Consider the following 55,985-nt stretch of genomic DNA (forward strand, 5'->3'; position numbering starts at 1 on the left):
AACAGAGCCAGATCCTCGAAGCGCAGGGCGACGCCATCTCGACCGTGCTGCGCGCGAAATCCGCCGAATCGATGGGCGAGCGCGCGATCATCGAAAAGGGGATGGAGACGCTCCAGAGCATCGGCGAAAGCGACTCCACCACGTTCGTCCTGCCGCAGGAACTCACCTCGCTGGTGGGCCGCTACGGCAGGCAGCTCTCTGGAAGCGACGTGCAGGATATCGAAGGGCTCGAAAGCCAGGGCTTCGACGAGGAGACGCGCGAGATGCTCGGGCTCGACGACATCGAGGAGATCCTCGGCGAAATCGACGAAACGATCGACGGGGCGAACGGGGGCGGTGCCGGCGACGAGGTCGTCTTCGAGTCGGCCGCGGCGCGGACCGAGTGAAGCGAGCGATCGAGCCGGTTGTCGGGTCAGCATCGACGGGCGGCCGACGATTGCCGGCGAGCGACTGCCGGCAGACGAGCGACGGTGTGGCGGACGACTACCGTCTCCGCCCCGGGAGCGTCACGCTACACGGACGAAAATTGAAACGTCGGCGTTAGTAACGCAACGGAGCTTGATTTTCGCAACCGCTAATCGCCTGTGCGACGATGTGGCACGCATGGAGATCAGACCAGCGCGGACGGACGACATCGAGGCGATACAGCGCGTCGCGAGGCGGGCGTGGGAGGCGACGTACGCCGACGTCCTCGGGGAGGAGACGATCGCCGAGACGCTCGCGGAGTGGTACTCCGAGACGACGCTCAGGGGCGCGCTCGACACGCCGGGGACGGCGTTTCTCGTCGCCGACGACGCCGGGGAGATCGTCGGCTTCTGCCACGGCGTCGTCGAGGCGGACAGGGGCGACATCCTCCGGATGTACGTCGATCCCGACCGGTGGCACGAGGGGATCGGCACGAGGCTGCACGAGCGGATGCGCGACGATCTGCTCGATTTCAACATGAAGGAGCTTCAGGCCATCGTCCTCGCCGACAACGAGATGGGCAACGAGTTCTACCGCCGACTGGGCTTCGAAAAGGTGGACGAGGGCGAGGTGACGATGGGCGAGGAGACGTACGCGGAGAACGTCTACGCGAAGGAGTTGGATCGAGAGGGGTGAGCGAGGACCGCGCGCCTCGCCGGATCAGAAGTCCTCGGGTTCCGGCGCGACGCCCTCGTCGCGGTCCGTCCCCCCGAGGTCGAACTCCCGGCGCAGATCGCGGATGCGGTCGCGGATGTCCGCCGCGAGCTCGAACTCCAGGTTGTCCGCGGCCTCGCGCATCCGCTCTTCGAGCAGCTCGACCTGACGAGCCGCGTCCTCGTCGGTCTCGGGCGACTCCCGGGTGACGCCGCCGGTGTCGGTCTTGCTGCCCGGCAGGTTCGCCTCGCCGACCTCCTTCTGGATCGTCTGCGGCTCGTAGCCGTGCTCCTCGTTGAACTCCCGCTGGATCCGGCGGCGGCGCTGAGTCTCGTCGATCGCCGACGCCATCGCGTCCGTCGTCTCGTCGGCGTAGAGGATCACCTCGCCCTCGACGTTCCGCGCCGCGCGGCCCATCGTCTGGATGAGCGTCGTCTCGGAGCGGAGAAAGCCCTCCTGGTCGGCGTCGAGGATGCCGACGAGCGACACCTCGGGGATGTCCAGCCCCTCGCGGAGGAGGTTGATGCCGACGAGCACGTCGATGTTCCCGAGTCGGAGGTCGCGGATGAGCTCGTGCCGTTCGAGCGTGTCCGTCTCGTCGTGCATGTACGCCACGTCGACGCCCGCCTCCTCCAGGTACTCGGTGAGATCCTCCGCCATCCGCTTCGTGAGCGTCGTCACGAGGGTGCGCTCGTCGCGCTCGATCCGCTCGTCGATGCGGTCCATGAGGTCGTCGACCTGGCCTGTCGCGTCTGCGACCTCGACCTTCGGATCCACGAGGTGGGTCGGCCGGACGATCTGCTCGACGATCCGCTCCGAGCGCTCGCGCTCGTAGTCTCCCGGCGTGGCGCTCACGTAGAGCGTCTTCGCGGTCTTTTCCTCGAACTCCTCGAACGTGAGCGGGCGGTTGTCGTACGCCGTGGGGAGGCGGAAGCCGTTGCCGACGAGCGAGTCCTTCCGCGACTTGTCGCCGGCGAACTGCCCCTTTATCTGGGGGATCGTCTGGTGGGACTCGTCGATGACGCAGAGGAAGTCCTCGGAGAAGTAATCGAGCAGCGTGTACGGCGGGTCGCCCGGATCGCGGTCAGAGAGGTGGACCGAGTAGTTCTCGATGCCCGAGCAGTAACCCGTCTCGCGCAGCATCTCCAGGTCGAAGGTCGTCCGCTCTTCGATCCGCTGGGCGGCGATCAGGTCGCCCTGCCGCTGGAAGTAGCGGACGCGCTCTTCCATCAGCTCCTCGATCTCCTCGACCGCCCGCCGGAGGTTCTCCTCGGGGATCGAGTAGTGCTCCGCGGGGTGGATCAGGGCGGCGGGCTCCTGCGATTTGACCTCGCCCTCCAGCGTGTCGATCTTCATCATCCGGTCGATCTCGTCGCCCCAGAACTCGACGCGGACGGCGTAGCGACCGTACATCGGGAACACCTCGACGGTGTCGCCGCGGACGCGGAACGTGCCCTGCGTGAAGTCGACGTCGTTGCGCTCGTAGTTGAGGTCGACGAGCCGCCGGAGGAGCTCGTCGCGGTCGATCTCCTGGCCCACTTCGAGCTCCAGCGCCATCTCCCTGTAGTTGCGCGGGTCGCCGAGCCCGTAGATGGCCGAGACGCTCGCCACGACGATCACGTCGTCGCGGGTGAGGAGCGACCGGGTGGCCGAGTGGCGCAGCCGGTCGATCTCCTCGTTGATGGACATGTCCTTGTCGATGTACGTGTCGGTCTGCTCGATGTACGCTTCGGGCTGGTAGTAGTCGTAGTAGGAGACGAAGTACTCGACGGCGTTGTCCGGAAAGAGGTTCCGGAACTCCTCGTACAGCTGTGCGGCGAGCGTCTTGTTGTGGGCGATGACGAGGGTCGGCTTCTGTATCTCCTCGATCACCCACGAGACGGTGTTGGTCTTGCCGGAGCCGGTCACGCCGAGCAGCGTCTGCTTTTCCATGCCGGAGGCGAACCCGTCGGCCAACTGCTCGATGGCCTCGGGCTGGTCCCCGGCGGGTTCGAAGGGGGCGTCGACGCGGAACTCGTTGCCGGCCCCGGGGCGGTCCGGCTGTAGGGCTCCCGAATGACTGTCGCTCACGGTGCGTGTGTGAAGGGGGCGGAAGCACTTGACGGGCACGCTTGGACCGTATATTCGGAATGTCGATACGTTCAGAGGCGGATCGACGACGATGAGGCGCCTGCAGCGGAATTCTCCCCGGCGCGACGGCTCGGCAAGGCGGTCCGCGATCCGCGAATCAGCGGCCCTCGAACGGGAGGACGTCCGGTTCCTCCGAGACCATCCACCAGCGGACCTCGTCCGCCGCCCTCGGGTGGTGTCGCCGACGGTGCGTCCGTAACGGGTCCGGCGTATCGAAGTCGCGGCCGCAGACGGCACACCGGAGGCGGCGTTTCGACGGCATAGGAACGCTACGTCGCCCGAGGGTATGGCTCCGTCGCGATATCCGCCGGTCGACAAACACTTTTCGCCGGAGCGCGCGTACTCGTGCGCAACCATGACACGGGAAGAACTGCAGAAGGCGAGCGACGAACTCCGACAGGCGAGCGAGCGGGTCGACGGAGAGGTGCAGGAGCGGCTGTACGACCAGTCGAACCAGCTGGCGAAGCTGGCGAGCGCCGAGCGCGGGCCCGACCACGGACGCCTCGACCGGCACATGAACGTCCTGCACGAGCTCGCGGGAGAGCTCGACGGCGAGGCGAAGGACCGCGTTCAGGCGGCCCGCGAGCACGTGAAGGAGTACCGAAAGACCGTCGAGGGGGTGTAGCGACGCACGGCGGACGGGGACGCACGGCGGTCCGAAACGGGCGTGGTAACGCGACCCGAACCCCTTCGTTTCCGGTGGAAACCGGACGAGGGAGTCGGGGTTCTACTGCTCAGACAGAGAGTGGGAGGACGAGCGGCGGTGCCGCGCGCGGCTGGAAGTGACAACGACCGGAAGAAGGTGGAGATCGAACGCTCGGGGTGGCAGCGACGGTCGGGGGCGGCGGCGACAATCAGAGGTGGGGGCGACAATCAGAGGCGGCGGCGACGGTCAGCAGACGTTCTTCGGCTTGACGCCCATCGATTCGAGCGTCTCGACGTACTCGTCGTAGGCGGCCTCCACGACGGCGCTCGCGGCGGTTTCGGCCCGTTCCCAGTCTTCGTCGCGCTCGCAGACCTCGTCGAGCACGCGGACGGCCTCGTCGGCCTGGTCGCCGAAGTCGTCGCGGACGCCGCGGAACCTGTCTGCCGAGGAGGTCTGGGCGCTGCCGACGAAGAAGCCGACCACCTGTTCTGCGGTCTTCTTCGCCACCATCGAGCGGGCGAGCAGCCCGGCGACGCGCTCTACGGTGTCGTCGAACCCGGCGAGCGTCTCGTACATCGGCCGGTCGGTGTCGGGAGTACCCTCCTCGGAGCCGATCTCGTCGCGGTGGCGGTCCTCGGCCTCGGCGACCGCGGCGAAGAGGTCCGCGGCGTCGTCACTGGACTCGGTTTCGGCCCACTCCCGGAAGATGACGCGCGCGCTCTCGGCCTCGCCGTGGGCCGCCGCGCGGACGCTCGGCGCGTCCATCTCGCCGCCGGTGAGCGCGTACAGCGACTTCGAGGAGCCGAGCCTGGAGAGCGCCGTTTCGTTGTCCTCGCGAAGCCTGTCGGCAAAGGTCGGTCCGTCCATGCGGCGGGGTACGACCGCTCCCCGCTTGTAAGCATCGGGCGGGAGTCGCGGTCCGCGGCACCCCGGAAGGAAGATGGACGTTCGGATCGATCCGCACCGGCGAGGGCGAAAACATACGGCGTCGGCGACCGAGGGGGCCGTGTGAACGTTTCGACAGCCCTCCGATCGGGACTCGGGATTCCGGTCCGACGCGCCGGAACCGTGCTCCCCTTCTACCTGCTCGCCACGGGCGCGATCGTCGTCGCCCGCGCCCCGATCCTCGTCGGGGCGGGCGCCGCGTTCGTCCTGCTCGACTCGCAGGGCCGGATCGACCCCCTCGTCAGCGAACTGCGTCGACTCGACCGATCTGGGTTCGACCCGGAGAGCCCGGAATCCGTCCCGCCGGGGCTGCTGGAGGCGATCGGCGGCCTGGTCACCCCGTCTGTGCTCGGCATCCTCGGAACGGTGGCGCTCGCGTCGATCATCCTCCTGCTTCTCGCCCGCGCCGCCGCCGCGGCCGCCACGCTCGGCGCGGTGTACGCCGCGCTCCGCGGCGACGACCCGCTCACCGAGGGCGTCGCGGGGATCGCACGCCACTGGCGCGCCTTCGTCGGGCTCGGCGTCCTGCGTGCGGCGCTTTTCGGCCTCGCCGGGACGCCCCTGCTCTTCGGCGTCCTCCTCGCGCCGCCGGGCCCCGTCGGAATCGCGCTCGCCCTTCTCGCCGGGCTCCTCTCCGCGCTCCTCGCCCTGCTCGTGACGCTCGCGCTGGCGTTCGTCGGCCAGGCGGTCGTCGTCGAGGGGGCGGGAGTCCTCCGCGCCGTCCGGCGGAGCGCCGGGTTCGCCGTCCGCCGCCCGGTCGCGTTCCTCTTTTACGCGATCGTCGCGGGCGCGGCGCTCGTCCTGAGCGGGACCCTGACGGCCGCGTTCAACCTCGCCGGCGCGCCGCAGGCCGCCGCCGTGATCGCGACGCTCGCGGTGGTTCCGATCGTCGACGGGTTCAAGACGTCCCTGTACGCCGAGCGGGGACTTCCGGAGCGGTCGCTTCCGGCGGGGGAGCTCCCAGAGGGAGAGCCACCGGAGCGGGAACGGGACGAACCGCCCCGACGGCGGGTCGTCGGGGCGTTCCGTCGGGGGTGGCGACGCCTCGGGGCGTTCGTCCGGTCCCACCCCGCCGCGAACCTCGCCGGGCTCGCGTGTCTCGGCCTCGGAGTCGCCGCCGGGTGGTTGACCACGGCTCCCTACGGCGTCCAGATCGATCCGCCGGGGGAGGTTTTGAACGTGTTCGGAGCGATCCCGGTCGGTCCGTTCGTCAACATCGCCGCCAACAACTGGCTCGTCGGCGCGAGCGCGGCCTACGGCGGCGTCGCGCTGGGGGTGCCGACCGCGACCACCCTGCTCTTCAACGGCGTCGTCGTCGGGGCGCTGGCCGGGGTGTTCGACGGCGTCGCCTTCCTGGCGCTCGTCGCACCGCACGGCGTCATCGAGCTCCCGGCTATCGCCGTCGCCGGGGGGCTCGGATTCCACCTCGGACGCGTCGGCTGGGACGCGCTTCGGGGACGGCGGGACGCGGCGAGCGTGGGCGAGGAGATCGGACGGGCGTTCGACGTACTGCTCGGGCTGGCGCTCGTGTTCGTCGTCGCCGCGTTCGTCGAGGCGTTCCTGACGCCGCGGGTCGCGGCGCTGGTGCTCGGCGGGTAGCCGTCGGCAAAAACTGTCGGACCGGTTCGGGGCGGGCTACTGCCCGTCGCCCTTCTCGATCGGCGCGCCGACGAGGTTGCCCCACTCGGTCCACGACCCGTCGTAGTTGGTGACGTTGTCGTAGCCGAGTAGCTCGTGGAGCGCGAACCACGCGATGGACGAGCGCTCGCCGATGCGGCAGTAGGCGATGACGTCCTGGTCGTCGGTGACGCCCTCGGGCTCGTAGAGCTCGCGGAGCTCGTCGGCCGACTTGAACGTGCCGTCGTCGTTCACCGTAGCCGCCCACGAGATGTTCTTCGCGCCCGGGACGTGGCCGCCGCGCTGGGCGGTCTCCTGCAGTCCCGGCGGGGCGAGGATCTCGCCGCTGAACTCCTCGGGCGAGCGGACGTCGACGAGCGGCAGGCCCTTGTCGATCGCCTTCTCGACGTCGTCGCGGTACGCGCGGATGGACTCGTACGGGCCGCGGGCGTTGTACTCGACCTCGGGGAAGTCCGGCACGTCCTCGGTGAGCGGGTAGTCGTTGTCAAGCCAGTAGTCGCGGCCGCCGTTCATCAGGCGGACGTCCTCGTGGCCGTAGTACTTGAACTGCCAGTAGGTGTAGGCGGCGAACCAGTTGGAGTTGTCGCCGTAGAGGACGACCGTCGAGTCCTCGCTGATCCCGTGGCTGCCGAGCAGCTCCTCGAAGTCCTCCTTGTCGAGGATGTCCCGCGTCGTCTGATCCTGCAGCTGCGTCTCCCAGTTGAATCCGATCGCGCCCGGCGCGTGGCCCTCCTCGTACGCCTCGGTGTCGACGTCGACCTCGACCAGTCGATAGTCGGGGTCGTCGCTCTGGAACTCGTCCAGGTGGTCTTCGACCCAGTCCGCCGAAACGAGCACGTCCTTCGCGTAATCTGACATTGCGCGTAGCTATACGCGGCCCCCCGGCATAATACCAATACACCCGGCATGTACGGCCATTCGTCTGGCTTTGAGGAAGATGTTGCCGCGTGTTGGGGTTGTGGCACGACCCCGCGTCGCGCGGTTGTTCGCTTCGGTCGGACGGGCGGGTGTGAGCCGACGATCATCCGGCACGTTTTGCCAGTAGTTCGGACGGCCGCCGGAAGATGAGGAGCTAAATCGGGGGGACGTTTACACCGACGCATGTACGAGAACGTCGTCGTGTCGGCGGAGTGGCTCGAAGACCACCTCGACGAGGTGCGCGTCGTCGACGTGCGCGACGAGTGGGAATTCGAGGGCATCGGGCACGTTCCCGGAGCCGTGAACGTCCCGTTCGACGAGTTTCGCAGGGGTGGACCGTCAGAGGCGTCCGACGACGGGGGCGCGGACGCGGAGTCCGCCGGAGGGGACGACGGAGAATCCGCCCGAGCGGGAGACGAGGGGTCCGCCGGAACGGGCGGCGGGGAATCCGCCACAGCGGACGACGAGGGGATGCTCCCCGGGGCGGACGTGTGGGAGCGGCTCATGAGCGAGGCCGGCGTCGCCGCGGACGACGCGCTCGTCGCCTACGACGACACCCACGGCGTCTTCGCGGCGCGGTTTCTCGTGACCGCGGAGCTGTACGGCCACCGGGATCTCCACCTCCTGAACGGCGATTACAGCTCGTGGAGCCGCGAGCGCGAGACGACGCAGGAGCCGACCGGGGTCGAGCCGACGGCGTACGAGGTCCGCGAGCCCGAACGCTCGCCGCTCGTGGATTACGAGACGGTGATGGAGGCGATCGACTCCGACGCGGTCATCGTCGACACCCGCGAGCCGTGGGAGTACGAGGAGGGGCACATCCCCGGCGCGGTCCAGCTCGACTGGCGCGAACTCGTCGACGACGAGAGCCGCGGGCTGAAACCCCGCGAGGAGCTGGAGGCGATCCTCGAAGATCACGGAATCGTACCCGAAAAGCGGATCGTCCTCTACTGCAACACCGCCCGTCGGATCAGCCACACGTACCTGGTCCTCCGATACCTCGGGTACGAGAACCTCGCGTTCTACGAGGGGAGCCTCACCGAGTGGGAGGCCCGCGGGGGACCCGTCGAGGGTGAAGCGAGCGGCGGGGAGTGAAGCAGGCGGCGAGGACGAGGGTGAGGCAGACGGAAAGGGCGAAGCCAGCGATCGGACCGGCGCGTAGAGAGAACCGCGGCGTCCGCAACATCCTCTGTGGCGGCGTCTGCGGCGTCTGCGGCGTCCGCGACATCTTCTGCGGCGGCGTCCGCGACGTCGTCCGCATCGCCGTCTCCGAAGGGGATCTTCCGGAATCGATGTGTCGTCGTCGGTGACCAGTCCGTTGCTGGAGACGAAACGGAGGGGTCGACGGGAACGGCGCGTCGTCGATTCCGATTGACGATCGGGGGACCGAACCCGATGGCGGCCCGAGGTGTGACCGCACACTCCGCACCGACGCCGGCAACGACCGCGGATCACGTCGCCCGAGAAATTCTTTTTCACTTAAATTTGCCGAGGTTTATTCCATCTGGTGCCGTACGATCGTTCGTCTGCTCCTCTCCGACGGACACGCGACGGAAACCAATGACTCCGAAAGACGACTCCGACTCCGGCGGCGCGGGCGCACAGTCGATGCCGGGCGAACGCACGTCCCTCTGGCTCGGGACGACACCGGAAACCGACTACGGCCCGCTCGACGGCGGGGCGGCCGTCGATACCGCGGTCATCGGGGGCGGTATCGTCGGGTTGACGGCCGCGACGCTGCTCGCCGAGGCCGGCCAGCGCGTCGCCGTCCTCGAACGCGGCCGCATCCTGGAGGGCGTCACCGGCAAGACGACCGCGAAGCTCACCTCCCAGCACGGGCTGCTCTACGATACCCTCGTCTCCTCGTTCGGCGAGCGGAGGGCGCGGCAGTACGCGCGGGCCAACGAGGCCGCGAAGGAACACGTCGCAGAACGGGTCGAGCGCGAGGGGATCGACTGCGGGTTCCGTCGCCTACCGGCGTACACGTACGTCGACTCGCCCGAGAAGAAGCGGAAAGTCAAACGGGAGGTCGAGGCGGCGCGGAAGGTCGGTCTGCCCGCGGAGTACGCGGAGTCGCTGCCGCTCGACGCCGACGCGGCGGCCGCGGTCCGCTTCGACGACCAGGCGCAATTCCACCCGCGGGAGTACCTGCTCTCCCTCGCGGCGTCGCTGACCGAAAACGGCGGGCGGATCTACGAGGACACCCGCGCGCTCGACATCGACGACGGGCGGCGGTGCCGCGTGTCGACCGACCGGGGCGAGGTGCGCGCGGACGCGGTGGTCGTCGCGACCCACTTTCCGATGTCGGATCCGGCGCTGTACTTCGCGCGGATGCACCCGAAACGGTCGTACGTGCTGGCCGCGAGAGTCGACGACCCGCCGAGAGAGGGGATGTTCTACCGGACCGGACGGCAGTACTTCTCGGTTCGAACGCACGAGATCGACGGCGAGACGCTGACGCTCGTCGGCGGACAGAACCACAAGACCGGCCAGGGCGGCGACACGAGCAAGCGGTACCGGAAGCTGGAGCAAGCCGCGCGCCGTCACTTCGACGTGCAGTCGATCGAGTACCGGTGGTCGACGCAGGACTACGTCTCCGTCGACAAGGTGCCGTACGTCGGGAAGATCGGCCCGACGGCACGGAACGTCTACGTCGGCACGGGCTTCGGCGGGTGGGGGATGACGAGCGGCACCGCGGCCGGGATGATCCTCTCCGATCTGATCCGCGGCGACGGCAACCCCTGGGCGGAGGTGTTCGATCCCGCCCGCGTGACGCTCGGCCCGTCCGCGCGGGAGTTCGCGACGCAGAACGCGAACGTCGCGAAGGAGTTCGTCGGCGACTGGCTCACCAAGCCGCTCGGAAACGACCTCCGGAATCTGCCGAGGGGCGAAGCGAAAGTCTCGCGGAAAGGGGGCGAACCCGTCGCCGCGTACCGAGACGAAGGGGGGGAGCTCCACGCCGTCTCGGCGGTTTGTCCGCACATGTACTGCGTCCTCGAGTGGAACGACGGCGAGCGGACGTGGGACTGCCCCTGTCACGGGTCGCGGTTCGGCTACGACGGACATGTCATCGACGGACCGGCGGTTCGCGACCTGCCGACGCGCGACGCGGAGTGACTCGGTGCCGACGCGCGATACAAAGTGATTCGGCGCGAACGCCTCGGAGGCGATCGGCGATCTCCGGAGAAGCGAGGGAGAACGGACTAGCGGGCGCAGGTCACGGGTTCACGCCGACCGTCAGGGAACCGTGCCGACGGTCAGGGGACCACGCCGACAGTCAGGGGATCACACCGGCCGTCAGGGAACCACGCCGACAGTCAGGAGCGTCCCGTACGTCCGGTAGCGCTCGACCATCTCCTCGCGCGACTCCCAGTCGTCCGTCGGGAACGCGTCGGCCGGCGGGATGTCGACGTCGAGGTCGGGGACGTTGTCCTGTTCGACGACGTGGAAGCCGGCGCTTCGGAACGCCTCGCGGTACCGCGCTCGGTCCCAGCGGGTCATCTCGACCTCGATGAACTCCTGCCAGTCGTGGGAGTGGACGTTCTCCTCGTAGTAGTTCACGGCGCAGAAGAAGGTCCCGCCCGGGCGGATGATCCGCGCGAGTTCCTCCAGGGTGCGCTCGGGGTCGGCGGCGTAGTAGAACGCCTCCATCGAGAAGGCGTGATCGACGCTGTCGTCGGCGAATGGGAGGTCGTCGAAGTCGCCGACGACGAACCCCACGGCGGAATCGTCGGTGTACCCTCGGGCGTTTCGGGCCATCTTCGGCGCGCCGTCGAGGCCGTACGCCCGGTCCGCGCCCTTCGTCTCGCGGAGCGCGCGGGCCGCGTAGCCGCTGCCGGTGCCGAGGTCGAGGACGACGTCGCCCTCCTCGACGGGCATCCGGGCGAGCGCCTGCTTCGCGGTGTGCCAGTGTCGCTCTTCCATCCCCCTGTCGCGGCCGTCGGCCGCCCAGGCGTCGAACTCCTCGCGGACGCTCATACGCCACGGTCGGCGGCGGGGAACTAAACGCGTTCGGAGCGCCGTCGGAGGGGAGGGTCCGCGTCCGCCGGACTCCCCGTTTCGGACCGGTGAACCGCACGGGTTCGTGGGTCGTGGGAGTTCGTGAGCCGCGCACGTTCGTGATCCGCGCGACCGGGTCTCGGGTGCGCGAGAGTTAAAAGCGTGCGTTGCGACCGGCAGGTATGGTCGGCAAACACCGGCGGTTCGCGCTCGCCGACACGGCCCAGCAGGTCGTCGGCGGCTTCCTGCTCGCCGGACCGTTCGTCGTCACAGAGGAAGTGTGGACGCTTGCGACACAGATGTCCGGACTGCAGGCGCTTTTAACGGTCGGTATCGTCCTGGGGATCGGATACGGCGCGCTGTACAAAGCGGACACGCGGGACCCCGATCGGGAGGCCGACATCGCCGGCGTGCCGCTGCGGTTCGTCTCGCTCATCGCCGTCTCGTATCTCTCGGTTACGATCCTCGCGCTCGCCTTCGACGCGCCGGACACCTTCCTCTCGGAGACGACTGGAGGCGCGCTGATTCCGACGGTGCTCATCACGCTCAAGGCCGTGAGCGTCGGCGCGGTGTTCAGCGTCGTCGGCGCGGCGACCGCCGACAGCGTCTTTTGACCCACAGTTCGGCACGCACTGACGCACACCGCGAACGTCCCGGACGGCTAATCGCGCGAAGGGAAGCCCTCAGTCTTAAGTCGATTCACTCGCTCTGTCAGGTATGGATTACGCCCTCGCCATCGAGAGCGCGCCGGAGACGATTCCCGGCGGCACGTGCGTACTTTTGCTCCACCCGAGCATCGGCGAGACGGACCGCATAGACACCGATTTCTTCAAGACCGACACCGACGCGTTCCTCGTCATCTCGACCCGGACGACCGCCCGGGAGGTGGAACAGAAGCTCGAATACTACGAGGTCGACGAGTCGCGCGCCGTCATCCTCGACACGCTCTCCATCGAGCGCGGCTACTCCCGGCGGAGCGCCGACCACGTCCACTACGTCTCGGCGCCGGACGACCTCGACGGGATCATCGAGCAGACGCGGCGGTTCCTCACGAACCACCCGGGCAAACGGCGGATCAGCGTCGACTCGCTGACCGAGATGGCCTACTACGCCGACGAGGAGAGCACCTACGAGGCCGCCGAGGAGCTCTGTAAACTCCTGAAAGAACACGACGCGGTCGGGCTGTTCCACCTCTCGAAGGAGGTCCACGATCGGGAGACGCAGGACCGCTTCCGCGAGCTCTTCGACGGCGTCGTCGATCTCAACGAGGACGGGAGCGTCGAAACCGAATTCTGAGCGGCGGTCGGTCTCCGGGCCGAATCTCGGTTTCAGCCTCTCCGAACCGAATCTCGGATTTCAGCCGGTTCGATCGTAGGCATCAGCCGGCGCAGTCGTGGTTTTTAACCGGTCTATCCGGGACTTCCGCCGCGCGAAATTTCGAACTTCCGCCGGACGGCGACCCCTGTACACTACTCCCGCTCCCCGTCCGCCTCCCGCAGCTTCTCGAACGTCTTCTCCGCCCACCTGACGGCGTAGTCGGGACCGTGATCGAGGTACGCGCTCGTGTCGAGCGCCGAGAAGGGGGCCGGAAGGTCGAGGCCGTGCTTGATCGCCGAGCAGGCGAACTCCGTCGCGTCCGCGAAATCCGTCCGGCCGCTCGCGACGGCGCGCGGGAGGTCCGCGAGCCGCCCTTCGAGCCGCGCTCCGGCGTCGATCCAGGCTTCGTACAGGCGCGGGTAGTCGTCCGCCCACCCCTCGAACGCCTCCCTGGTCTGCAGGCCGACCCAGGCCTCGTACAGCGCGGCGGCGATCTGGTAGACGTCGCCCGGACCGAGCGGAATTGCGGCGTCGAGAGCGCGGTACTTCTCCCCGAAGAACGGCAGGAAGTGCTCGGGGACGCCGAGGTCGATCCGGACGAACGCCTCCGCGATCAGAAAGTCGAGGAAATCCTCGGGGGTGCCGCTCGCCCGAGCTTTCACGAGCACGGTCGGCGGCGCCGTCTGACGGGTCCACGCGACCGTGCCGTCGCCGGGCATCCCGACGGTGAAGTCGCCGCCCGCGTACCGGATCAGGGGCCGCGGGGCGTCGTCCGGTAACCACTCCGACGGGTACGCCGCCGGGTCGAGCGCGTCGACCAGCAGGCCGAGATCCTCCGCGGCCGCGGGCGGTAGCGTCTCGAAGTCGCGGTCGACGTCGAGGACCGGAGAATCGGGGGCGCGTTCCGCGCGAACGGCCGCGAGGTCGTCGGGGAGCGACCGTTCCAAAAACATCAGGCGAAGGCGATGCCGAAGAGGATCGCGAACGCGAGGACGGCCGAGACGCCGACGGTTCCGAGCACGATTTTCGTCGCTTGGCTCATGTTCACACGCTGTCGCCGCGAGCGCATAAAAGCTTCAATCCACACCGGAGACACGCGCGGCACTCGGCCCCGGCCCGACTCTCGGACGTCTGGCGACCGGCGATGACTTCGGTCCGTGTCTTCCTCCGTGTCTCCCTCCGACACCCCTTCGTTTCGGGTGGAACACGGTCGCTCGTACCGACGGCGGAAAATCCCGGAATCGATCGGCGTGGCGCGGCAGGTTCGTGAACAGCCTCGGCCGGAGTCGCCCGATTTCCAGTCGAAACGAAGGGGTCGAATCGGGGCTGGTGGGCGAGTATAGCGATCGAGGTGATCGAGGTGATTGCGGGCGAGGGCGTTCCCGATCGGACGTTTGGAGCGACGGGGAGTTGGCCGAAGACGGGAGGTCCGATGGAAACGGCAGTTGGACGAGAGTGACGGGTGAACGGAAACGGCGTCGAGGGGGAGGTCAGTCCTCGTCCGGATCGTGGCTGCGCCACGCGTCGGGGACTTCGATGACGTACCGGCCGTCCTCCTGCAGCGAGATGATGTACTCCTCGCGATCGTACAGCTCCATGAGGTTTAGCTCGTACTGGCCGGGGCTGAGGATCTTGATGCTCTCGAACTGATCGTTGAGCTCCTCGCGAAGCTGGGCGAGGTCGGGCCGGTCGTCGCTCTTCGGCTCTATGACCCTCCCGTCGGTCTCCGGCGGCGCAGTCCGGCGCGCCGCGGAGAGTTCCTCCGGCGACACCACGTCGCTGCGCGCGCTCGCCTGCGCGCGATCCTCCGGACCGTCGGTCGGGCCGTCGAGCGAATCGGTGTTCGATCCGGCATCGGGACCGGTGTCGACGGTGCGCGTTTCCGAAGCCGGTTCCGTGTCGGATGTTTCCGCGTCGGACGCGGCACCGTCCGATTCGGAGGCGGGAGACGGGTCGTCCCGGCGGAGACCGACCCAGTCGCGAACAGCCGCGCGCGCCCCTCCGGTCGTTTCGGAGCTAGTCGTGTCGGTTTCGGTCGCGTGTTCGACCGCGTCGGGCTCGGTCGTGCCCGGTTCGACCGTGTCGGGTTCGGTCGCGTCCAGTTCGACCGCGTCGGAGTCGATCGCGTCGGATCCGGTCGCGGCGTCGGCAGAGCGCGTTTTCGCGTCGGCGGATCGGTCAACGCTCGACGCCGGTCGGAACTGAAACTTGTTGCCGCCGCACTGCGGACAGCCCGACAGCATCTCCTTCGAACCGTCGGCGAAGGTCTTTCCGCAGTTAGTGCACTGGTGAGGCATCTGCGGGCGTCACTTCCGCGAGACGAGCGCGCTGATGAGGTTTTCGTCCTTGTGGAGCGTCTGGATCTGGTTCGCCGGACCGATCACCGTCAGCTTCTTCGTCGACTCGCGGCCCATCAGTCGGCCGAGGAAGCTCTTGTCGCCGGCCTGCGAACGCGGGTACGTCTCGATCTCGATGCCGTTGAACTCGTCGGGACTGATCTCGCTCATCGTCACCTCGATGAGTTTGGACTCCTCGTCGGGCGAGAGCCCCTCCTCGAGGATGACGATGTTGCCCTCGCGGACGGCGTCGAGGATGAGCCGGATCTTCTCCATGCTCCGAAGGCTGTCCATGCGCTCGCCGCTTATCAGGTCGATCTGAACCCCGTCGTCCTTCGCGTCGGTTGATGTTGCTTCAGGCACGATCGATCACCCGAAGTACTCCGCGATCTTGTCGTACACTTCGTCCATGTTCTCCCCTTCGAGCGCCGAGAGGGGGACGGTCTCGTGCTGCGGGAACGCGTTGGCGATGCGCTGGACGTTCGACTCCTCCAGGTCGATCTTGTTTGCGAAGATCAGCACCGGCAGGTCGCGGCTCTCGATGATGCCGATGAGCATCGTGTTCACCTGCGTGAACGGATCCGTCGTGCTGTCGAGCACGTAGATGACGCCGTCGACGTCCTCGCGGAGCCAGTGCATGGCCTCGGCGACGCCCTCAGTCGCCTCCCGCGAGCGGCGGACGGCGTCGTCCTTCTCCATGTCGTGTTCGAGGAACTCCTTGTAATCGACCTTGGTCGTGACGCCGGGCGTGTCGACGATGTCGATCGTTACCGTCCTGCCGTTGCGCTCGATAGAGACGTTCTCCTTTCTGCGCGCGCGCCGCGTTTCGTGTGGAACATGGCTCTCGGGTCCGACGGCGTCGCCGGTCCAGTCGCGGGCGATGCGGTTCGCGAGGGTCGTTTTCCCGGCGTTCGGCGGCCCGTAGATGCCGATTCGTTTGGGCTCGCTGGCCGAAAACAGCCGTTCCGTGACCCGCGTAATGCTGTCTTTGATATCTGTGAGCAGTCCCATCCGTGACCTCCCGCTCCTCACGAAGCGCCGTTCGTGGAGGGGCGTATGCGGGTATAGCATCGCCCCGCTCACTTAAGCACTACGTCAGACAACCGTCAGCTTTAAGACACGATTACCCGCCCGCCGCGCAGGGTAAGTTCACGTTACGCGGCACTGATTCCGTTACGCGGCGCGGATTCCGTCGCGCGGGACTGAGTACGCTACGTTGACGTTCCTACCGTTGACGTTCCTACCGTTGACTTCCTACCGCTGACGTTCGACCCGGATGATCCGATCAGCTCGGACTCGATCGCCGCCGACATTCAGACGGCGCTCGGCCACGACGCCTCCCGTTTCGACTGGAAACGTCACGGTCGGGAGCCGACCCCGGAGATACCGTGTCCGTCTCCCCTCCCCCACCCCTTCGTTTCGACTGGAAACGCCACGACCGACCGAAACCGAACAGGTCCGAGGTTGTTTGCAGCCACTGTCACCATACCATTTACTAGAATTTCTAGTACTACGGGTATGATTGTGGCAGGTGTCACATAAAGGTTTCCCGACTAGTACGTCGAACCCCCTCCCCTCCCGTGCTCCGTTGCACCCGAAACGAAGGGGTGGGGGGGTGACGCGCTAAACGAGCTGTTACGGATCCGTCGCCCACGTCTCGGGTTCGAGTGGAAACGAAGGGGTCGATTCGACGAGCGGAGAGGCGGTTCGACTGGGACCGCCGCGGACCGTCAAGAACCGACGCAAAACGGCCGAGGATTCGGCGGATGGACGCGGTCGGAGGGCACGGACGCGGTCGGAGGAACGACACGGACGCAGCCAGCGTGGGGATCGGATGCGCGAACGGATAGGACGACGGATGGAACACCGCTCTCGAACGCTGTTTTCGAACGGCGGACTCGAACGGCGGACTCGAACGACGGCCTCGAACGGCGACCTCGAACGCCCCTGCTTTCACCTCGAACGGCACCGCTGTTCTACCTTCTCGAACTTCCCCCTCTCCGGTCGTTTTTATCGCCTATCGTTCCCCCTCCCGACTCACGTCCCTTCCTAATTCCCCCTCTTTCACTCTCCGTCTTCCTCCGATTCTTCCGATCGAGGGCGCGCGTCCGGCTTTCGTCCGAGTCTACGAGCTGATCGAGACGAGCGGGTCTGATCGGCGCAGTTACTTCGGTTCCGGCCAATCTTCGAGAAGGAGACTCCGATATTCAGTCCGCGGCCGTGAATGTCCCGTTTCGGCAGACGAAACGATCCATTTCGGGTGGTACGGACCGATACGCGGCCGAACGTGCCCTGAATGGACAAGCTTTTTGTACCTCCTGTTCATCTGGTTCGTCTGCATCATCTGGACGTTCCGCGCGAGTCGACCGTGCACGGACCGCGGTGTTGCGGGCGTGTGTAGCGGATATCGACCACGTGCGGTGCGATCTCCACTCGAAACGAGGGGGTTCACGATGGGGTTGACCGAATGACTGAGGACGACACAGAATCCGACGACGGTTGGCGGTCCGGGGGTCGCGACGACGCGGCAAGCTCGCACGGGAACCGGACGGATCACTCTTCAGATCACGCCTCCGACCGCGGCGACGTTTCAAACCGCGGTGACGCTTCCGACCGCGCTGAACCCCGGCACGCGCAGAATGATCCCGGACGCCGACCGGCGCGCGACGGACTGGCGGACGACGGACCGACGGGCAATGGACCCGCGGTTGACGGACCGACAGACAGCGAACTGACAGACAGCGAACTGGACGAACACACAATGGACCGGACGACCCGCGAGACGGGCGAGCGCGAGCGCGCTGGCGAAGAACGGGCCGGTGACGAACGAGTCGGCGACGAGCGGGTCGGTGACAAACGAACTGGCGACGAACTTTCGAGCGACGAACCGTCGGGCGACAATCGATCAGTCGATGATCCGCCGGTCGACAATCGGTCGGTCAACAGCAACAATCCGTCAGTCGACGACCGGTCGGCGAACGACAGGCCGGCGAACGATCGGACGTCCGCCGAACCGGCCGACAAAAAATCCCCCGACGAAAGCGATCGAACCGGAGCGGGTCGAGACGGCAGCATCCGACGTGTCGGTCTCAACGACGTCGTCCTCGACGACGACGAGGGTGACAGCCGCGGGCTGTTCGACGATCTCCTCTCCGGAGAACCGATCTTCGAGAACAAGGAGGTCCTGCGCCCCTCGTACACCCCCCACGAACTCCCTCACCGGACCGACCAGATCAACCAGATGGCGACGATTCTCGTTTCGGCGCTCCGCGGGGAGACGCCCTCGAACATCCTCATCTACGGAAAGACCGGGACGGGGAAGACCGCGAGCGCGAAGTTCGTCAGCCAGGAGCTCGAATCGACGTCGCAGAAGTACGACGTCCCGTGCGAGGTCGAGTACATCAACTGCGAGGTGACCGACACGCAGTACCGCGTGCTCGCACAGCTCGCCAATAAGTTCATCGAGAAGAACGAGGCGGGGATCGAACGCCGCCTCGCGACGCTCCGCGACCTCAGAGCCGAGGCAACGGACGACCCGACTCGGCTCGCGACGACCGAGTTCGACGGAATCGGGGGGATCGACGCCCGCATCGAGGCGCTCGAACGCGACGAAGAGGAGATGGAGGCCGTTCCGATGACCGGGTGGCCGACGGATCGCGTCTACTCGACGTTCTTCGACGCCGTCGATTACAACGAGCGCGTCGTCGTCATCATGCTCGACGAGATCGACAAGCTCGTCGAAAAATCGGGCGACGACACGCTGTACAACCTCTCGCGGATGAACTCGGAGCTCGACAACTCCCGGATCTCCATCATGGGGATCTCCAACGACCTGAAGTTCACCGACTTCCTCGATCCGCGCGTCAAATCCTCCCTCGGCGAGGAGGAGATCGTCTTCCCGCCGTACGACGCGAACCAGCTCCGCGACATCCTCCAGCACCGCGCCGACATCGCCTTCAAGACCGACGCGCTCACCGAGGACGTGATCCCCCTCTGTGCGGCGTTCGCCGCGCAGGAACACGGCGACGCCCGTCGGGCGCTCGACCTCCTTCGAACCGCGGGCGAACTGGCCGAACGGAGTCAAGCGGACACGGTCGAGGAGGCGCACGTCCGCCAGGCACAGGACAAGATCGAACTCGACCGCGTCGTCGAGGTGGTGCGGACGCTCCCGACCCAATCGAAGATCGTCCTCTTTTCCATCATCCTCCTCGAGAAGAACGGCGTTCGCAACATCAACACCGGCGAGGTGTTCAACATCTACAAGCGTCTCTGCGAGGAGATCGACGCCGACGTGCTCACACAGCGCCGCGTGACCGACCTCATCAGCGAACTCGACATGCTCGGCATCGTGAACGCCGTCGTCGTCAGCAAGGGCCGGTACGGCCGGACGAAGGAGATCAGCCTCTCGGTTCCGATCGACGAGACGGAGGCCGTGCTCCTCTCGGACTCCCGTCTCGGCGACATCGAGAACGCGCAGCCGTTCGTGCAGGCCCGGTTCGACAACTGACGGTTTCCGCTGGCCGATCAGCGCAACGGTCTTCGCGTCTCCCTCGCTTCACCTCGAAGCTGGAGCTTTTGCCGACATCCCCTCCGTTTCAACTCGAATCCAGTCGGTCGCCCCTATTGCCGTCTACGCGGAGCCTATCGACGGACTTCCACCGGAAATCAAGGGCTCCCCCTGACCGTTCGGACCGACCGCCGGTGACGGTGTGAGAGGGGTCGGTACGGCGGGCGTACTCCCCACCGCAGTCTCGTCTCCGTCGCTCTCGTCGCTCTTCTCGTTCACATCTCTCTCGTCGCTCACATCCCTCTCGCCGTGCGCGTCGCTCCCGTCGTTCGCGCCTTTGTCGTCGACGGTCGCCGACGCGCGCGCCGGCGTCGACGGGAGACCGACCGTTCCGACCGCAGTTTGCCCTTCGGCGGGCGAGGTCACCGACCCGTCGATCGTCGCGGGGGTGGGTGCCGCGGGCGCCGCGAACGCCGATCCGGAGAAGCCGAGTCGGACCCATCCGAGGTACGGAATCCGGACCCGGGCGACGCCGGTGATCCACCCGGGCTTCACCGGCCCGCTGATGCCGTTCGCCTGATCGTACTCGGGATTTGCGTCGCCTTTGGTGATGAAGCCCGCGTGCGGAGCGGGACAGTTCGAAAGCTCCGCGCAGTTGTCGGCGGTCACGTAGTCCTTGTCCGCCTTCGCGTACCAGTTCTCGCCCTCCTGAACCCAGAAGCGAGCGCGGTGGATGATCGGCGGCCCCGGTCGCTCGGGGCTGTCGTAGATGATGACCGAGCCGTACGACCCGAACGTCGTGTAGCCGGTTTCCTCCCCCCGTTCGTACGTCACGACGCCGGTCCCGTCGTACGCCGCGTCCGGCGCGAAGCGCGTCGGCTCCGTGATGAAGATCAGATCCCCCTTCTGCATGTGGGGTTCCATGCTCCCGCTCTCGACGGCGACCATGGGCGGCCAGACGCCGCTGATGGCGAACAGGAGGAGTCCGATGACCGCGACGATGGCCACGCTGGACAGGAGTTCGCGGGCGTACATCATCGGTCCGCTCTCCGCCGTTCGGAAACGGGTGATCAACCCCTCGTTCGACTCGGCCGCACGCGAGCCGCCCGTCGAGGAATCGTCGGAGGGCGGGCGGCGCTTACCGGCACTCATCGAGGAGTGATTTGGCCCCTCCGGCTTTGAACCTTCTGGGTTCCGGCACCCTTTTCTTTCCGGCAACCCCTCTCACCGCTGTGCCCCTCGAGACGCCGTCGCGCATCGTCCAGGAGCTCGTCCGTCGCGGCTACAACGCCGAACGGGAGGCGGTCACCCTGCTCGCGAGCGCCGCGGACCCCGAGTCGGCGCTCGATCGAGCCGTCGAACGCGCCCCGGACGACGCGCTGCGTCTCACCGTCGAGCACGTCCGCGCCGCACTCGAAGCCGACGCCGGCGCCAACGCCGACGCCGAGGGCGCGTCGATCGGGCCGGCGGTGCAGGAGAACCGAGCCGCCGAGGGTGAGGCTCCCGCAGAGTCACCCTCGACGGGCCGGGAGGCGTCCGCTTCGACCGCCTCGGGGGAGTCGCAAACGGCCGAAACGTCGGCTCCGACCGCGACGAACGCCGAACCGTCCGACGCGACCGCTGACTCTTCCGCCGCGGCTACTGATTCTCCCACCGCGACCGCTGACTCCCCCGCACCGACTGTTGACTCTCGCGCCGCGAGCGCCGATTCCCCCGCCGCGACCGCGGACCCCTCCGCTTCGACTGGAGCGGATCGACCGGAGTCGGCCGATTTTCGGCAGAAAGTTCCAGTCGAAACGGAGGGGTCAGAGGCGGCGTCGGAGCGGGTGCACGCGCGCAATCCGAAGCCGGCGGAGATCGCGGGCGACGTTACGGGGCAGAGTACCGGCACGGGCGAGTACGGGCAGTTCGTCACGACGTTCCGCGACAGGTACGAGCGGCTGTCGAAGCTGCTCCGCGGGCGGGTGAATCACCGTCCGGCGGAGGCGATCGCCAAGATGCCCGGCGGAAGCGATGCCGAGATGATCGGCCTCGTGAATGACGTGCGCTCGACCGCGAGCGGTCACTGGCTCGTCGAACTGGAGGACACGACCGGCACGTTCCCCTGTCTCGTGATGAAGGACAAGGACATCGCCGAACTCGTCGACGAGCTCCTCATGGACGAGTGCATCGCCGTCCAGGGGACGCTCTCGGACGACGCGGGCATCCTGTTCGTCGACGCGATGCACTTTCCCGACGTGCCCCGGACGCACCGCCCCTCCACGGCCGACCGGCACGTGCAGGCGGCGCTCATCTCCGACGTGCACGTCGGGAGCCAGGAGTTCATGATCGACGCCTGGCAGCGGTTTACCGACTGGCTCCACGCCGACGAGGCGGAAACCGTCGAGTACCTGCTCATCGCCGGCGACATGGTCGAGGGCGTCGGCGTCTACCCGAACCAGGACGAGGAGCTGTCGATCGTCGACATCTACGACCAGTACGAGGCGTTCTCGGAGTACCTGAAGGAGGTTCCGGGGGACATGGAGATCGTCATGATCCCCGGCAACCACGACGCGGTCCGCCTCGCGGAGCCGCAACCCGGCTTCGACGAGGAGCTCCGGGAGATCATGTCGGCCCACGACGCGCGCATCACCGGCAACCCATCGACGGTCACGGTCGAGGGCGTCTCGGTACTCATGTACCACGGCGTCTCGCTCGACGAGGTGATCGCCGAACTGCCCGGCGAGAAGGCGAGCTACGACGAGCCGCACAAGGCGATGTACCAGCTGCTCAAAAAGCGGCACGTCGCCCCGCAGTACGGCGGTCACATGCGACTCGCCCCCGAGGAGAAGGACTACCTCGTCGTCGAGAACGTCCCCGACGTGTTCCACACCGGCCACGTCCACAAGCTCGGCTGGGGGAAGTACCACAACGTCCTCGCCGTCAACTCCGGCTGCTGGCAGGCGCAGACCGCGTTCCAGAAGAGCGTGAACATCGACCCCGACTCCGGGTACGCGCCGATTCTGGATCTGGACACGCTAGACATGACGGTCCGGAAGTTCGCCTGACGACCGGTTTCTTCGTCGGGTTCCCTCGCCCGCCTTCGGCGCGCTGCGTGAACCGCTCTCCACGGACGACACGCTCTCCACGGACGACCCGCTCTCCACGGTCAACACGTGAGTCGCTCGTGGGGAAATGAGCCGTCCGTGAATCGGCTCACCCCGATTCACGGCGCCATCCGGTACCGCACGGTTCGGCTCCCGTCGAACGTCGGTCCGTCGCCCTCCTCGGCGAACCCGGCGGCCTCCGTCGCCGCCCGCATCTCCTCCTCGTCGGTGCCGACGAGCACCTCGACGTCCATCCCCTCCTTGCGCGCGAAGCGCACCGGTTCGCCGAGGAGCAGTTCGCACGCCTCCCTCGATCCTCCGAACTGCGTGACGTGAACGGTCCCCTCCCGGGCGTCGAAGCTCACGAAGCCGAGCACCTCCGCGTCCACCGCCTCGGCGTCGACGTTCGGCCCGCCGCCCGCTCGTCGGTGCTCCGCGACGCGCACCGTCCGGTCGTGTATGAGGTTGCGCATCACGTCCGCCGGCGCGTCGGCGACGGCCGCGAGCGTTTCCGCGTCGGCCTCGACGGCATCCCGGACTTCCATACGCGGTTTCTCGGGTGCCAGCGTAAAAAAGCTCGGCGCGAGCACGCTCGGAGCGATTCGACCTCGGATCCGCTCTCCGCTCGGCGCGTCCTGCGGCCGCACGGGGGAACGGGACGCGCCACGGCAACCGTTGAACGAGAGGACACAGTTATGCGTGAGCCCACGCTACGGCACCTCATGTTTGAGCACCAGTACGGAGACTCATCTCGCACGGAGGGACGCGCATGCGCGTAGTCGCGAAGTTCGGCGGTACCAGCCTCGGCAGCGGCGACCGCATCAACCGCGCCGCCGACTCCATCGCCGCGGCCGTCGAACAGGGCCACGAGATCGCCGTCGTCGCCAGCGCGATGGGGTCGACGACCGACGAACTGCTCGACGAGATCAAGTTCGAGGCCAGCGATCGGGACCGCGCCGAGATCGTCAGCATGGGCGAACGGACCAGCGTCCGGATGCTCAAGGCGGCGCTCTCCTCCCGCGGGGTCGACGCGGTGTTTCTCGAACCCGGCAGCGACGAGTGGCCCGTCGTCACGAACGAACTCGGCGAGGTCGACGTCGAGGAGACCTCGCGCCGGGCCGCGGGGCTGGCCGCGCAACTCGACGGGGTCGTGCCGGTCATCACCGGCTTCCTCGCGCAGACCAGCGACGGGGAGATCACGACCCTGGGTCGCGGCGGCAGCGACACGACGGCCGTGATGCTCGGCAAGTACATGGACGCCGACGAGGTCGTCATCGTCACCGACGTCGAGGGCGTCATGACGGGCGACCCCCACGTCGTCGAGGGGGCCCGCAACGTCGCCCGGATCACCGTCGACGAGCTGCGCAACCTCTCGTTCCGCGGCGCTGAGGTCGTCGCGCCGAGCGCGCTCAGCTACAAGGACGACGGACTCTCGGTCCGAGTGGTCCACTACCAGCACGGCGACCTCCTGACCGGCGGCACCCGAATCGAGGGGCAGTTCGAGAACCTCATCGACATGGAGGACAACCCGCTCGCCTGTCTCACCGTGGCGGGCCGCGCCATCCGAAACCGGCCGGGCATCCTCGCGGACCTCTCGCAGGCGCTCCGGCAGGCGGACATCAACGTCGACTCGGTCGCGAGCGGGATGGACTCTATCACGTTCTACGTCGCCGAAGAGGTCGCCGAGGAGGCCGAGAACGTCCTCCACCGGGAGGTCGTCGCCGACGAGTCGCTTTCGAGCGTCACCGTCGAGAACCCCATCGCGGTCATCCGGGTCACGGGCGGCGAACTGCCGAACCAGCCGGGCGTCATACAGGGGATCGTCGTCCCGATCGCCGAGGCGGGCATCAACGTCCACGACGTGATAACGAGCGCCACCTCCGTCGCCATCTTCGTCCAGTGGGAGGACCGGGAGCGGACGCTCGAGATCGTGCAGGGCGAGTTCTGACGTCGCGGAACGAACTCCGTCATTCAGCCGTACCGGGCGATCGTTCCCCCGCGCTACGGTACCGTATCGGACAGTTCTGGCGGCACGACGGATAACTCGTCCTCGATCGGCCAGCGTCGCCCATCACTGCCCTACCTTAGCCGTTGTTCGACAGAGTGCGTCGGGACAGCTTAAGTCGGATCTGCCGCGAAACCCCATCATGCGCTCGTACAAGGCCAAGATGGTCGAGCCGATCACCCTCCCGCCGCGGGAGCGACGCGAGGAGGTCCTCTCCGAAGCCGGCTACAACGTGTTCAACATCGCCGCCGAGGACGTCTACATCGACCTCCTGACCGACAGCGGAACGGGGACGATGAGCGACGCCCAGTGGGCCGCGCTCTTCCGGGGCGACGAATCGTACGCCGGGAGCCGGAGCTTCGGCCGCCTCCGCGAAGCGGTCGAGGACGTGATGGGATTTCCCAGGGTAATTCCCACCCACCAGGGCCGCGGCGCGGAGAACGTCCTCTACGGCTGTCTCGTCGAGGAGGGCGACGTGGTTCCGAACAACGCCCACTTCGATACGACCCGCGCGCACATCGCCAACCAGGGGGGCGACCCGGTCGACTGCCCCGCCGAGGGTGCGGGCGATCCGACCGACGGGTCCCCCTTCAAGGGGAACTTCTCGGTCGAGCGCGCCCGGGCGGTCGCCGACGAGGTCGGCGCGGAGCGGATCCCGGCGGTCGTCCTCACGATCACGAACAACTCGACCGCCGGCCAGCCCGTGAGCGTCGAGAACGTCCGGAAGACGGCCGCGTTCGCCGAGGAGGTCGACGCGACGTTCGTCATCGACGCCTGCCGGTTCGCCGAGAACGCCTACTTCGTGAAACGGCGGGAGGACGGCTACGCGGACCGGAGCGTCGCGGAGATCGCCCGCGAGCAGCTTTCGTACGCCGACGCGCTCGTGATGAGCGGGAAGAAGGAGGCGCTCGTCAACATCGGCGGGTTCGTCGCCCTCCGCGACGAAGCGCTGTTCGAGTGGGCGAAACAGCGCGCCATCCTCTACGAGGGCTTTCCGACCTACGGGGGGATGTCCGGACGGGACATCGAGGCGATGGCGGTGGGCCTGCGGGAGGCCGTCGAACCGCCCTACGTCGAAGATCGGGTCGAACAGGTCGCGGAACTGGGTCGGCTGCTGGAGGAGAGAGACGTTCCCATCTACCGACCCGTCGGCGGGCACGCGGCGTACCTGGACGCAGGACGGCTGTTCTCGCACATCCCCGGCGGGGAGTTCCCCGGCCAGTCGCTCGTCTGCGAGCTCTACCGCGAGGGCGGCGTCCGCGGGGTCGAACTCGGCAGCTTCGCGTTCCCCGGCGCTGACCGACTGGAGCTGGTCCGGCTCGCGATTCCCCGGCGGACTTACGGCCGCGAGCACCTCGAACACGTCGCGGAGACCGCCGCGGCGGTCCGCGATCGGGCCGAGGAGGTGTCGGGGCTGGAGATCGTCTCCGAGCCGTCGACGGCCGAACTCCGGCACTTCTCGGCCGAGCTCGCCCCGGTCTGAACGTCGCTGTCCGCTCTGAACGTCGCTGTCCGCTCTGAACGTCGCTGTCCGATCTTTTCCCGTCCGTCTCGCCGGTCTCTCCACCGCCCTATCGCCCCTCGTACAGCCGCGTTCCGATGCGCTCCGGGAGGCCCGCCTCCCTGACCGCCTCCGCGACCCGGTCGACGTCGTACTCGACCCGCCGCTCCTCGACCGTCACGGCGTCGAGATCGAGGATCGCGTAGGCGGCCCGCGGGTCGCCGTCGCGCGGCTGACCGACGCTGCCGGGGTTCATCACGATCCCCTCGTCGTACGCCCGGTGGGCCTGGACGTGCGTGTGGCCCATCACCAGCACGTCCTCCTCGCCGAGCAGTTCCGGCCCGAACTCCTGCGGGTAGGTGTAGCGATCCGGGTCGTCCGGGTGTCCGTGCACGAGCCTCACGCGGCCGTCGGCGACGACGCGCTCGTCGGGGAGCGCCGCGAGCCAGTCGAGCGCGTCGGCCGGAAGCTGCGCGCGGGCGTACTCGACCCCCGCGCCGGCCATCGAGTTGAACCGAAACGTCGTCCCGGCGGCCACCGCGCGGTCGTGGTTGCCCATCACCGTCGGCACCTCCCGCTCGCGGAGCGCGGCGACGCACTCCGCGGGCCAGGGGTTGTAGCCGACGACGTCGCCCGCGCAGACGAGCCCGTCGACCGGCGGAACGTCTTCCAGCACCGCGTCGAGCGCGACCCGATTCGCGTGTACGTCCGAAAGCACGCCCAGTCGCATACCGACCCTACGCTCTCGACGACTTAGTGTTCGGCGGCGGGCACTCCGCGTCCGCGGGGCGTCCGCGCCGGCGGACGGCGGCTGTCGAGCCGCTCGGCGGACGACGGGTCGCCGCGACGGGCGATCCGACGACGGCTACGCCCTCGGCCGGCGGTCGGCCGCGGTGGACGCCGGACCTACTCGGGGCCGTTGTGGACCGCCGTCTGGACGCCGTCGCGGTCGACGCGGACGCCCGCTGCGCAGACCGGGTGCTCGAAGCCGAGGCCGTAGGCGGCCTCGGCGGCCTCCGCCGCGCTCCCGGCGTCGAACTCCAACGCGCGCGGCCGGTCCTCCTCGTAGGTCGCCACGAGCGTCGGCTCGTCGACGCGCTCCACGAGCAGGGCGTCGCGGCGGACGATCCCCGCGTGCGCCTCGTCGACGCCGACGACGCCGGCGATGCGCGGGGTGTCGTAGTCGTCCTTCTCGTAATCGAGCGCGAGCAGGCTTTCGGCGAGCGCGTCGCGGGCCGGATAGCCCAGATCGAGCTTCTCCGCGATCGGGTCGACGTGCGAACCGTTGCCGACGACGACCTCGCTACCGACCTCCCGCACGCAGTTGTACGCGATGTAGGGGTTGTCGGTCTCGGGGGCGTCCGGCGTCGGGGCCACCGTCAGCGTCCCGTCCCGGTCGACGATCTGGCGATTCGGAAACGAACGCGAGGAGACGCGGTAGGCGCCCACTCGGGGGCCGACGACGACGAACCGTCCGACGTACATGCACGAAACTGCACACGTACCCTCCAAATACGTGGCGGTTTGTGCACGACGACGCGGTTCGACCCGCCGTCAGTCCCGTTCGTTCCGCCTGTCGACGACGGTCTGTCCGTTGCCCGCCGGCTTGAGATCGACCCGTTCGGGGAGTTCGTTCTCGTTCACGGGGGCGAGCATCATGAGTTCGCCGCGTTCCACCTCGACGAGTTCCAAACCGGTGTCTTCGTCCCACATGCAGAGGCGCCACTCGTTCGTGTCTAAATTTCTGCATATATCCCGTTCGGTGTAGAACCTCCCGTTTGTACCCTCGTATACCACCATCATCGCCGGATGTGAGGTACTCCCTCATAATTCTATCTTCAGAAAACGTACATAAAAACGATAGTCTTATTTGTTATCTAATGCGCCCAGTTCGAACCGATCGTTTCGACGATCTCATATGATTCGTGCTGTCGTTTCGCACAGTCACCGGAACGCGCAACGCTTACATGCTCCTGGCGTGTACGCCGAGACGAAGTCCCATAGGGTAGTGGCCAATCCTGCGAGCTTCTGGGGCTCGCGACCCAGGTTCGAATCCTGGTGGGACTACTTCTCGCGGCCGATCACGAACCCGATAGCGGAGACTCGATCCGTTTCGCGGCCCGTAACGGGGGTAAACCGGCGCATTACGAAGTCGTCCCGACTTGAACGACGAGGTGCCGACGGATCGAGGAAGGGTCGCTCAGTGGTAGAGCACCGGTCGGTTGGAAAACCGGTCGGGGGCTGGAAGGCCTCGCGTGGTTCGAATCCCGCCCCTTCCGTGTAACTCTTTTCCCCTCTCTCAACCCGCGAAAGCGGCCGCCTTCGAGTTCACGAGGTGTCCTCGTAGGGGCGGTACGTCCGTGCGCGCTTTTCGCCCTCGGCGACGACGAGCCGGTAGTGTTCCATCTTCTGCAGGTAGTTGCGGACGGTCCGCTTCGTCTTCGGTTCCTCGACGCACTCGCGGTACGCCTCGTAGAGATCGCCGGGGCTCATCTCCCCGTTCTCGATCAGGATGTCGTAGAGGACGCGCTGGTGCTCCCGGAGCTTCTCCGCCGTCTTCCGGCGGATTTCCGCGCGGCCGTCCGGGACCGCTTCGCGGACGATTTCGTTCGAGATGCGCTCCGCGCCCCGCTGGTCCGCGAGGCGGGCGGCGTTGCGGAGGATGCCGATCGCGACCCGCGCGTCCCCCGCCGCCGCGTCGGCGATGAGCGCGAGCTGTTGGTCCCCGATGGCCCCTTCCGTCAATCCCCACCGGGCGCGCGCGGAGAGGATGGAGACCAGTTCGTCGAGGTGATACTTCTCGAACTTGATCCGGACGCTGCTGTGGAGCCGACTGGTGAGGCGCTCGTCGAGCGCCGAGAACAGCTCCTCCTCGCGGTTCGCGACGAGGACCATCGTGACTCCCCGCGTCCGGTAGAGGTCGTAGAGGACACTCTTGTCTTCGAGCTGGTCGACCTCGTCCAGAATGACGACGTAGTGGGGGCCGTCGTAGTCCTGAAGCCGGCTCAGGAGCTCGTCCTTCGGGGTCGATCGGCGGTGGATGTCGACCGTCCGTCCGACGCCGTCGAGGAGGCGGTAGAGCACGCGAAAGCGGGTGTAATCCTGCCAGCAGTTGACGTACTGGCTGTTGATGTCGAGGACGTTCTCGCGGAGCCGCTCGACGGTGAACTGCGCGATGCAGGTCTTCCCGGCGCCGGACGGCCCGAGGAGGAAGGAGGTCTCGCCGGGATTGCCGTCCATGATCGGCTTGAGGGCGTTCGAGAGGACGTTGACCTCCTGGTTGCGATGCTCGACCTCTTGCGGGATGAACTCCGGCTGGAGGACGCGAGCATCGAGTATCATTCGTCACCGCATCGGTTCTCCCGCGATCCAAATAAACGGAAGCGTGTCGGTTCCGATTCTTCCGATACTGTTCGTGGTGACACGAACGGCACCCCCCGCTTCGACCCTCCTACCGAGACGGCGGCGACTCCGCGCGCCCGCGCCCGACCGCCGAGGACCTAACTTCCCCCGGGGCGTACCGCCGTCCGTGCCATCGCCCGACGCCGAGCTCTCACCGGAGACGCCCGTTCGCGTCGCCGACGGCTTCGTTGGGACCGAAGCGCTCGTCGCGCTCGTCGAGGGACGCGGGGGTTGACGCGCGACCCTGCGCCCGGACCCACGACCGTCGGCGGAATTCGCGGGGATCGACGGCCGTCTTCGTCCGCGTTTCCGGCCCGACGTGCGCCTCCCCGTCGGCCGCTCGGTTACGAACGAGGGGACATCCCGCGCAGGTGCTTGAGCCCGAGTCCGAGGGTGATGAACGCGAACATCCCGGTGATGAACGCCCCCAGGTAACTCGTCAGGACGGTCGGCGCCATCCCGAGCCACGACGTCAGCGTCAAAACCGCCCCGATGACCGTCGCGCCGCCGTAGTACTCGGCGGATCCTCTCCGGCGCGCTTCGGGCGCGCCTCCCTCTTCGGGCGGCGCCCCGGCGGCGTCGACCTCCGGTTCGGCGTCCGCGTCGGCACCGACGTCGACTGTCGGTTCGAGGTCGAGGTAGGGATCGAACCGCTCGGCGAGAGGGGTACGCTCGACGAGGCCGCGGCTCTGGTTGTACTCGAGGATCCCCTTCTCGTCGAGTTTGGGGAGGTGTGACTGGTACAGCGCGATGTAGACGCGCTGGCGCTCGTCGGACGTCAGCGCCTCGACCGTCGTGTCGTGCTCCCACGCCGCGACCTGCTCTGCGACGTCGCGCATGTCCACCGGCCCCTCGCGCCCCTGCATGTACTTCAGCACCCGCCGCCGCCGCTGATTCTGCAGAATGTGGAACAGGTCGTCGGTCGACAGCTCCCGCTTCTCCTCGCCGGCGTCCGGATCCGCCGACTGACGCGGCGGTTCAGTGCTCATCTTCCGTTCCCCTCCCCTTTTCGAACGCTTCCACCGTACACATGGTACTCACCCGTTGTCAGGAGATTACGTGGATCTGTTATCAACGCTGTTCCTAATCAGTTTGGACTGTCTGGGATTGTGTATCGTTGCGAATCTTGATAGATGTTTCGGCGCGCGGCACTCCCGTCTCGCCGCGGGCCCACCGGCGGGCCGCTCGAAACCCCGATAGGCGTCCGATTCGCCGAAACGACGCGGCGGAAATCGACCGGAATCGTCGGCGCCCGCGAATCCGCGATCGGCGACACGTTCCGAAAGGTGACGGTCAGTTCCTTCCCGGACGCGCCAAGGTCGACCAGCCGCGGGGGAGCGGTCGATCGGTTCCGCATCGATTCCGGTCGAGGTCGGCTCGCTCGGCCAGTAGACGACCGCCGCGTCGGCGCGGATGCGCGTCACCTCGACGACTCGTCGGCGTGGACGCACTCGACTGCGACGCGGACGTTCCCGCCGTCGGGATCGAGGATCGCTGTCGGGGGATCGGCCCGACCGCCGAGGGAGTTGAAGTCACCGACGCTGGCGGCGAGAGCATCGGGGAACGATCGCGAGGTCGATCCGGAACATTCGACACCGAAAATTCGAAATGGGTCGGCGGAGTCCTCCGGTTTCCACTTGAAACGAAGGGGTTGGGAGAAACCGGAGGATTTTTATGTCACTTCTCGACCTCAAGCAAGGAGACACGTTCGAGGACGAGATCCGACAGGTCGCCCCGGACCGCCTCGATCTCGGCCTCGCCGACGTCGAAGAACTCGCACACAAGCGCGCGGTCGAACTCGCCGAGCGTCGCGGCCGGTTCGAGGAGTTCGCCGACCGCGACCGCCGCGGCGTCCTCGCTCGTCTCGGCGGTCTCGTCGCTCTCGTCGACCTCGCTGATCTCGTCGACCGCACCCGTCTCGTCGCCGCTCGACGAGGTTCCGTCCGTCGTCAGGTCCGGGTCGCCTCCGCCGTCGACGAGCACCACGACCGGAATTCGACCCTCGCTCACGCCCATCTCGAGCGACTGATCGATCTGGCGGCGTCCGGCGGCGTACAGCAGGATCTCGACTGCCCGGTCGCGGGCGACGTTCTCCCCGCGCTCGATGGCGCGATCCGCCAGTTCGACCGCGCGTTCGAGGTGTTCGCGGCCGACGACGTACCGGGCGTCGAACGCCTGGACGTCGACGCCGTGCTCGTCGGCTATCTCCTCCGCGCGGGCGAGAAACGCGTCGAGGTCGTCGATCTCGGCGATCCCCTCGACGAGTCTCATCGGAAATCACCCAGGCTCGCCTGCCCCTCGCCGTCCTCGCCGCCCCCGCGGCTCTCGCCGGGGCGACCGCCTGTCGTCGTCCCTCCGGCCGCGGCGTCCGCGTCGACGTCGTCCATCGAGGGATCGCGCCGTCCGACGTTTTCGAGGATCCGTTCCGCGGTCTTCTTCCGCCCCCGTAGCGCCGCGAGGATCACCGACTTGTCCGCCTCCCGGAGGTCCGCGCGGCTCTCGACGCCCGCCTCGTACAGCCGGCGGGCGCGCTTTCGGCCGACGCCGCGGACGCCGGCCAGGTCGAGAAGCTCCTCGCAGACGCCGTACTCGACGCGCTTTTTCGCCTCGCGGACCGCGACGCTCGTCCCGAGGTCGAGCTCGCCCGCCAGCTGTTCGGCCGCGCCGAGGAGCCACTCGGCCGTTTCGACCTTCCCGCGCACGTCCCCCGGACCGACCCCGTACCGATCGGTGATGCGGTCCTCGCTCACCTCGGACGCCCAGTCTTCGAGCAGCTTCGCCGTTTTGAGCGCCGCGAGCCAGTCCTCGAAGGCGACGTCGTCGAACTCGGAGGGAACCGAGCCGAGGAGCTCCGACTCGCGCTCGTAGCAGAGTTCGGTGTACGTCTCCCTGTCGCCCGACTTCAGGTAGAGCTGGTACATGTCCGGCGTCCGGCAGACGAGGTGGTACAGGCCGAGCGGAGTGGGGTCGCCGTCGACGGCCCGGAGCCCGTCGATGATCTCCGCAGCGCTCATCGGATCGAGGTAGAGCCGCGAGACGGTGTGGCCGATCCCCGTCGCGGCGATGGATCCCCCCTCCCGCTCGACGAAGCCGTTCACCTCCAGGTAGTCGAGCACCGCGTCCGTCACCTGTTCGAGCCTGGCTCGGCCGTCGGTCTGCGTCGCGTAGAGCGTCCGTTCGAGGAACTCCAGAATCCCCTCCCGCGAGTTGGCGAACCCGGAGGCGACGGTGGCGAGGAGGTGCGTTCGCATGGCGGGTTCGGCCGCGAGCTTCGAGCGGACGGCCTCCGGTTCGGCCCAGACGTACCGCTCGAACAGTTCGTCCATCGTGTCCGCGTCCTTCGCGAGCAGGACGGCCTCGCCGTAGGGGTCGAGCCCCGGCCGGCCGGCGCGGCCGCACATCTGGTGGACTTCGAGGACGTTCAGGGGCTTCATCCCGCCGAATTCGCCGTCGTAGCGCCGCCAGTCGCGGACGATCACCCGCCGGCTCGGCGTGTTCACGCCCGCGGCGAGCGTCGGCGTCGCGCAGACGACCTTGATCAGGCGGTCGCGGAACGCGCCCTCGACGAGCGACCGGTGCCGGGGCGCGAGCCCGGCGTGGTGGAACGCCGCGCCCTTGGCGACGACGCGGGCGAGTGCGTCGCTCGTCTCGGCGTCGGAGACGCCCCGGATCTCCTCCGCCAGTTCGGCGAGGTCGTTCCGCTCGCCCCTCGTGAGCGCCCGGTCCGTCACGCCGGCGAGGCGCTTCGCCGCGGCCTCCGCGTTCCGCCGCGAGTTGACGAACACGAGCGACGACCCGCCCTCGTCGAGCGTGTCGTTGACCAGCGCGGCGGTCTGTCGCTCGCCGCTCTCGACGGGCACCTCGCGCTGGCTCCCGTCGTCGAAGTTGATCGCGTTGCCGTAGTGGACGCCCGTCTTGAGGTCGATCGGCCGCCAGTCGGACCGGACGAGGCCGGCGTCGAGCCACTCGGCCACCTCGTCGGCGTTGCCGACCGTCGCGGAGAGGGCGATCACCTGGAGGTCGGGGTTGATGCGGCGGAGCTTCGCCAGCGTCACTTCCAGCGTCGGGCCGCGGTGGCCGTCGTCCACGAGGTGGACCTCGTCGGCGACGACGCAGGAGAGCTCGGAGATCCACGGCGCGCCGTTGCGGACGAGCGAGTCCACCTTCTCGCTCGTGGCGACGATGACGTCCCGCGAGGCCAGCCACTCGCCGCTCGACTCGTAGTTGCCCGTCGAGACGCCCACGCTGATCCCGTACTCCTCCCAGCGCTCGAACTCGGCTTTCTTCTCGGACGCGAGCGCGCGGAGGGGGACGATGTAGAGGGCCTTCCCGCCGCGTTCCCGCTCGACGGCCGACAGCATCGCGAGTTCGGCGATGAGCGTCTTTCCGCTGGCGGTCGGGACCGAGGCGACGAGGCTCTCGCCCTCCATGATCCCCGCCTCGACGGCCTCCGCCTGCGGCGGATAGAGCTCCTCTATGCCCTCCGATTCGAGGCGCTCCGGGACGCCCGGCGGCAGACCGGTCAGGTCCGCTGTCTTCATTGGCCTCCCTTGGGTCGTGCTCCGGTTTAAAGTGTCGGAGGCGGGGCGAAAGTGAAGCGGCGGGGGGTCGCGCTCAAACCGGCAGCGATCAGCCCGTCACCGCCACCGCGTCGCCACCGCTATGTGACCCACCCGCCAAGCCCCACGTATGAAGATCGAGTACGACCGCGACACCTGCATCGGGATGTTCCAGTGCGTCGACGAGTGGGAGAAGTTCGAGAAGAACCTCGACGAGGGGAAGGCCGACCTTGCGGGGGCCGAGGAGGTCGAGGAGGACGTCTTCGTCCTCGAAGTCCCGGAGGGCGAGGAGCTCGACGCCGAGTTCGCGGCGCGGGTCTGCCCCGTCGACGCGATCACGCTGTACGACGACGACGGCGAGCAAATCGTCCCCTGATCGCCGCGATCCCGTACTTTCCCGCGACTCCGCACGTTCACGCCGATTTTCACTTTCGCTCCGGTTCGCCAACGCTTAACCGCGAGGCCGAAGAACGGGGTGAACGATGGCGGCCACGGACGACGTCGCGTACGTCGAGCACCCGCTGCTCGCGCCCTCGTTCATCCAGCGCCGGCTCTATCAGATCCGGCTCGCCGGCGCGGCGCGGGACGCCCACACGCTCGTCTGCCTCCCGACCGGGCTGGGCAAGACGACGGTGAGCCTGCTCGTCACGGCCGAACGGCTCCACGAGGTCGGCGGCAAGTCGCTCTTTCTCGCGCCGACGAAGCCGCTCGTCCAGCAGCACGCCGACTTCTACCGCGAGGCGCTGTCGATCCCGGACGACGAGATCGTCGTCTTCACCGGCGACGTGCGCCCGGACGACCGCGCCGACCTCTGGGACGACGCGCGGATCGTCGTCGCCACGCCGCAGGTCGTCGAGAACGACCTCGTCGGCAACCGGATCGACCTGCGCGACGTGACCCACCTCACGTTCGACGAGTGCCACCGCGCCACCGGCGACTACGCCTACGTCTACATCGCCGAGCGCTACCACGCCGACGCGGCGAAGCCGCTCGTGACGGGGATGAGCGCCTCCCCCGGCGGCGACGAGGAGGCGATCCTGGAGGTGTGCGAGAACCTCGGCATCACCGAGGTCGAGGTGATGACGGAGGACGACGCCGACGTTTCGGAGTACACCTACGACACCGAGGTCGAGTGGAAGCGCATCCAGCTCCCGGACGAGATCCTGGAGATGCGCGACGCGCTGAACGAGGTGATCACGGACCGCCTCCGGAAGCTCAAGTCGCTGGGCGTGACGAACACGACGCAGCCCGACGTCTCCCAGAAGAAGCTGAACGAGATGGGCGCGAAGCTGCGGGCGATGATGGACAACGACCGCTCGGAGGGGTACAAGGGGATGTCAACGCACGCGGAGGTGATGAAGCTCCGCCGGGCGGTCGAACTCGTCGAGACGCAGAGCGTCGAGTCCGTCCGTCGGTACTTCGAGCGCCAGCGCAACGCCGCCCGCTCGGCCGGCGCGTCGAAGGCGAGCCAGCGGCTCGTGAGCGAGCCTAAAGTGCGCGAGGCGATGCGCAAGGCCGAGTCCTTCTCGGATCTCCACCCCAAGTTCTCGCAGACGCGCATCCTCCTCGCCGAGACGCTCGGCATCCGCGGCGGACGGCGCGTCATCGTCTTCACCGAGTCCCGCGACACCGCCGAGGCCCTGACGGACTTCCTCTCGGAGAGCTTCGACGTCCGGCGCTTCGTCGGTCAGGGGGACCGCGAGGGGAGCGACGGGATGACCCAGAAGGAACAGCAGGAGACGCTCGACGCGTTCCGGGCGGGCGAGTTCGAGGTGCTCGTGTCCACCTCCGTCGCCGAGGAGGGGCTCGACGTGCCGGAGGTCGACCTCGTGCTCTTCTACGAGCCCGTTCCCACGGCCATCCGGTCCATCCAGCGCAAGGGCCGAACCGGCAGGCAGACCGAGGGTCGGGTCGTGGTGCTGATGGCGGAGGACACCCGCGACGAGGCGTACTTCTGGATCTCCCGCCGCAGGGAGTCGCAGATGGAGGACGAACTCCGGAAGCTGAAGGGCGTGGCGGACGACCTGGAGGCGGAACTCGACGACGGGCAGAAGGCGCTCTCGGCGTTCGACGGGAGCGACGGCGGATCGGGCGCGAGCGGGGATCCGGAATCGAAGCGCCGCGAGCGCCTCCAGCCGGGGTTGAGCGACTTCGGCGGCGAGCCCGACGCGGACGACGGCGCGGACGACGCGAACGGACCGGACGGGAGGAACGACGCGGACGAGACGAACGGAGCGAACGGGACCGAACCGAACGGAGACGGGCGGGGCGGATCTGCCGGCGGTTCCGGCGGTTCCGGCGAGGACGGACTCGTCGCCGCCGCCGGGAGCGACGACGGGGAGACGGTGGAAATCGTCGTCGACCAGCGCGAACTCGACTCGGTCATCGCCCGCGACCTCTCCACGCGCGAGGGGATCGAGACGCGCCTCGAAACCCTCGCGGTCGGCGACTACGTCCTCTCGGATCGCGTGGCGGTCGAGCGCAAGTCGGTTTCGGACTTCCTCGACACCCTGACCGGCGGCGATCGCTCGCTGTTCGAGCAGGTGCGCGACCTCGGCCGCCACTACTCCCGTCCGGTCGTGATCGTCGAGGGCGACGGCCTCTACGAGGAGCGCAACGTCCACCCGAACGCCATCCGCGGAGCGCTCGCCAGCCTCGCGGTCGATTACGGCGTCAGCGTCCTCCGGACCGAGGACGAACGCGACACGGCCGACCTGCTGGAAGTGATCGCCAGCCGCGAGCAGCGGAAGCGCGAACGCGCCGTGAGCGTCCACGGCAGCAAGAGCGCGAAGACGCTCGCCGAACAGCAGGAGTATGTCGTCGGTTCGATCGCGGACATCGGCCCCGTCACCGCCCGCTCGCTGCTCGAACACTTCGGCAGCGTCGAGGCGGTGATGACCGCGGAGACGGAGGAGCTCCTCGAAGTTGACGGCGTCGGCGAAGTGACGGCCGAGCGCGTCCGCGAGGTCGCCGGAAGCGAATATTAGGCCGTATTATCGGATCTAATTGTACTGTGTCCCTTGCGGGCAAGGTTTAAGCGTGTCGACAGCGATTAACTCAAATATGAGTAATGAATTCGATTCCGACGTCACCCCGGCCGACGTGGCGTTCTACGGCCGCGCGCAGCACGAGGCGGTCGCGGGGTCCGAACGAGCGTGGTACGGCGGGAGCGAGATCGCCATCCCGGCGGAGCGCGCGCTCTACGGCCGGCTCCGCCACTACCGCGACGATGGCGAGAGGGTGGTCGCGTCGCCGCGGTCGACGGTCGGCGCGACCGCGTGACAACAGGCACAACCCTTTTGCGCGATCGGGCTGTCAATCACATCCACACCCAACATGTCCCCACTTCAGGCGGACGGCTCCGACGCCGCGTCGGAGATGAAGCTGTACGGTCCTCCGCAGCACGAACGGGGTGCCGACGAGGAACAGCGGCTGTACGGTCCCCCGCAGCACGACAGCGGGGCCCCCGACGAGTTCCCGTTCCTCTTCCCGCGGTGGCGAGCGGAGACGGACGACGGGCCGACGGACGATCCACCCGGTGAGGGGTCGCCGCTGACGACGGGCCGCCCGAACTCCGCGACCGTCCTCGACGACTGACGCCGTCGCGGTCCGCCGACCGCAGCGAACCGCTTTTCGATCGAATCTCGACTCTTCGAGTCGACGTGACGTCGCCCGATCCTATCGGCGTAGCGCCGCGAGCGTCTCCGCGGCCTCGCGGGCGGCGGAGAGGAGCTCCTTGGCGCGCCGCGGATCGTCGGCCGCCTCGGCCTCCCGAGCGTACCTGGTCAGCGCCCCGATCAGCGCCGCCCGCGCCTCGCTCAGATCGTCCGAGCCGCGCGGCTCGGCGGACCTCGACGCGCTCGTCGCCGACGCCGGCCGTGCCGGGACTTCCGCACCGGAACTCCGCCCGTCGACGCGCGCGTGCGCCTCCGACGCGGACGGCCCCGGTCCGCGGGAGGCGTCGGCGCTTTCCCCCTCTCTCTTCCCGGGAGCGTCTGCCGGCTCCGGTTCGCTGGCGACCGCCTGGTTCGCTTCCGCTTCGGTGGAGTCAGCCGGTTCCGCAGCGTCGGCGTCCGCCCCTTCCGCGGACGCACCGCTCGCGGTTCGCTCCCGCGCCGCCTCGGCACCCGATTCGCGGCAGATGGGGCAGAACTCCTCGCCGTTCTGGCGGAAGATCGGGTTCCCGCAGGCGTCGCAGTGCTTGTTCGTCATCGTCGCGCCCTTCAGGAGGAGTTCGCTCATCACCTGCGTCGACTTGCGCTTTTCTCTGTCCTTCTCGAACTTCTTCCGGAGCTTCTCCCGCTCGGCTTCCTTGTCGAAGTCGCTCATGTCGTCTACGTGGCGCCTCGCGCCGAAAAAGTCAACGGGACGACGGCGGGAGGGGACCGCGGCGGGACGACGGCGGAAGGAGACCGCGGCCCGGCGGCGGAACGCGACGACCACAGACGGTGCGGCGAGGAACGCTGGGCGGTGGGTGTGGCGGTCTCCGGGGCGCGAACACGACAATCGACGAACCCCACTGTCGTCAGTAGGGGACGATTTTCGAGCGTTCCGAAGCGTTTAATCGGAATCCGGGGGCAGATTTACGTGGTATGTCGAAAGTTAGCGTGGTCGGCGCCGCGGGCACGGTGGGCGCCGCCGCAGGATACGCCCTCGCGCTCCGTGACGTCGTCGACGAACTCGTCTTCGTGGACATCCCGGACATGGAGGACAAGACGGTCGGCCAGGCCGCCGACACGAACCACGGCGTCGCGTACGACTCGAACACGCACGTCCGGCAGGGGACGTACGAGGACACCGCCGGCTCGGACGTCGTCGTCATCACCGCGGGCATCCCGCGCAAGCCGGGTCAGACCCGGATCGACCTCGCGGGCGACAACGCGCCCATCATGGAGGACATCGGCTCCTCGCTCGCGGAGTACAACGACGACTTCGTCTCCGTCACGACGTCGAACCCGGTCGACCTCCTGAACCGCCACCTCTACGAGGTGGGGGACCGCGACCGCCGCAAGGTGATCGGCTTCGGCGGCCGCCTCGACAGCGCCCGCTTCCGCTACGTGCTCTCGGAGCGGTTCGACGCGCCCGTCCTGAACGTCGAAGCGACGATCCTCGGCGAACACGGCGACGCGCAGGTGCCCGTCTTCTCGAAGGTGCGCGTGAACGGCCGCGACCCCGAGTTCACCGACGAGGAGAAAGAGGAGATCCTGGGCGACCTTCAGGAGTCCGCGATGGACGTGATCGAGCGCAAGGGGGCGACTCAGTGGGGGCCCGCGACGGGCGTCGCGCACACGGTCGAAGCCATCCTCCGCGACACCGGGGAGGTCCTGCCCGGATCGCTCGTCCTCGAAGGCGAGTACGGCTACGAGGACACCGCCTTCGGCGTGCCCGTCAAGCTCGGCTCCGACGGCGTCGAGGAGATCGTCGAGTGGGAACTCGACGACTACGAGCGCGACCTGATGGACGAGGCGGCGGAGAAGCTCCGCGAGCAGTACGGAAAGATCGCCTGAACGCCGCACTCGCGGTCGCCGTCACGGTTTCTCGGCCGCGCGATCGCCCCCGGTTTCGGACGCCGATCGGCTCGATCCCTCTTTTCTCACGCGACGAGGTGCTGATAGAGGCTCAGCGCGAACAGCAGGCCGAACGTCGCGGTCGCCCAGGTCGGACTGGCGACGGATTCGAGGATCGGTACGTCGAAGCGCGACCCGACGATCGCGACGATCCCGTTCACGCTGACCGCCAGAAAGACCCCGGTCGGCACCGACCGTCGACCGGTTGCGCCCGTCCGCGCAGCCGTCGGTACCGACCCGGTTTCCCGGCGCTCGGAGCCGCCTCCCTCGCCCTTCCGCTCGAATTCGACGACCGATTCGGCGAGCTCGGAGACGGTCATCCGCCCGTCGCACTCGATCACGCTTCGAAGTATCGCCCGCTGTCGGCTGTCCTCCAGTGCGTCGAAGAGTCCGTCCGGCACCCCGTCGTCGTCGGTTCCATCGCTGTCGGTCTCGTCGCCGTCGGTCCCGTCGCTCGTCGACTCAGTTCCGGCCGGCATTCCTCCGGATCTCCTCCTTGGGCGGTTTCGAAGTTCGCATCGTAGGACCGATCAACGGTGGTCGCAGTCGACGCCCACCCGACGAACGGTCGGCCTCCGGCGCCTCCCGGTTACTCTGCTGGAGTTGGGTGGTGTGTCGGTGCCTCTGATTCTGTCGTCCGTGCGGCGCCGTTTTCGGGTCGCGGCCGCGTCGCCCTCTCGCGCCGGTGCGAGTGGCCGACCCGTCGGAAAGACTGCCAGGCGGACCTGACAGCCCGGCGTGCACAGTGAGTGGTTGGGCTCTCTTCGCACGCCAGTTCGTTTTCCGAGTTACCCCCTAATAGGTGTTTTGTGATTATATGAGTTAAAACCGATCTCAGCGTTTTCACGGCAGCTACCGCCTGTTAACGCTTTAGTTACTCATGTGAGTATTAGAGTGACAATCCGAACCGAGCGCCGCGATGACTCCGAGCGAAAGGGATAACGTGTCTGATAGCTTAGTACACCGATCGGTCCTCGTCGTCCCCGACGGGCGTTCCGGGTCCGGAGTACGATTTCGATAAGATATTTTAGACCGACTGTCAACGGAGAGCAGGTCTGAAATGACGAGGCCGTGGTTGGGCTCATGAGCGATATTTCACACGAGAGGCAGTCGGTCGAACTGTTACAACAGTTGGGTCTGAAAAAGTACGAGGCGGAGTGCTTCGTCGCGCTGACGCGGCTCCCGGACGGGGGAACCGCAAAGGAGATCAGCGACATCACCGACGTCCCCCGAACCCGCGTGTACGACGCGACCCGGATCCTGGAGGCGCAGGGACTGGTCGAGATCCAGCACACCAGCCCCCAGCGGTTTCGGGCACTCTCGATCGATGAGGCGACCGCCACGCTGCGGAGACAGTACGAATCCAAGGTCGACGACCTCGGGGAGTCGTTGCGACGGCTCGAACCCGAAGAACGCACGGACGATGGGCGACCCGTCCACGAAGTCTGGTCGCTCTCCGGGACGGCGGCGATCGAGTCGCGGACCCGTCAGCTCGTCGATGACGCGGACGAGGAGGTCGTCCTCCTCGTCGACGACGCGTCCGCGTCCGAGCGGTTGCTCGACGCCCTCGCCGCGGCCGCGGGGCGGGAGGTCGACGTGACCGTCGGAACGACCTCCGAGTCCTCGCTGGACCGCGTTCGCGAGGCCGCCCCGGACGCGGACGTTATCCGGTCCGGGTTGGAGTGGTTGCACGGCTCGTCGCGGTCCGATCCCGTCGTCCTCTCCCAGGTGCTCCTGGTCGACCGGAACACGCTGCTCGTGAGCTCCCGCGGCGCGGACGACGGGTCCGAGCTCTCCGCGACGGCGATATACGGGTGCGGTTTCGACAACGGGTTCGTCGTCATCGTCCGCCGGCTTCTGACGGCGCAGCTGCGCGGGCTCGACGGTCGGACCGTCTGATCGAGCGCCGATCGACGGTCGACGCCGCGAAACGAGCGAGGGCGGCGTCCGGATCGCCGCTACAACCGCCGCTTCAGCGCCCGCGCGGTCTTTTCACCGATCCCCGGAACGTCCCGCAGGTCGTCGACCGACGCCCGCCTGACGTTCTCGACGCTGCCGAACCGGCGCAGGAGCCGCCGCCGCGTGGCCGGTCCGACGCCGGGAACGTCGTCGAGCACCGTCTTCACCTCGTCGCGGACGGTCTGGTGGTACTGGACGGCGAAGCGGTGCGCCTCGTCGCGGACCCGCTGGAGGACGTGCAGCTGCGGCGCGTCGCTCGGCCAGTCGCGCACGCCGTCCGGCGTGATCACCAGCTCCTCCTCCTTCGCGAGCGCGACGACGGGCACGTCCCACCCCGCCTCCGCGAGCGCGTCCCGCGCCGCCCCGAGCTGCCCGTCCCCGCCGTCGACGAGAAGCAGATCCGGGTCCGGACGGTCGTCGCGCCCCTCGACCACCCGGGTCGCGCGCCACCGGATCAGCTCGCGCACGTTCGCGTAGTCGTCGTTCCGCTCGGGGAGTTTCTTCCGCCGGTAGTCGGCCTTCTCGGCGACGGCGCCGCCGGAGCGCCCCGCGGTACCGCCGTCCGCGACGAAGCAGACGTCGCTCCCGACGACCGCCCGCCCGCCCGCGTGGCTCACGTCGAACCCTTCGATCCGTTCGATCCGATCGAGGCCGAGCGCGTCGGCGAGCGCCCCGAGTTCGTCGCGCGGCCCGGACCCGCGGCGGGCGTTCTTGAGCGCGAGTTCGACGAGCGTCGCCTCCCGTCCCGCGCCGGGGACGCGCACCGCGACGCCCTCCGCGTCGAGCCAGGACAGGAGCTCCCCGTCGTCCGGCCGCTCGGACAGGAGCAGGGCGTCCGGGAGCTCGCGCTCGGCGTAGTACTGCGGGATAAAGGCCGCCAGCAGGGTCGGAACCCGGTCCTCGCCCTCGGGCGCGTCGAGGCGGTGACGCGACCGGTCCACGAGCTGACCCCGCTCGCTGTGGAGGCGGGCGACGGTCGCCGTCTCCCCCTCGATGGCGACGCCGAGCACGTCGACGGCGCGCTCGTCCCGGCGGGCGGAGACCGCCTCCTCGCCCCCGCCGTGGAACGACTCCACCGCCGTCAGCCTGTCGCGGAGGTTCGCCGCGCGCTCGAACTCCCGGCCCTGCGCGGCCTCCTCCATCTCCCGCCGGAGCGGATCGGCGAGGGCGCCCGTCTCGCCCTCGAAGAACCGGACGGCCGACTCGACGTCCTCCCGGTAGGCGGCCTCGCCGATCTCGCCGGTGCAGGGTGCCGAACAGAGGCCCATCTCGTAGTCGAGGCAGGGCCGGTCCCGCCCGGCGTACTTGTGATCCGAACAGCCGCGGAGCCCGTAGGTTTCCCGGAGGGCCTTGACGACCGTCTCGACCCGGCCCTTGTCCGTGAAGGGGCCGAAGACGGTCGCGGCCTCCTCCGGATCCCGCGTGATCTCGATGCGCGGGACGGGGTGCGCGGTGAGCTGGACGAGCGGGTACGACTTGTCGTCCTTCAGCCTGACGTTGTACCGGGGTTGGTGGCGCTTTACGAGGTTCGCTTCGAGGAGGAGCGCCTGCGTCTCGGTGTCGGTCACCGCGAAGTCGATCCGCGCCGCTCGGTCGACCATGCGGCGGATGCGGTCGCTCCGCGGGTCGGCGTACGACCGAACCCGGCTCCGGAGGTCGACCGCCTTCCCGACGTACAGGACGGCGTCGTCGTCCTGGAACTGGTAGACGCCCGGCTCCCGGGGCAACTCGGCCGCGCGCTCGCGGACTCCGCTCGCGTCCATCGGTTCGGATTACGCTCGGACGGGCTTGAGGCTGACGCGTCGGCTCCGCCGCCGTGCGGCGACGCGGTCGACGGCGCGGCGTTCGACGCACGCGCGGCCGGTGGGGTTAAGCCCGCGACGGAGTATCGTTCAGAACATGAACGGTCAGGAAAACCGGGACAGAGAGCGGAGCGAGGCGTCGGCCGACGCGCTCGAACAGCTGTCACACGGACTCAGCACGGCGTCCCACGAGACGCAGGAAGCCGTCTACACCCTCCAGACGCCGAACGTGCCGGACGTAGTCTCCGAATCCGACGTAGCGGAACTCCGGGACGCCGTCGAGACCATCGACGCCGTCCGGGCGCGGATCGACGAGCACCTCGAAGAGCGGTGACGCTTCGTCGTCAGGTCGGGGGACAGTTCCTGCGGGGGCGAGTAGGAGACGCATCGTCGTCTCGGTGAGTCGTCTCGACGGCGCGGTGGTCGGTTCGCAGCGCGTACACGGTTCGACCGCCACCCCGTGGCTCCCGAGTCACCCGTCTCGGCACCGGGAGATACAAGCGCCGACCGGTCGAACCGTCGAGCCATGAGCGACACCGTCCGCCTGTGGCTCGTCGAGCGCTCCTACGACGATCGGAACCTCATCACCCTCGTGTACACGACGCCGGACGGCGAGCGGGCGCTCCGCAAGGAGCAGTCGGCGACGGTCATGCGCCAGCGGGGCGTCGCCCCGACCGCCGCGGTCGACGCCGACCCCTCGGAACTCGAACCCGTCGCCGAGGGGGACCGCGAGCGCTACGCGGCGGAGGCGACGCGGATGGCGGAGCGGCACGACCCCGACGACGAAGTCTGATCTCCTGCCCGATATCGGGCGTTTCGACCCCGTTAGCGGCTATTTTCCCGCGCATACGGTCAAGTATCTGTCGGCCCGACGCGAGACCTAAACCCTTTATTCGATGATAGTACAAACGCCACGCATGGCCGCGATCGAACTCGCAGGCGTGACGAAGCGATTCGGCGACGTCACCGCCGTCGACGACCTCGACCTCACGGTCCCCGAGGGCGAGGTGTTCGGCTTCCTCGGCCCGAACGGCGCCGGGAAGTCGACGACCATCAACATGATCCTCGACTTCGTCCGCCCGACGACGGGGACGGTCCGGGTGCTCGGTCACGACGCCCAGCGCGAGAGCGTGACCGTCCGCCGGCGGACCGGCGTGCTCCCGGAGGGGTTCGACGTGTACGACCGCCTCACCGGACGCAAGCACGTCGAGTTCGCCATCGACTCGAAGGGGACGGACGACGACCCCCTCGCGGTGCTCGAACGGGTCGGCATCGCGGACGCGGCCGACAGGAAGGCCGGCGGGTACTCCAAGGGGATGCGCCAGCGCCTCGCGCTCGGGATGGCGCTCGTCGGCGAACCGGACCTGCTCATCCTGGACGAGCCCTCCTCCGGCCTCGACCCGGCCGGCGCGAAGGAGATGCGCGACATCGTCCGCGCGGAGGCCGGCCGCGGCGCGACGGTGTTCTTCTCCAGCCACGTCCTCGGACAGGTCGAGGCGGTCTGCGACCGCGTCGGCATCCTGCGCGCCGGCGAACTCGTCGCGGAGGACAGCATCGCCGGCCTCCGGGAGGCGGCGGGCGGCGAATCGACGCTTCTCATCTCGGTCGACGACGCGACCGAGGCGGACCTCGACCCGGTCAGGGCGCTCCCGGGCGTCTCCGGCGCGGCCACCGACGGCGACACCGTCACCGTGGCCTGCGATCCGGACGCGAAGACGGAGGTCATCGCGTCGCTCGAAGAGCGGGGCGTGACGGTCAGGGACTTCCGGACCGAGGAGGCCTCGCTCGAAGACCTGTTCCTCGCGTACACCTCGGACGGGCCCAGGGAGGTGAGCGCATGAGCTGGGAGGCGATCGCGCGGAAGGACTTCGAGGACGCCGTCCGATCGCGGTGGCTCCTGGCGCTGACGGCGCTGTTCGTCCTCCTGATCTCGGCCGTGGCGTACATCGTCCGCCCCGCGCCCGGGCAGACGTTCAGCTCGAACGCGATCCTCGGCCTCGTGAACGGGACGCTCGTGACGACGCTGGTTCCGCTCATCGCGCTGATCATCGCCTACGGCGCGATCGTCGGCGAGCGCGAGTCGGGGTCGCTGAAGCTCCTGCTCTCGCTACCGCACTCGCGAGCGGACGTGGTGTTCGGCAAGGTGCTCGGCCGCTCGGCCGCCATCACCCTCCCGGTCGTCGTCGGGTTCATCGTGCCGGCGCTGCTGCTCGCGATCGGCCCGCTCCAGTTCGACGCCGGCTCCTACGTCGGGTACACGCTGCTCACCGCGTTCCTCGGGGCCGTCTTCGTCGCCATCGCGGTCGGTTTCTCGGCCGCGATGTCGTCCCAGCGGCTCGCCATCGCGGGCGCGATCGCGCTGTACCTGCTTTTCGTCCCGCTGTGGGGCGCGGCGCAGTTCCCGCTCCAGCTCTACCTCGTCCTCGGCGGCGGCCCCGAGTGGCTCCCGATCGCCGGCGAGCAGCTGTTCCGCGTCCTCCGGCTCGTCAACCCGACCGGGTCGTTCAAGATCGTCTCGGGGGCGTTCCTCAACGGGGGCCTGTTCTCCGGCGAGAACGCCTCGTTCCACGCCGCGGCGGCCGCGGTGCTCCTCGGCTGGCTCTCGCTGCCGCCGCTCCTCGGGCTCTGGTCGTTCGAGCGCGCCGACCTCTGAGTCCGACGTCGGCCCGGGTTCCGGGGTACCACCGATCAGACGCGGAGGAGTAGCTACGCCGGGTAGTCGATCCCCTTCCCTTCGAGGAGCTGCCTGAACGCCTCCTCGTCGAGCACCGGCACGCCGTTCGCCTCGGCGTCGTCGAGCTTCCGCTGCCCGGGCGAGTCGCCGGCGACGAGGTAGTCGGTGTTCCCCGAGACGCTCCCGGTCGCGCTCGCGCCGTGGGCCTGCACCAGCTCCTGCGCCTCGTCGCGCGTGATCGACAGCGATCCGGTGAAGACGAACGTGGCCCCGTCGAGTTCGTCGCCGCCCTCGATCTCCTCAGAGCGGGGCGTCACGTACCGCAGGAGGTCGTCGATGACCGCCTCGTTCTCCCCGCTCTCGAAGAAGTCGCGGATGTGCTCGGCGACCGTGGGGCCGATGTCGTCGACGCCCCGGAGCTCCTCGGCCGACGCGTTCCGCACGGCGTCGAAGGAGCCGAACTCGCGGGCCAGGGCGCGGGCGGTCGCGCCGCCGACCTTCGGGATGCCGAGCGCCGCGAGGAACGCCGCGAGCGGCGGCTCCCGCGACGCCTCGATCTCGCGGCGGAGGTTTTCGGCGCTCCTCTCGCCCCACCCCTCCAGCTCGGCCACCTCGTCCGGATCGAGGCGGTAGAGGCCGGGGAGGCGCTCGACGAGCCCCTCCTCCCGGAGCTGTTCGACGCGCTCTGCGCCGAGCCCCTCGATGTCGAGCCCGCCCCGGCTGGCGTAGTGCTGGATGGTGCGCTCCAGCTGCGCCTCGCAGGCGAGGCCGCCGGTGCAGTAGGCGATCGGGCCGTCCCGCTCCACCTCGCTGCCGCAGACTGGACACTCGTCGGGGTACTCGAAGTGCCCCTCCGAGTGCTTCTCGACCACCTCGGAGACGTACGGGATCACGTCGCCGGCGCGCTGGACGCGCACCCTGTCACCGATGTTCACGCCGAGCGACTCGATCTCGTCGGGGTTGTGCAGCGTCGCCCGCGAGACGGTGACCCCGCCGACGTCCACAGGATCGAGGAGCGCGACCGGCGTGAGTCGGCCGGTGCGGCCGACCTGGATCACGACGTCGGTCAGGGTCGTCACCTCCGAGCGGGCGGGGAACTTGTACGCGAAGGCCCAGCGGACGGCGCGCGATGTCGAGCCCAGCCGCTCGCACGTTTCGCGGTCGTTCACCTTGATGACGACGCCGTCGATCTCGTAGTTCAGCTCGTCGCGCTCGGCCAGGAGGCGGTCGCGGTACTCGATCGCCCCCTCGACGTCGCCGACGAGCTCGGCGCGGTCGTTCGTCTTCAGCCCCCACTCGGCGAGCTTCTCGTACTCTCCGAGATTCGTCTCAACGCCCTCGATGCCGTCGCCCTCGGCGGCCATCACGTCGTAGAAGAAGCAGTCGAGCGGGCGCTCGGCGACGACCGACGGGTCGAGCTGCCGGAGCGTCCCGGCCGCGGCATTTCGGGGGTTGGCGAACGGGTCGTCCCCCGCTTCGACCCGCTCGCGGTTGTGGGCCTGGAAGGCGTCCTTCGGCATGTACACCTCGCCGCGAACGGCGAGAAAGTCCGGGTAGTCCCCGCGGAGGTGCGTCGGCACCGTGCGGATCGTTCGGACCTGCGCGGTCACGTCGTCGCCCTCGCGGCCGTTGCCGCGGGTCACCGCCCGCTCGTAGCGGCCGTCCTCGTAGATCACCTCCGCGGAGAGGCCGTCGAACTTCGGCTCGCAGACGTACTCGACCTCCCCGACCGCGCGGCGGACGCGCTCGTCGAACGCCCGCACGTCGTCGGCGTCGCCGCTCCCCTCGATCGACAGCATGGGCGCGACGTGCTCCACCGTCTCGAGCTCGTCCATCGGCTCGCCGCCGACGCGGCGGGTGGGGCTGTCCGCGGTCTGGAGGCCGAACGCGTCTTCGAGCTCCTGCAGCCGGGTGAACAGCGCGTCGTAGGTCCGGTCGGCGACGAGCGGCTCGTTCTCGACGTAGTACCGGTAGTCGTGCTCCCGGACGGCTTCGCGGAGCAGGCCGAGCTGCTCCGCGGCCCGTTCCTCGTCCAGCTCTTCGATGGGGTCGAAGTCCGTCGGCGGGTCGCGCAGGTACGGGTTCGACGACGCCTGCTCGCTCATTGGGAGCGCTTGGAACGTCCCCGGCGTAAAGTCTCCGGAGACGGGGGCGACGGAGTGCCGGGGCCGCACAATCCCCGCGAGTGCACCGCCGTCGAGTGGCGACCTTTGCAGGCACCCGCGACGCTTATCCCTCGGGAGTCTCCAGTGAGAAGTATGCCAGAGGACCCGGAGGACTTTCTCCTCCTCAACCCCGGTCCGGTGCCCGTCACCGACGAGGTACTGCAGTCGATGGCCGAACCCATGGTCTCGCACCGCTCTTCGGCGTTCGAGGCCGTCTACGAGCGCGCACAGGACGGGCTCGACTACGTCTTCACGCGGTCCACCCTCGACGGCGAGTCGACCAGCGAGGGCGGCACCCCGCTGATCCTGAACGGCACCGCGACGATGGGGATGGAGGCCGCCGTCGCGAACCTGGTCGACGGCGACGCCGAGGTCGTCTCCCTCGTCAACGGCAAGTTCGGTCGGCGATTCGCCCGCATCGCCGACCGCTACGCCTCGGTCACGCGCGTCGAGGCCGACTGGGGCAAGTCCATCCCGATCGAGGACGTCCGCGACGCCGTCACCGACGACACCGACCTCGTCACGATCGTCCACAACGAGACGAGCACCGGCCTCCTCAACCCCGTCGCCGAGGTGGGCGAGATCGCGGCCGAGCACGGCGCGCGGTTCATCGTCGACGGCGTCACGAGCATCGGTGGCGACGAGTTCCGGATCGACGACTGGAACGTCGACGTCGCCATCACGGACGCGCAGAAGGCGCTCGCCGCGCCGCCGGGAACGAGCGCGATGTACGTCGCCGAGGGCGTCGAGGACGCGATCGACGGGGAGTCGGCCCCGTTCTACGAGGACCTCGACTGGCACCTCCGCAAGGCCGCCCAGCACCAGACGCCCTTCACCAGCGCCGTGCCGCTGTTCCGCGCGCTCGCGGTCGCCGTCGAGGACATCGTCGAGGAGACGATGCCCGCCCGCATCGAGCGCCACCGCGCGCAGTCGCGGGCGTTCCGCGAGGGCTTCGCCGCGATGGGGCTCGATCTCTTCGCCGACCCCGAGGGTTCGACGGCGTACTCGAACACCGTCACGGCCGTCTCGCTTCCCGAGTCGATCCGCGGCGACGACGCGACCGACTTCTTCGACGCGGTCAAGGCCCGCAACGTGAGCATCTCCGGCGGCCAGGCCCACCTCGGCGGCGAGATCTTCCGCGTGAGCAACATGGGCCGCCTGCCGACCGAGCAGATCCTCCGCGGCGTCCGGACCGTCGGCGAGGCGATGGACGATGTCGGCGCGGACGTCGATCTCGACGCGGGACTCGACGCCGCCGCGGACGAACTGGACGCCGAAGCCGACGCGGTCGAGGCGTAGCGCGGAGCGCGCTCCGCGTCGGTTTTCACGCCGTTTTTCCGGGCCTCCCGACCGTCGGCAATCGATTCCGGGTGTGCGCGGTCGATTCACTTCCGGGCCGGACTTACGTCGCCGCCGGCCGAACGACGATCCGCATGTCTGAACGACAGTTCGCCGTCCTCGTCAACGCGGACACGGACAGCGTCGGCCCGGCCGCGAACGGGCTCGAATACGCGATCGACCTCGACGACAGCGGCTACCACGTCGAGGTGTACTTCGACGGTTCGGCGACGCAGTGGCCGCCGCTTCTGGAGGAGAAGCCGGAGCACCCGGTCAACAAGTACTACGAGGAGATCCAGGAGCGGAACCTCCTCCAGGGCGTCTGCGGGTACTGCGCCGACGCCTTCGGCGTGGCGGACGAGAACGAGGAGCTGGGGGTCGAACTGCTCGGCGGCCGCGAGGACCACGGTCCGCACGTCGGCGAACTGGTCGACGAGGGGTTCGAACTGATCACCGTCTGAGCCGGTATCGTCGTAGATTCCGGATTCGATTTCGCTTCTTTCAAGTCGGGGGTTCGATCGCCTCGCGAGGACCTTCGCAGCACCGCTGTCGCGCATAAGCTCTGTCCTTGCTCGACCTTTCCATATCCCGATATACGGTTTATCGAGGCTTCGAAGCGAGCAGGGGCGACGGCGCGGAGTCGGCGTGCGCTCGTCGATTCGGCCTCCTTCGAATCCTATCGCCCGCCCTCGTCGTCGAGGGCTGTCGCGCTCGACGTCGTCGCCGTTCCGCGCGGGTTCGATGTCACGTAGCCCCGCCGTCAACTCGCCGGCTCTCCGTCATGGGGCGTGCGCCGTCGGCCTCGCGACCGGTTCGACGTGTACCACCGGGGACGCGTCGAACGACGTTCCCTGGGCGTCGCGGGCGGCCTTCGCGGACCCTGACCTCCTCATCGTCGGCGGGCGCATGCCTGCGAACCTCGCCTTCGTCGGCGATCTGGACGCCGAGCGCGGCGATCAGGGCCGCGCGCTCGCCTACAGATTTAAACCGATCATCGCGATACGAAACCCGACCCGCTCCAGTTCGTCGGTCCGTTCGTCGGCGGGGTAGACGACGGCGGGGACTTCGCCGTCGTCCGCCGCCGCGAGCGCCGGCCCCACGGCGTCGAGCGCCTCCGAGGCCGTCTCCGCGACGGCGACTCGAAGCGTCGTCGGCCACGCGTCGACGCGGAAGTCGACCGCCTCGTCCGTCGTCACGCCCTCGCCGTAGCGCTCGTCGAGTCGCTGTTCGACTCGCTCTCGAAACGGGACGCGCGTCTCGTCCGTCGGAATCGGCGTCAGTTCGCCGTGTTCCTCCCGGACCGTCTCCATCGGAATCCCCAGCGTCGTCCGGTCACTCCCGGCGAACAGTAGATGCGTCCCGTAGAACCCGTCCTCGCGCTCTACCCCGATGACGCTCCCGCTGTCGCCCCCGGCGCTCATCGGGTCGAACACGTCCACGCCCTCGAAGACGACCGCCTCGTCGTAGTACCCGCCGACCCTGATGCGGGCGTCCCGGCTCCGCAGGTCACCCGTCGTGACGCCGGTGGTTCGACCGCTTTTCACGTACTCCTCGCCGAACCCGGCGTCTGTCCACCCTCGGAGCGATCCGACCCCGAGCACGTCGTCGCGGAGGTCAGCCTCGTCGACCGCGACGAGAGCGCTGTCCGTCCGGTTCGCCCCCTCGGGCCGGATCTCGCTCCACTCGCGCAGCTCGCCGATCCCGTCCGCCGGACCCCCGCCGTCCGCCGGCCCCGGCTGGTAGATCGGATCCCCCCGCTCGGCGATTTCGACGGGCGCGGCGACGTGGGCGTTCGTGAGCGCGACTGTCTCCCCGTCGTCCGTCCGCAGCGGCGGCGTCCCGAGGGTGCCGGCGGTCACTTCGGGGTGACCGATGGAGACGCCCGCCGGCGCGGGCCGCCACCGCCGCTTCCGGTCGCGGCCCGCTCTCTCTACCGGTCGGACCGTCGCCTGAAAGCGAACGTCCCCCACCTCTTGCACGTCAGTCTTCACCTCCCTGTCGTCGATCCTCACCGTCTCGGGGAGGCACTCCGCGTCGCGCAACTGCGCCCGCGGAACCTTCCGGCTGACGAGGACGACGACCGCCTCCTCGTCGGTCTCCCGGTCGTCGACGCGCTTCGGTCCGATGCCCGTGCCGACGACGTTCGGGTACGATTCGAGTTCGTCGCGCACGTCCTCCGGGATGTGATCCATGCTCACTATTCTCACTGTTCGAGGATAATTCTTTTCGTCGACGTGTCGTAACGTAACGGTCTTCTCCGTTCGCAGCGCTTGCCGTAACTGCCGGTTATAAGTCACTCAAAGAATATGCGTCGTACACATGACCCGCGGCTTTCACACCCGAAGTCTCCACGCCGGACAGGAGCCCGATCCGGCGACGGGTGCGCGCGCCCCGCCGATCCACCAGACCACCTCGTACCTGTTCGACGGCGCGGACCACGCCGCCGACCTCTACGCGCTCGACCGCGAGGGCGACGTGTACTCGCGCATCTCGAACCCGACGACCCGCGTCCTCGAAGAGCGGCTCGCCGACCTCGAAGGCGGCGTCGGAGCGGTCGCCACCGCCTCTGGGATGGCGGCCCTCGACGCGGCGACGAGCATCCTCGCCGAGGCCGGGGACAACGTCGTCGCCGCCGCCGACATGTACGGCGGCACCTCGACGTACCTGACGAAGATGGCGAGCCGCCGGGGGATCGAGACGCGCGTGGTCGAGACGCTGGACTACGACGCCTACGAGGGGGCGATCGACGACGACACCGCGTTCGTCCACGTCGAGACGATCGCGAACCCTTCGCTCGTCACGCCGGATTTCGAGCGCCTCGCCGAGATCGCCCACGAGCGCGCGGTCCCGCTCGTCGTGGACAACACCTTCGCCACCCCGGCGCTCTGTCGACCGATCGAACACGGCGCGGACGTCGTCTGGGAGTCGACGACGAAGTGGATTCACGGCTCCGGAACCACCGTCGGCGGGATCCTCGTCGACGGCGGGGCGTTCCCCTGGGATCATCCCGACGCCGACTACCCGGAGCTTTCGGGCGAGAACCCCGCCTTCGGCGTCGACTTCTCCGAGCGGTTCGGTGAGCGGGCGTTCGCCGCGGCCGCCCGCCAGCGCGCCGTGCGGAGCCTCGGCAACCAGCAGTCGCCGTTCGACGCCTGGCAGACCCTCCAGGGGCTCGAAACCCTCCCGCTCCGGATGGAGAAACACTGCTCGAACGCCCGCGCGATCGCCGAGTTCCTCCGCGACCACGACGAGGTGGGGTGGGTCACCTACAACGGGTTCGAGGATCACCCGACCCACGAGAACGCGACCCGATACCTATCGGGGTACGGCGGGATGATCACCTTCGGTCTCGCCGAGGGCTTCGAAGCGAGCAAGCGGCTCTGCGAGGAAGTCGAACTCGCCTCGTTCCTCGCGAACGTCGGCGACGCGAAGACGCTCGTCATCCACCCGGCGAGCACCACCCACGCGCAGCTTTCGGAGGAGGAACAGCGCGCCGGGGGCGTCACGCCGGACATGCTCCGCCTCTCCGTCGGGATCGAGGACGCGGACGACGTGATCGACGACCTCGACCGCGCCATCGAGCGCGCGACGCGGGGGTGACCCGGTGACGGTCACGATCGACCGCGGGGCGCGCTCCCTCGGGGAGTTCCGCTTCGAGTGCGGCGAGACGATCGACGACCTCGAAGTCGCCTACGAGGCGTACGGCGAGTTCGACGGCGACAACGCGGTGCTCGTCTGCCACGCGCTCACCGGCAGCCAGAACGTCGCCGGCGGCGGGTTCCGATCGCGAGGAGCCGACGGGTCCGCCGGCACCGCGGGCCAGGCGCGCGCGTGGTGGAACGACATCGTCGGCCCCGGCAAGGCCGTCGACACGGCGGAGTACTACGTCGTCTGCGCGAACGTCCCCGGCTCCTGTTACGGCACCTCTGGTCCGCCGAGCGCGGGGCCGGACGGCGAACCGTACGGAACCGACTTCCCGCCGGTGACGGTCGGCGACTGGACGCGCGCGCAGCGCCGCCTGCTCGACGATCTCGGCGTCGGCCGCCTCCACGCCGTCGTCGGCGGCAGCGTCGGCGGGATGAACGTCCTCGACTGGGCGAAGCGCTACCCGGACGACGTGCGGCGGATCGCGCCGGTCGCGACGGCCGCGCGGCTCGACCCGCAGTGCCTCGCCCTCGACGCTATCGCCCGCCGGGCCATCACGACGGACCCGAACTGGAACCGCGGCGACTACTACGGCGGGGAGCCGCCGAGACGCGGTCTCGGCCTCGCCCGGCAGATCGGCCACGTGATGTACCTCTCGAAGGACTCGATGGAGCGGAAGTTCGGCCGCCGGGCGGCCGGCCGGGACTTCGCCGGCGACGCTTTCCCCGCCGATCCCGCGGCCGCCTTCTTTCCCTACCGTGACGTGGAGTCGTACCTCGACTACCAGGCCGAGAAGTTCGTCGACCGGTTCGACGCCAACTCCTACCTCTATCTGACCCACGCGATGGACGACTACGACCTCGCGGAGGGGTACGAGTCCGACGCGGCCGCTCTCGCCGCCTTCGAGGGCGAGGCGCTCGTGATGTCGTTCACCGGCGATTGGCACTTCACGACGGAGCAGGCCGAGTCGCTCGCGGCGGCGTTCCGGGAGGCGGACGCGCCGGTCGCCCACCACGTGATCGACTCCGACCACGGCCACGACGCGTTCCTCGTCGAACCGGAGAGCGTCGGCCCGCCGCTTTCGGACTTCCTCGCCGACGGCGTCGGCGGCCGGGCCGTCACGGACACCACAGAGCGCGAGCCGGAGTTCGCGCCCGTCCACAACAGCCTCTTTTCCGGGTGAGCGGGCGCGGATCGGGAGATGGGGTGCGGACCTCGGGAGGGCTTCGGGTCGGAGAGCGCGGTCCGCGGATTTTCGGGCGGACAGACGGCACAGCGGCGACGGCGCGAAGGTAGCGGCGGCCGCGCGAAGCGGGAGAGGTGACGCGAGGGAGGGTGCCGTGCTATCGCGAACTCCCTCGCGGCGGTTCGTCAGCGCACACCTCGCGGTGGTCCCGTCATCGTACGTAAAGCCTCGCCGGGAACCGCGCGGCTTTACTCCGAGCCGACCGAGGGAGCGACCAATGGCGCACTTCCCCGAGTTCGAGGTCGTCCCGGCGGTCGACGTGCAGGGCGGCGAGGTCGTCCAGCTGGTGCAGGGCGAGCGCGGCACCGAGAAGGCGTACGGCGACCCGGTCGAGGCGGCGCGGCGGTGGGTCGACGAGGGCGCGCGGACGCTCCACCTCGTCGATCTCGACGGGGCGTTCGAGGGGGAGCGGCGGAACGCCCCGGCGGTCGAGGCGATCCTGGATGCCGTCGACGTGGACGTCCAGCTCGGCGGCGGCATCCGAACCGCGGTCGACGCGATCTCGCTTCTCGACCGCGGCGTCGATCGGGTCATCCTCGGCACCGCGGCCGTCGAGAATCCCGAAATCGTCGAAGAGATCGGCGCAGAATACCCGGGGGCGGTGGTCGTCAGCCTCGACGCGAAGGGCGGCGAGGTGGTCGTCTCGGGATGGACCGAGGGAACGGGCCTCGACCCCGCCGAGGCGGCCGCGCGCTACGAGGACCTCGGCGCGGGCGCGATCCTCTTCACCGACGTCGACGTCGAAGGACGGTTGGAGGGCGTCCAGACCGAGCGCGTCCGGCGGGTCGTCGACGCCGTCGACATCCCCGTCGTCGCCAGCGGCGGCGTGGCGACGCTCGACGACGTGCGCGCGCTCCGCGACGCCGGCGCCGCCGCGGTCGTCGTCGGGACCGCGCTCTACGAGGGGAAGTTCACGCTCCGAGAGGCGATGGCCCTCTGAGCCGGTGCCGCCGCCGATCGACTCCCGCCTCAGGGGATCGCCCGAGCGGCGGTCCGGCGGAAACGCCGGGAAAGCGTTTCGGCGCCGGAGTACCCGCCCGCCAGCGTCAGTGGCAGACCCAGAGCGATTCCGGCCGGTGTAAGGGAACTGAGGAATAGTCCCCCGAGCGCGACCGAGAGAACCGTCAGTACGCCGCGTTTCGACCCTATCATGCCCTGCGATGGGTGTAGACCTACATCAATACCCGGCAGATGAATGTCATACTAGTGTTATATCTGGAGTACGTTTATTCAGAAAATATTTCAGTTTCGGTGGCGGTCCCCGCGGCGGAGGCGCAACGGTCATACGTCCGGCGGGCGAGGCTCGGGTATGACCGAGCGGACCGCCGCGGTCTCCCGGGAGACGACCGAGACGACCATCGACCTCGCGCTGGACGTCGACGGCGACGGCGAGGCGGAGGTCGACACGGGCGTCGGCTTCTTCGACCACATGCTCGAATCGTTCGCGAAGCACGGCCTGTTCGACCTCACGGTCCGCTGCG

52 protein-coding genes, 2 tRNA genes and 1 pseudogene (1 of these 55 running past the window's edge) are annotated in these 55,985 nt (G+C 68.4%); 31 read left to right on the top strand and 24 right to left on the bottom strand.

Features of this window, described 5'->3' with window-relative positions; genetic code table 11:
- Both CNO20_RS20160 and CNO20_RS20165 read left to right on the top strand, forming a co-directional pair.
- Positions 1-386 (top strand): annotated as a pseudogene (locus CNO20_RS20160) (SPFH domain-containing protein); the annotation flags it as partial.
- Positions 387-603: 217 nt separating this feature from the next.
- A complete protein-coding gene (locus CNO20_RS20165) occupies positions 604-1,101 on the top strand; it encodes a GNAT family N-acetyltransferase (protein WP_101298014.1) in 498 nt (165 codons plus the stop codon).
- A 24-nt stretch (positions 1,102-1,125) separates the two neighbouring features.
- On the opposite strand, the gene uvrB is transcribed toward CNO20_RS20165, so the two are convergent.
- Both uvrB and CNO20_RS23540 read right to left on the bottom strand, forming a co-directional pair.
- Complete coding sequence (gene uvrB / locus CNO20_RS20170) at positions 1,126-3,189, bottom strand: excinuclease ABC subunit UvrB (protein WP_101298116.1); 2,064 nt, start codon at positions 3,187-3,189, stop codon at positions 1,126-1,128.
- A gap of 157 nt (positions 3,190-3,346) precedes the next feature.
- A complete protein-coding gene (locus tag CNO20_RS23540) occupies positions 3,347-3,511 on the bottom strand; it encodes a hypothetical protein (protein WP_199174944.1) in 165 nt (54 codons plus the stop codon).
- Positions 3,512-3,604: 93 nt separating this feature from the next.
- Between CNO20_RS23540 and CNO20_RS20175 the strand changes: the two genes are divergently transcribed.
- Positions 3,605-3,874 (top strand): DUF7553 family protein, encoded by a 270-nt coding sequence (locus tag CNO20_RS20175; RefSeq protein ID WP_101298117.1) that lies wholly within the window; start codon positions 3,605-3,607, stop codon positions 3,872-3,874.
- Between the two features lie 267 nt (positions 3,875-4,141).
- Here CNO20_RS20175 and CNO20_RS22775 read toward each other — a convergent pair whose 3' ends face one another.
- Positions 4,142-4,762, bottom strand: coding sequence for a transcription antitermination protein (locus tag CNO20_RS22775; RefSeq protein WP_143423304.1), 621 nt, complete (start codon positions 4,760-4,762; stop codon positions 4,142-4,144).
- Between the two features lie 141 nt (positions 4,763-4,903).
- Between CNO20_RS22775 and CNO20_RS22780 the strand changes: the two genes are divergently transcribed.
- Entirely contained in the window at positions 4,904-6,439 is a 1,536-nt protein-coding gene (locus CNO20_RS22780; protein WP_143423305.1) for a stage II sporulation protein M, read from the top strand.
- A 36-nt stretch (positions 6,440-6,475) separates the two neighbouring features.
- Here CNO20_RS22780 and CNO20_RS20185 read toward each other — a convergent pair whose 3' ends face one another.
- Positions 6,476-7,336 (bottom strand): sulfurtransferase, encoded by an 861-nt coding sequence (locus CNO20_RS20185; RefSeq protein ID WP_101298016.1) that lies wholly within the window; start codon positions 7,334-7,336, stop codon positions 6,476-6,478.
- A 243-nt stretch (positions 7,337-7,579) separates the two neighbouring features.
- Between CNO20_RS20185 and CNO20_RS20190 the strand changes: the two genes are divergently transcribed.
- The 3 genes from CNO20_RS20190 to CNO20_RS20200 all read left to right on the top strand — a co-directional run bounded on the left by CNO20_RS20190 (position 7,580) and on the right by CNO20_RS20200 (position 10,513).
- Positions 7,580-8,491, top strand: a complete 912-nt coding sequence (locus CNO20_RS20190) for a sulfurtransferase (RefSeq protein WP_101298017.1) — start codon at positions 7,580-7,582, stop codon at positions 8,489-8,491.
- Positions 8,492-8,511: 20 nt separating this feature from the next.
- Positions 8,512-8,706 (top strand): hypothetical protein, encoded by a 195-nt coding sequence (locus CNO20_RS20195; protein WP_143423306.1) that lies wholly within the window; start codon positions 8,512-8,514, stop codon positions 8,704-8,706.
- Positions 8,707-8,956: 250 nt separating this feature from the next.
- Positions 8,957-10,513, top strand: a complete 1,557-nt coding sequence (locus tag CNO20_RS20200; RefSeq protein ID WP_101298019.1) for an FAD-dependent oxidoreductase — start codon at positions 8,957-8,959, stop codon at positions 10,511-10,513.
- Between the two features lie 180 nt (positions 10,514-10,693).
- Here CNO20_RS20200 and CNO20_RS20205 read toward each other — a convergent pair whose 3' ends face one another.
- Positions 10,694-11,374, bottom strand: a complete 681-nt coding sequence (locus tag CNO20_RS20205; RefSeq protein WP_101298020.1) for a class I SAM-dependent methyltransferase — start codon at positions 11,372-11,374, stop codon at positions 10,694-10,696.
- A gap of 203 nt (positions 11,375-11,577) precedes the next feature.
- On the opposite strand from CNO20_RS20205, the gene CNO20_RS20210 reads away from it, so the two are divergent.
- Both CNO20_RS20210 and CNO20_RS20215 read left to right on the top strand, forming a co-directional pair.
- Complete coding sequence (locus tag CNO20_RS20210; RefSeq protein WP_101298021.1) at positions 11,578-12,009, top strand: DUF2391 family protein; 432 nt, start codon at positions 11,578-11,580, stop codon at positions 12,007-12,009.
- A 103-nt stretch (positions 12,010-12,112) separates the two neighbouring features.
- Entirely contained in the window at positions 12,113-12,691 is a 579-nt protein-coding gene (locus tag CNO20_RS20215; RefSeq protein WP_101298022.1) for a DUF7090 family protein, read from the top strand.
- A 173-nt stretch (positions 12,692-12,864) separates the two neighbouring features.
- Here CNO20_RS20215 and CNO20_RS20220 read toward each other — a convergent pair whose 3' ends face one another.
- The 5 genes from CNO20_RS20220 to CNO20_RS20235 form a co-directional block, all read right to left on the bottom strand.
- Positions 12,865-13,665, bottom strand: a complete 801-nt coding sequence (locus CNO20_RS20220) for a DUF7089 family protein (RefSeq protein ID WP_101298023.1) — start codon at positions 13,663-13,665, stop codon at positions 12,865-12,867.
- A complete protein-coding gene (locus tag CNO20_RS24560) occupies positions 13,665-13,754 on the bottom strand; it encodes a hypothetical protein (protein ID WP_449405052.1) in 90 nt (29 codons plus the stop codon). Before CNO20_RS24560 ends, CNO20_RS20220 begins: the two co-directional genes overlap by 1 nt.
- A gap of 448 nt (positions 13,755-14,202) precedes the next feature.
- Complete coding sequence (locus tag CNO20_RS20225) at positions 14,203-15,009, bottom strand: OapC/ArvC family zinc-ribbon domain-containing protein (RefSeq protein ID WP_101298024.1); 807 nt, start codon at positions 15,007-15,009, stop codon at positions 14,203-14,205.
- Positions 15,010-15,018: 9 nt separating this feature from the next.
- Positions 15,019-15,411 (bottom strand): DUF2073 domain-containing protein, encoded by a 393-nt coding sequence (locus tag CNO20_RS20230; protein ID WP_101298025.1) that lies wholly within the window; start codon positions 15,409-15,411, stop codon positions 15,019-15,021.
- Positions 15,412-15,417: 6 nt separating this feature from the next.
- Positions 15,418-16,059 carry an Era-like GTP-binding protein gene (locus tag CNO20_RS20235; protein WP_101298026.1) on the bottom strand — a complete coding sequence of 214 codons (642 nt, stop codon included), beginning with the start codon at positions 16,057-16,059 and terminating at the stop codon, positions 15,418-15,420.
- 1,750 nt (positions 16,060-17,809) lie between these two features.
- Between CNO20_RS20235 and CNO20_RS20240 the strand changes: the two genes are divergently transcribed.
- Positions 17,810-19,555, top strand: a complete 1,746-nt coding sequence (locus CNO20_RS20240; protein ID WP_101298027.1) for a Cdc6/Cdc18 family protein — start codon at positions 17,810-17,812, stop codon at positions 19,553-19,555.
- A gap of 123 nt (positions 19,556-19,678) precedes the next feature.
- On the opposite strand, the gene CNO20_RS20245 is transcribed toward CNO20_RS20240, so the two are convergent.
- A complete protein-coding gene (locus CNO20_RS20245) occupies positions 19,679-20,707 on the bottom strand; it encodes a S26 family signal peptidase (RefSeq protein ID WP_199174945.1) in 1,029 nt (342 codons plus the stop codon).
- Positions 20,708-20,787: 80 nt separating this feature from the next.
- Here CNO20_RS20245 and CNO20_RS20250 point away from each other — a divergent pair, with 80 nt between their 5' ends.
- Entirely contained in the window at positions 20,788-22,602 is a 1,815-nt protein-coding gene (locus tag CNO20_RS20250) for a DNA-directed DNA polymerase II small subunit (RefSeq protein ID WP_101298028.1), read from the top strand.
- Between the two features lie 158 nt (positions 22,603-22,760).
- Here CNO20_RS20250 and CNO20_RS20255 read toward each other — a convergent pair whose 3' ends face one another.
- Entirely contained in the window at positions 22,761-23,186 is a 426-nt protein-coding gene (locus tag CNO20_RS20255; protein ID WP_101298029.1) for a hypothetical protein, read from the bottom strand.
- A gap of 224 nt (positions 23,187-23,410) precedes the next feature.
- Between CNO20_RS20255 and CNO20_RS20260 the strand changes: the two genes are divergently transcribed.
- Positions 23,411-24,589: an aspartate kinase gene (locus CNO20_RS20260; protein WP_101298030.1), complete on the top strand. Its 1,179-nt coding sequence runs from the start codon at positions 23,411-23,413 to the stop codon at positions 24,587-24,589.
- A gap of 199 nt (positions 24,590-24,788) precedes the next feature.
- Entirely contained in the window at positions 24,789-26,129 is a 1,341-nt protein-coding gene (locus CNO20_RS20265; RefSeq protein WP_101298031.1) for a tryptophanase, read from the top strand.
- Positions 26,130-26,217: 88 nt separating this feature from the next.
- On the opposite strand, the gene CNO20_RS20270 is transcribed toward CNO20_RS20265, so the two are convergent.
- From CNO20_RS20270 to CNO20_RS23120, 3 genes are all read right to left on the bottom strand, one after another.
- Positions 26,218-26,877: a metallophosphoesterase family protein gene (locus CNO20_RS20270; RefSeq protein WP_101298032.1), complete on the bottom strand. Its 660-nt coding sequence runs from the start codon at positions 26,875-26,877 to the stop codon at positions 26,218-26,220.
- Between the two features lie 176 nt (positions 26,878-27,053).
- Positions 27,054-27,632, bottom strand: a complete 579-nt coding sequence (locus CNO20_RS20275; RefSeq protein ID WP_101298033.1) for an IMP cyclohydrolase — start codon at positions 27,630-27,632, stop codon at positions 27,054-27,056.
- Between the two features lie 69 nt (positions 27,633-27,701).
- Positions 27,702-27,860 carry a hypothetical protein gene (locus CNO20_RS23120; protein ID WP_158237459.1) on the bottom strand — a complete coding sequence of 53 codons (159 nt, stop codon included), beginning with the start codon at positions 27,858-27,860 and terminating at the stop codon, positions 27,702-27,704.
- Positions 27,861-28,141: 281 nt separating this feature from the next.
- On the opposite strand from CNO20_RS23120, the gene CNO20_RS20280 reads away from it, so the two are divergent.
- Together CNO20_RS20280 and CNO20_RS20285 are read left to right on the top strand one after the other, a co-directional pair.
- Positions 28,142-28,214: transfer RNA gene (locus CNO20_RS20280), tRNA-Gln, on the top strand.
- A 122-nt stretch (positions 28,215-28,336) separates the two neighbouring features.
- A tRNA-Asn gene (locus CNO20_RS20285) sits at positions 28,337-28,426 on the top strand.
- A gap of 49 nt (positions 28,427-28,475) precedes the next feature.
- Here CNO20_RS20285 and CNO20_RS20290 read toward each other — a convergent pair.
- The 4 genes from CNO20_RS20290 to CNO20_RS20305 all read right to left on the bottom strand — a co-directional run bounded on the left by CNO20_RS20290 (position 28,476) and on the right by CNO20_RS20305 (position 34,090).
- On the bottom strand, positions 28,476-29,489 hold the full coding sequence (locus CNO20_RS20290; RefSeq protein ID WP_101298034.1) for a Cdc6/Cdc18 family protein: 1,014 nt from the start codon (positions 29,487-29,489) through the stop codon (positions 28,476-28,478).
- A gap of 404 nt (positions 29,490-29,893) precedes the next feature.
- Entirely contained in the window at positions 29,894-30,538 is a 645-nt protein-coding gene (locus tag CNO20_RS23545) for a DUF7344 domain-containing protein (RefSeq protein ID WP_199174946.1), read from the bottom strand.
- Between the two features lie 688 nt (positions 30,539-31,226).
- Positions 31,227-31,820: a KEOPS complex subunit Cgi121 gene (gene cgi121, locus CNO20_RS20300; RefSeq protein ID WP_101298035.1), complete on the bottom strand. Its 594-nt coding sequence runs from the start codon at positions 31,818-31,820 to the stop codon at positions 31,227-31,229.
- Positions 31,817-34,090 (bottom strand): ATP-dependent DNA helicase, encoded by a 2,274-nt coding sequence (locus CNO20_RS20305; protein ID WP_101298036.1) that lies wholly within the window; start codon positions 34,088-34,090, stop codon positions 31,817-31,819. The genes cgi121 and CNO20_RS20305 overlap by 4 nt, the downstream gene beginning before the upstream one ends.
- Before the next feature lie 148 nt (positions 34,091-34,238).
- On the opposite strand from CNO20_RS20305, the gene CNO20_RS20310 reads away from it, so the two are divergent.
- From CNO20_RS20310 to CNO20_RS20325, 4 genes are all read left to right on the top strand, one after another.
- Positions 34,239-34,484, top strand: a complete 246-nt coding sequence (locus tag CNO20_RS20310; protein WP_101298037.1) for a ferredoxin — start codon at positions 34,239-34,241, stop codon at positions 34,482-34,484.
- Positions 34,485-34,590: 106 nt separating this feature from the next.
- Complete coding sequence (locus CNO20_RS20315; RefSeq protein WP_101298038.1) at positions 34,591-37,095, top strand: DEAD/DEAH box helicase; 2,505 nt, start codon at positions 34,591-34,593, stop codon at positions 37,093-37,095.
- Between the two features lie 76 nt (positions 37,096-37,171).
- A complete protein-coding gene (locus CNO20_RS20320) occupies positions 37,172-37,390 on the top strand; it encodes a hypothetical protein (protein WP_101298039.1) in 219 nt (72 codons plus the stop codon).
- A 54-nt stretch (positions 37,391-37,444) separates the two neighbouring features.
- Positions 37,445-37,705: a hypothetical protein gene (locus CNO20_RS20325; protein ID WP_101298040.1), complete on the top strand. Its 261-nt coding sequence runs from the start codon at positions 37,445-37,447 to the stop codon at positions 37,703-37,705.
- An 81-nt stretch (positions 37,706-37,786) separates the two neighbouring features.
- On the opposite strand, the gene CNO20_RS20330 is transcribed toward CNO20_RS20325, so the two are convergent.
- Positions 37,787-38,437, bottom strand: coding sequence for an Sjogren's syndrome/scleroderma autoantigen 1 family protein (locus CNO20_RS20330; protein ID WP_101298041.1), 651 nt, complete (start codon positions 38,435-38,437; stop codon positions 37,787-37,789).
- 263 nt (positions 38,438-38,700) lie between these two features.
- Between CNO20_RS20330 and mdh the strand changes: the two genes are divergently transcribed.
- Positions 38,701-39,615 carry a malate dehydrogenase gene (gene mdh / locus CNO20_RS20335; RefSeq protein WP_101298042.1) on the top strand — a complete coding sequence of 305 codons (915 nt, stop codon included), beginning with the start codon at positions 38,701-38,703 and terminating at the stop codon, positions 39,613-39,615.
- Positions 39,616-39,701: 86 nt separating this feature from the next.
- Here mdh and CNO20_RS20340 read toward each other — a convergent pair whose 3' ends face one another.
- Positions 39,702-40,154, bottom strand: a complete 453-nt coding sequence (locus CNO20_RS20340) for a hypothetical protein (RefSeq protein ID WP_101298043.1) — start codon at positions 40,152-40,154, stop codon at positions 39,702-39,704.
- A gap of 604 nt (positions 40,155-40,758) precedes the next feature.
- Between CNO20_RS20340 and CNO20_RS20345 the strand changes: the two genes are divergently transcribed.
- The gene (locus CNO20_RS20345; protein ID WP_101298044.1) at positions 40,759-41,574 is read left to right on the top strand and encodes a TrmB family transcriptional regulator; all 816 of its coding nucleotides are present in this window, start codon (positions 40,759-40,761) and stop codon (positions 41,572-41,574) included.
- Positions 41,575-41,633: 59 nt separating this feature from the next.
- Here CNO20_RS20345 and CNO20_RS20350 read toward each other — a convergent pair whose 3' ends face one another.
- Positions 41,634-43,397 (bottom strand): excinuclease ABC subunit C, encoded by a 1,764-nt coding sequence (locus CNO20_RS20350; protein ID WP_101298045.1) that lies wholly within the window; start codon positions 43,395-43,397, stop codon positions 41,634-41,636.
- A 136-nt stretch (positions 43,398-43,533) separates the two neighbouring features.
- On the opposite strand from CNO20_RS20350, the gene CNO20_RS20355 reads away from it, so the two are divergent.
- From CNO20_RS20355 to CNO20_RS20370, 4 genes are all read left to right on the top strand, one after another.
- The gene (locus CNO20_RS20355) at positions 43,534-43,770 is read left to right on the top strand and encodes a hypothetical protein (RefSeq protein ID WP_101298046.1); all 237 of its coding nucleotides are present in this window, start codon (positions 43,534-43,536) and stop codon (positions 43,768-43,770) included.
- 192 nt (positions 43,771-43,962) lie between these two features.
- Positions 43,963-44,229 carry a DUF7967 family protein gene (locus tag CNO20_RS20360; RefSeq protein ID WP_101298047.1) on the top strand — a complete coding sequence of 89 codons (267 nt, stop codon included), beginning with the start codon at positions 43,963-43,965 and terminating at the stop codon, positions 44,227-44,229.
- A gap of 124 nt (positions 44,230-44,353) precedes the next feature.
- Entirely contained in the window at positions 44,354-45,277 is a 924-nt protein-coding gene (locus CNO20_RS20365; protein WP_101298048.1) for an ABC transporter ATP-binding protein, read from the top strand.
- On the top strand, positions 45,274-46,089 hold the full coding sequence (locus CNO20_RS20370; RefSeq protein ID WP_101298049.1) for an ABC transporter permease: 816 nt from the start codon (positions 45,274-45,276) through the stop codon (positions 46,087-46,089). The genes CNO20_RS20365 and CNO20_RS20370 overlap by 4 nt, the downstream gene beginning before the upstream one ends.
- A gap of 53 nt (positions 46,090-46,142) precedes the next feature.
- Here CNO20_RS20370 and ligA read toward each other — a convergent pair whose 3' ends face one another.
- Positions 46,143-48,215 carry an NAD-dependent DNA ligase LigA gene (gene ligA, locus CNO20_RS20375; RefSeq protein ID WP_101298050.1) on the bottom strand — a complete coding sequence of 691 codons (2,073 nt, stop codon included), beginning with the start codon at positions 48,213-48,215 and terminating at the stop codon, positions 46,143-46,145.
- A 153-nt stretch (positions 48,216-48,368) separates the two neighbouring features.
- Between ligA and CNO20_RS20380 the strand changes: the two genes are divergently transcribed.
- Complete coding sequence (locus tag CNO20_RS20380; protein ID WP_101298051.1) at positions 48,369-49,574, top strand: pyridoxal-phosphate-dependent aminotransferase family protein; 1,206 nt, start codon at positions 48,369-48,371, stop codon at positions 49,572-49,574.
- Between the two features lie 134 nt (positions 49,575-49,708).
- Positions 49,709-50,074, top strand: coding sequence for a DsrE family protein (locus CNO20_RS20385; protein ID WP_143423307.1), 366 nt, complete (start codon positions 49,709-49,711; stop codon positions 50,072-50,074).
- 513 nt (positions 50,075-50,587) lie between these two features.
- Here CNO20_RS20385 and CNO20_RS20390 read toward each other — a convergent pair.
- Complete coding sequence (locus CNO20_RS20390) at positions 50,588-51,805, bottom strand: chymotrypsin family serine protease (protein WP_101298053.1); 1,218 nt, start codon at positions 51,803-51,805, stop codon at positions 50,588-50,590.
- A gap of 127 nt (positions 51,806-51,932) precedes the next feature.
- Here CNO20_RS20390 and CNO20_RS20395 point away from each other — a divergent pair, with 127 nt between their 5' ends.
- From CNO20_RS20395 to hisB, 4 genes are all read left to right on the top strand, one after another.
- On the top strand, positions 51,933-53,213 hold the full coding sequence (locus CNO20_RS20395) for an O-acetylhomoserine aminocarboxypropyltransferase/cysteine synthase family protein (RefSeq protein ID WP_101298054.1): 1,281 nt from the start codon (positions 51,933-51,935) through the stop codon (positions 53,211-53,213).
- A 4-nt stretch (positions 53,214-53,217) separates the two neighbouring features.
- A complete protein-coding gene (metX, locus tag CNO20_RS20400) occupies positions 53,218-54,441 on the top strand; it encodes a homoserine O-acetyltransferase MetX (RefSeq protein ID WP_101298055.1) in 1,224 nt (407 codons plus the stop codon).
- A gap of 280 nt (positions 54,442-54,721) precedes the next feature.
- Positions 54,722-55,444, top strand: coding sequence for a 1-(5-phosphoribosyl)-5-[(5-phosphoribosylamino)methylideneamino]imidazole-4-carboxamide isomerase (gene hisA / locus CNO20_RS20405; protein ID WP_101298056.1), 723 nt, complete (start codon positions 54,722-54,724; stop codon positions 55,442-55,444).
- Between the two features lie 369 nt (positions 55,445-55,813).
- Positions 55,814-55,985, top strand: the 5' portion of a protein-coding gene (gene hisB, locus CNO20_RS20410) for an imidazoleglycerol-phosphate dehydratase HisB (protein ID WP_101298057.1). 419 nt of this gene lie beyond the right edge of the window; only the first 172 of its 591 coding nucleotides appear in the window; the start codon lies at positions 55,814-55,816; the stop codon falls past the right edge of the window.

The sequence above is a fragment of the Halegenticoccus soli genome (assembly GCF_002844195.1).
GTDB classification, from domain to species: domain Archaea; phylum Halobacteriota; class Halobacteria; order Halobacteriales; family Haloferacaceae; genus Halegenticoccus; species Halegenticoccus soli.

Coding starts and splice junctions, on each gene's coding strand:
- CNO20_RS20200 (WP_101298019.1), top strand. CDS start 8,957: ATGACTCCGAAAGACGACTCCGACTCCGGCGGCGCGGGCGCACAGTCG.
- CNO20_RS20390 (WP_101298053.1), bottom strand. CDS start 51,805: ATGGATCACATCCCGGAGGACGTGCGCGACGAACTCGAATCGTACCCG.
- CNO20_RS20315 (WP_101298038.1), top strand. CDS start 34,591: ATGGCGGCCACGGACGACGTCGCGTACGTCGAGCACCCGCTGCTCGCG.
- CNO20_RS23120 (WP_158237459.1), bottom strand. CDS start 27,860: ATGTGGGACGAAGACACCGGTTTGGAACTCGTCGAGGTGGAACGCGGC.
- CNO20_RS20175 (WP_101298117.1), top strand. CDS start 3,605: ATGACACGGGAAGAACTGCAGAAGGCGAGCGACGAACTCCGACAGGCG.
- CNO20_RS20330 (WP_101298041.1), bottom strand. CDS start 38,437: ATGAGCGACTTCGACAAGGAAGCCGAGCGGGAGAAGCTCCGGAAGAAG.
- CNO20_RS20185 (WP_101298016.1), bottom strand. CDS start 7,336: ATGTCAGATTACGCGAAGGACGTGCTCGTTTCGGCGGACTGGGTCGAA.
- CNO20_RS20345 (WP_101298044.1), top strand. CDS start 40,759: ATGAGCGATATTTCACACGAGAGGCAGTCGGTCGAACTGTTACAACAG.
- mdh (WP_101298042.1), top strand. CDS start 38,701: ATGTCGAAAGTTAGCGTGGTCGGCGCCGCGGGCACGGTGGGCGCCGCC.
- CNO20_RS20325 (WP_101298040.1), top strand. CDS start 37,445: ATGTCCCCACTTCAGGCGGACGGCTCCGACGCCGCGTCGGAGATGAAG.
- hisA (WP_101298056.1), top strand. CDS start 54,722: ATGGCGCACTTCCCCGAGTTCGAGGTCGTCCCGGCGGTCGACGTGCAG.
- CNO20_RS20260 (WP_101298030.1), top strand. CDS start 23,411: ATGCGCGTAGTCGCGAAGTTCGGCGGTACCAGCCTCGGCAGCGGCGAC.
- CNO20_RS20370 (WP_101298049.1), top strand. CDS start 45,274: ATGAGCTGGGAGGCGATCGCGCGGAAGGACTTCGAGGACGCCGTCCGA.
- CNO20_RS20395 (WP_101298054.1), top strand. CDS start 51,933: ATGACCCGCGGCTTTCACACCCGAAGTCTCCACGCCGGACAGGAGCCC.
- ligA (WP_101298050.1), bottom strand. CDS start 48,215: ATGAGCGAGCAGGCGTCGTCGAACCCGTACCTGCGCGACCCGCCGACG.
- CNO20_RS20380 (WP_101298051.1), top strand. CDS start 48,369: ATGCCAGAGGACCCGGAGGACTTTCTCCTCCTCAACCCCGGTCCGGTG.
- CNO20_RS20220 (WP_101298023.1), bottom strand. CDS start 13,665: ATGTTTTTGGAACGGTCGCTCCCCGACGACCTCGCGGCCGTTCGCGCG.
- CNO20_RS20360 (WP_101298047.1), top strand. CDS start 43,963: ATGAGCGACACCGTCCGCCTGTGGCTCGTCGAGCGCTCCTACGACGAT.
- CNO20_RS20210 (WP_101298021.1), top strand. CDS start 11,578: ATGGTCGGCAAACACCGGCGGTTCGCGCTCGCCGACACGGCCCAGCAG.
- CNO20_RS20290 (WP_101298034.1), bottom strand. CDS start 29,489: ATGATACTCGATGCTCGCGTCCTCCAGCCGGAGTTCATCCCGCAAGAG.
- CNO20_RS20215 (WP_101298022.1), top strand. CDS start 12,113: ATGGATTACGCCCTCGCCATCGAGAGCGCGCCGGAGACGATTCCCGGC.
- CNO20_RS20205 (WP_101298020.1), bottom strand. CDS start 11,374: ATGAGCGTCCGCGAGGAGTTCGACGCCTGGGCGGCCGACGGCCGCGAC.
- CNO20_RS20310 (WP_101298037.1), top strand. CDS start 34,239: ATGAAGATCGAGTACGACCGCGACACCTGCATCGGGATGTTCCAGTGC.
- CNO20_RS20385 (WP_143423307.1), top strand. CDS start 49,709: ATGTCTGAACGACAGTTCGCCGTCCTCGTCAACGCGGACACGGACAGC.
- CNO20_RS20165 (WP_101298014.1), top strand. CDS start 604: ATGGAGATCAGACCAGCGCGGACGGACGACATCGAGGCGATACAGCGC.
- CNO20_RS24560 (WP_449405052.1), bottom strand. CDS start 13,754: ATGAGCCAAGCGACGAAAATCGTGCTCGGAACCGTCGGCGTCTCGGCC.
- CNO20_RS23540 (WP_199174944.1), bottom strand. CDS start 3,511: ATGCCGTCGAAACGCCGCCTCCGGTGTGCCGTCTGCGGCCGCGACTTC.
- CNO20_RS20240 (WP_101298027.1), top strand. CDS start 17,810: ATGGACCGGACGACCCGCGAGACGGGCGAGCGCGAGCGCGCTGGCGAA.
- CNO20_RS20350 (WP_101298045.1), bottom strand. CDS start 43,397: ATGGACGCGAGCGGAGTCCGCGAGCGCGCGGCCGAGTTGCCCCGGGAG.
- CNO20_RS22775 (WP_143423304.1), bottom strand. CDS start 4,762: ATGGACGGACCGACCTTTGCCGACAGGCTTCGCGAGGACAACGAAACG.
- cgi121 (WP_101298035.1), bottom strand. CDS start 31,820: ATGAGACTCGTCGAGGGGATCGCCGAGATCGACGACCTCGACGCGTTT.
- CNO20_RS20340 (WP_101298043.1), bottom strand. CDS start 40,154: ATGCCGGCCGGAACTGAGTCGACGAGCGACGGGACCGACGGCGACGAG.
- CNO20_RS20270 (WP_101298032.1), bottom strand. CDS start 26,877: ATGCGACTGGGCGTGCTTTCGGACGTACACGCGAATCGGGTCGCGCTC.
- CNO20_RS20275 (WP_101298033.1), bottom strand. CDS start 27,632: ATGTACGTCGGACGGTTCGTCGTCGTCGGCCCCCGAGTGGGCGCCTAC.
- CNO20_RS20235 (WP_101298026.1), bottom strand. CDS start 16,059: ATGGGACTGCTCACAGATATCAAAGACAGCATTACGCGGGTCACGGAA.
- CNO20_RS20245 (WP_199174945.1), bottom strand. CDS start 20,707: ATGAGTGCCGGTAAGCGCCGCCCGCCCTCCGACGATTCCTCGACGGGC.
- CNO20_RS20365 (WP_101298048.1), top strand. CDS start 44,354: ATGGCCGCGATCGAACTCGCAGGCGTGACGAAGCGATTCGGCGACGTC.
- CNO20_RS20320 (WP_101298039.1), top strand. CDS start 37,172: ATGAGTAATGAATTCGATTCCGACGTCACCCCGGCCGACGTGGCGTTC.
- CNO20_RS23545 (WP_199174946.1), bottom strand. CDS start 30,538: ATGAGCACTGAACCGCCGCGTCAGTCGGCGGATCCGGACGCCGGCGAG.
- CNO20_RS20265 (WP_101298031.1), top strand. CDS start 24,789: ATGCGCTCGTACAAGGCCAAGATGGTCGAGCCGATCACCCTCCCGCCG.
- CNO20_RS20305 (WP_101298036.1), bottom strand. CDS start 34,090: ATGAAGACAGCGGACCTGACCGGTCTGCCGCCGGGCGTCCCGGAGCGC.
- CNO20_RS20225 (WP_101298024.1), bottom strand. CDS start 15,009: ATGCCTCACCAGTGCACTAACTGCGGAAAGACCTTCGCCGACGGTTCG.
- CNO20_RS20355 (WP_101298046.1), top strand. CDS start 43,534: ATGAACGGTCAGGAAAACCGGGACAGAGAGCGGAGCGAGGCGTCGGCC.
- CNO20_RS20255 (WP_101298029.1), bottom strand. CDS start 23,186: ATGGAAGTCCGGGATGCCGTCGAGGCCGACGCGGAAACGCTCGCGGCC.
- CNO20_RS20190 (WP_101298017.1), top strand. CDS start 7,580: ATGTACGAGAACGTCGTCGTGTCGGCGGAGTGGCTCGAAGACCACCTC.